This is a genomic window from Aliiroseovarius lamellibrachiae, from assembly GCF_018599245.1.
GTDB lineage: Bacteria > Pseudomonadota > Alphaproteobacteria > Rhodobacterales > Rhodobacteraceae > Aliiroseovarius > Aliiroseovarius lamellibrachiae.
The window spans coordinates 1-55,672 of record NZ_JAHEVJ010000007.1; the positions used below are offsets into that span (position 1 = coordinate 1).

The following is a 55,672-nucleotide window of genomic DNA, read 5'->3' on the forward strand; positions in this document are numbered from 1 at the left end:
ATGTCCTCCATATGGTGCTCTATATGTCCTACCAACGCCGCCTCCATTCCAAATCTACACGTGGAAACGGACTCGCAGATCAGCTTGTCGTCTGGAAGGTGGGGGCAGCGCACCGCTTACGATAGATCCGCATCTGTCTGACGTCAGCGCCTATGGGTCCAAATAGGGCGATTTGCTAAGAGAGGGTTTGTTGCTCATCGTAGCCACTGAGGAGTGGACGATGAGAAAGACAACGAAGAGCCCTGGCGAGAAGATCGTCAAAGACATCAAGCGCGCCACGCGCAAACATTATTCATCTGAAGAGAAGATTAGGATCGTGCTGGATGGGCTGCGCGGCGAAGACAGCATTGCGGTCATTAGCTGCAACTGCAAAATCTGATGCTTGGCGAATTTACAGAGTGCGGACGAAGCGGGCATCTGCGAGCGTAAAAGAAATGCCGTTCGACCGAAGTGTCAGGTAAACATTTCCATGAATTCAATAGCGGCTTCAATGTTGTCGGCCATCATGATTGGGTCTGGACCCGGTTTTTTCATTTCCTCTATGAAGTCATCCACCAAGTAAGTTGTGCGATGCATCTGGAGAAATGTGCAAGTTATACTTCCCAAAAACAGTCGATTAGGTCCTGAAATCTTCTGATAAGCGTCAAGTAAAGTATCGCCAGCAAACTGGGTATCGCAATGATAAATCGCCGACAAAACTACATTTATTATTTCCTGGACGTCCAGTTCCCGCCCAAAATCCCTGAAATCGAAAAAGGCTTGGGTCCTTTCTAGCCTTCCCCTACACGCGGGTAATTCGCACCCCGTGCCTTCGACGTGTTTCGAATTTTCATTGGGGTGAGGTTAGGGTTGATATTGTTGTTCTATTTGCCGTCACCTTCAACATTGGCAGTTGGCTGCCATCCATATTCCACTTTTTTTATCTCCGTATCCTTGTTCCTCATCTTATTAGTTGCCTCGATGTCAATTTTTTAACTTTTCAATCTGCCGGATAGCCATAATCACGTGGGATTTTGAAATCCACCCAAAGCTGAGATCAGTTATTCTACGGGGGCGGAAAATAAATCCATTTATACGGGTATCCATACTTTTGAGACCCTTGAAAATTGATATAAATATGTAAAGAGTGCGTTAATAATTAATCGATGGAGCTATTGTGACCAATTCGCATTCCGCCCAACCCGACCCCGAAACTTCCCCCGAAATTGATCCTGAGGTTCTGAAAAAGATTGCCACCTTGCGTGCGCAGGTGCGCGAAAGCTTTGGCAAAGTGGTCATGGCGATGATGGCCCTGCCGCGTTATCGTCATCAAACACTGGCGGATTTGCAGCATATTGTATTGGACCCGCTGATCCGTGACCGCTTGGCGATTGCCTATCCGGCGGCGAAAGAACGTACCGAGTTGACCGACATTACCGGGCTCGCGATTTGGGCGAGTGTGTCGGAAGAGGTCGATGCCAAGATTCGCGAACAGATTCGCAATGGGGTCTGGCCGCTGCGCTTGAAATCCGAGGATTGGACCAGCGGCGAGATCAACTGGTTGATTGACGTGATTGCCCCAGACCAGAAAACCACCGCCAGCGTGATCGGTAATTTCAAACAGGTGGTCAAGACCGGCGACCTGCGCCTGCACCCAATCATTGGTCGTCTGGTGGACAAAGAGACGCTGGAGAAGATGGGGGCTGCTCAAGTCAATGCCACCACCGAGGCTCAAGAGCCTGAGGACGCCTGAACTTCCCCACCGGTCCCATTAGGGCCGGTGGCATTACTGTAAGATATTTAACCAATGAGTTTGCCATGTGCATTGTCCCGTCTGTGATGCCCGCCCCCCCCCCACCAAGCACCAATAGCCGCGTGTCCCGGCGCGCCCTTGCGTAACTCTCACCCCAACAAAAGAGTGCCCGCATGAAACGCTTTTCCCAACTACTCCTCATCTGCCTGACCGGACTTGTTGCCTATTTCATCTGGGATCAGTTTTTCCCCGCGAAAGGAGCGTGGCACCAGAAACTGACCGTGGAGATTGAAACCCCAACCGGTCCGATCGCCGCCACGAACGTGGTGGGGGTTAAATTTCGCGGCAACATCAAGTTCTGGGGATCTATGGACCATTCGCGCTCCAGACTGGAGGGGGAAGCGATCTATGTGAATTTGGATGGTAAGCCCCTGTTTGTTCTGCTGGGCGGGGCCGGGGATCTATTGTTTTGGACGCTGAAGCGCACCCAGAATGACATAGGCGCGTATTCTCAAAGCATCCGCCGGATCAAACGCCAGACCAGCCCAATTGTGGTCCCGCGCAAACTGTGGCCTGCGATGGTGACGTTTGGGGATGTGAACGACCCGAGCAGCGTGCAGGCGGTGAACCCCAACGACCTGTCCGCAACCTTTGGCCCGGGGTATGCAATTACCGGAGTGACGGTGCAATCCACCGATGAACCGGTGACCGAAGGCGTGGTGGAACAGGTGTTGGGGTGGTTGGGGCCGTACCCGGAACTTCCAGTATTGCCAGAAATAGACCCCTATGACTTTTCATTTGCAGCAAAGCTACGGCAAGGCCAATTTATTAGGAGGCCAAACTAATGGTTGATCACACAATTTCAAAAGACTTGTTTCTCTCAATCCTCGCCATGGATGCATATAATCGTGGTTACGGTGCAGGTATCGCCCTATTTGGACCCATAGGCGCTGACGTCAGACAGTCTGTTTGCAAGCTAATCCAAATCTCTGCCCGAGACTCGACAGAACGAAATTCCACCGGAACCCGCCGACGCAAACACCATTGATTTCCGCGTTTCATCACAGACATAACGCACCCCCAAACCGATCCGCTGTGTAGCAGATTGTGTAGCAATTTTGGGGTGTGGAAATGGCCCGAATGGCATACAAACACCCCGTTTGGGGTTTAAATATGCCAAAAGATTGGGTTTTCAAGCATGCTCGATAAGTGTTCATGGCGGAGAGACAGGGATTCGAACCCTGGGTGGGCTTGCACCCACAACGGTTTTCGAGACCGCCCCGTTCGACCACTCCGGCACCTCTCCACTGGAGGGCGGAATAAATTGCTGGGGCGCGAGTTGCAACCCTAAATATTAGCAAAACTGTGGGGATGCGCGGAAATGTGACGTCTTTTCGCCGGGGGGACGCTTGCCCATGGGCAGATGTCGGTCTAGGCTTTGGTAAATGTCTTGTGCCAATTGGAGGCAACATAATGGTTTTGCGTCATATTTTCGGTTTTTTGGTTCTTATTTGGTCGATATCCGGCTTTGCGTCCGCGCAAGGTGCAGAGCCTGAAAAAATCCGAAATTTCCTCACCGTGACTGGTTTTGATGTGGCGATCGCGTCAATCCAGCAGGGGGCAATGGCGGGGCCTGCGTTGGCGGGCGATGCACCAGATCAGTTTAGCCGCGAATGGGTGCGTTTGGCTGAAACTGTGTTTGAGCCGGACCAGATGGTAGATGACGCGATCGAGATGCTTGGCGCTGTGATGCCTGTGGCCTTGCTTGATCATGGCATGGCGTTTTACGGCAGCGATTTGGGCCAGCATATTGTGGCAATCGAAAATGAAACCCATATGGAAGACGGAGATGCAAAACAGGCGGCGGGCGAAAAGCTGATCACGCGGTTGATCGAAGAGAACAGCCCGCGCATGGATGTGTTTCGTGCCATGTCAAAGGCGATTGGCAGTGTGGATGTGGCGATCCGCTCGATCGTTGAAATCCAGGTGCGTTATCTGATGGCGGCCTCGGCGGCGGGGGCGTCGGATCTGGATCTGGACGAGACCGACCTGCGCGCGATGCTGATGTCGCAACAAGATGAGATGCGCCGAAATATCGAAGTAAATGGCATGGTCGCCAATGCCTATGCCTATCGCACGCTGAGCGACCAAGAGCTGATTGATTATCTATCGGCGCTGCAAGATCCTGAAATGAAACAGGTTTATGAGGTTTTGAACGCGGTGCAATACGAAATTATGGCGGATCGCTATGAAAAACTGGCCAGCCGTCTGGCGGGGCTTGCACCGGAGACAGAGCTGTAATGGGATGTGCAAAGGCACCTTTGCAGCGGGGGATGCGCCTTTGGGGTGTTGCGGGGATCTGCGCGATTTTGATCGCCTTTGTGGCGCCCGCCCGCGCGGATGATGCCGCGCAAATGGCCCGACTTTGGGCCGCACTTCGCATGGAAGATAGCCTGTCGATCATGCACCGCGAAGGACGCGAACATGCGCTGAACTCGGCCGAGGCGTTGACCGGGCAGGCGGCAAATGACAGTTGGCGGGGCATTGTTGAGCGGATTTATGACCCCGAGCCTCTGCGCGCGCTGGTTTATGACGCGATGCAAGAGGCTTTGGTCGGGCGCGATATGTCCGAGATGGTCCGCTACTACGAAAGTCCGCAGGGGGCACGGGTGATTGCGCTCGAGATTTCTGCGCGCGAGGCCTATTTGTCGCCCGGTGTCGAAGAGGCGGCGCGCGAGGCGTGGAATTGGGGCGCAAAGGATGGTGAGCGGGCCGATCTGATCCGGAAATTTGTGAACGACGGTGATCTGGTGGAACGCAATGTGGCCGGCGCGCTCAATAGCAATGTCGCCTTTCTGACAGCCTTTGCCGCGGCCTCTCCAAAAGAGTATGAGGTGCTGGATGAACGCGCCATTCTGGCTGAGGTCATGGGCGAAGAGGCGCAGATCCGCGTGGACACGACCGAATGGCTGTTTGGCTATTTGTCGCTTGCCTATGCGCCCTTGTCGGACGCCGAATTACAGCGTTTGGTCACCCTTTCGGCAAGCCCGGCAGGGCGTGCGTTGAACGCCGCTTTGTTCCACGGGTTTCATCCGATGTATCAAGAGGTTGCACGCGGGTTGGGGCAGGCCGCAGGACAGGCGCAATCCCAGCAAGAGCTGTAAGACCGCGCCTGGCAATGTTCACGTTCGGGCGTGGAAAATGAACCCAAGTGTATTGAGCAAAAGCTGTGCCGCCAGCACGGATGTGGACTGGCCCGCGTCGTATTCGGGCGCCACTTCGACCAGATCAAGGCCCACCACCTCATGCCGTTTTGCAATGCCCTGCATCAGTTCCAGCACCTCGTAATACATAAAGCCCCCATGGCTGGGTGTGCCGGTGCCGGGCGCAATTGACGGGCAAAACCCATCAATATCAATGGTGATGTAAATGCGCGCGTCTTTGGGAATGCGGTCCAAAACAGCCTCTGTGCCCAGTTTCCTGATTTGGCGCACTGACAGAATGTCTGACCCCATCGCGCGCGCCGCGTCATAGCCGTCTTTGGCGGTGGAGCTGACGTTGCGAATGCCAAGTTGGGTCTGCCCGGTCACATACTCCTTATCCGCGGCCCGGCGCATGCAATTGCCATGCCCATTGCGCACCCCGTGACGCTCGTCCACAAAATCCAGATGCGCGTCGATTTGCACCACATGAATATCTCCGCGCCCCTCATAGGCATTGATGCAGGGAATGGTGATGGAATGATCGCCGCCGATGGTCACAGGAAGCGCGCCCGCATCCAAAATTGCGCGCACCCCCGCCTCGATATTCTCGTGGCTTTTCTCGGTGTTGGTGTGGATGATATCGGCATCGCCAATGTCCACGATCCGCACCTCTTCGCCCAGATATGTTGCGTCATCTTCGTGATCATAGGCCCCCGCGTGTCCAAAGGAAAACAGGGTGGAGGCTTCGCGAATGGCGCGCGGGCCAAAGCGTGCGCCCGGGCGAAATTGCGTGCCAAAATCAAAAGGCGCACCCAGAATGGCGACATCCGCGTCAATGGATCCCCAATCCTCGACATAGGGCTTTTTGCCAAAGGTTGCGATGCCCACAAAAGGCAGGTTCAATCGTCCGGTTTCATAGCCGCCAGCGCTCATTCATCGCTCCTTTATGCGTTTTATTGACATGCGGCAGCGTTGCCGTGATGCGGCAAAAAGGCAAGCCTTGTGTTTGCCTCTTTTCATCAAATTCTACCGTGGTTAGACCTGTGGGACGAGTGAGAGGGATAGCCCATGCCAAATACGCCAAACGCGCCGCAAGATCCGACCAAAACACCCGGTCCGAAAAAGGCCCCGTATTTTCCGCCCCCCAAACCGATCCCGCCAAAAGCAGGACTGTTTCGGCGCACGCCCCCGGCGATGTTTCCGCCGATCTTTGGTCTGTTTGGATTAGGTCTGGCTTGGCGTCGGGCCGCTGAAAGCTTTGGGGCGCCGGGTACCTTTGGCGAAATGATCCTTGGGGCCACCACGCTGTTGTTTTTGTTTGCGGTGGCAAGCTATCTGGTGAAATTTTTCCGTCGCCCAGGTGTGTTTGTTGAGGATTTGCGCGTGCTTCCGGGGCGTGCTGGCCTGGCAACTATGGGTCTTGCAGGATATTTGATGGCGGCTGTTTTTGTCATCTATTCACCCGGCGTGGCGTTGGTGATCCTGTGCTTGGCAGGCGCATGGCATTTGGCCGTGGCCTTGACCGTGATCCGAATTCTCATTGCCTCAGCCCCGGAAGGGCGCGCCGTCACGCCCGTGTGGCACCTGACCTTTGTGGGCTTTATCGTCGGGCCGATTGCGGCCCTTCCGCTTGGGTTTCACGGCTATTCCATGGTGATCTGTTGGGTCACAATGGCCATTGCGGCGGGGATTTATATTGCCAGCGCGCTTGCGTTTGCCAAAAAGACGGTGCCTGCGCCCTTGCGGCCCTTGTTGGCAATCCATTTGGCCCCCGCAAGCCTGTTGGGCTTTGTGGCTTACTTGATGGGCATGACGCAATTGGGCTTTACCTTGGCGCTGTTCTCAATCGCGATTTTTGCCGCGCTTCTGATATCGGCCCGCTGGTTGACCGTGGATGGGTTCAGCCCGCTTTGGGGCGCCTTCACCTTTCCCTTGATGGCCTTTTCCACCCTGATGCAGGTCACTTATCTTGCCGGTAACGGCGAGGTGTTTCGCATCCTCGGTGGGTTAAGTCTTGTGATGGGCTCGCTGATCATTCCTCCCATCGCCTTTAAGGTTCTGAAGCTTTGGGCAAAAGGCGTGCTTGCGGTCAAAACCAACGCCGCACAGGCCTGACACTGAAAGCTTTCCACACAGGCGCGCCCGCCCCTTTTTCTTGCCAAAAATACCTTCGCCGAAGGCAAAAAGGTAAACCGCAACGCCGACAGCTAGGGTGTCGGCTCAAAAGGGGGCAGGGTGGCCTGTAATTTTTTGGTCAGCCCGGCGCGGATAATGCGGTAAGATGTCTCAATCCGGTGGCGTACCTCGTCGTCACCCGCGGTCGACGGCACGCGCACCCATGAGGCATGGCAATAGGGCGCTTTCACCCCGACACCGGCCTCTTTCAACATATCCGCCGTGGCCACATCCGCACATTTCACCGACACACCATCCGCGTCCACCGACATCATCGCAAACACTTTGCCGCCGATTTTCCAGACATCAATATCGTCGGAATTCTGGCTGAACGGGTGGGTCAATTCCGCCCCCGGCAGTCCGGCACAAACCGCGCGCGCAAACCCATTCATGCTGATATCCCATCTTGTTTCGCAATTCTTTTCCTGCTAGCAGTATGCCCATGAAACACATGAGCACCATCATTATTTGTTGCATTACTCGCTGAGAATTTCAGGCGGGTCGTTTCTTCATTTCCAAACAGTCAGGAAGACGCTAAACCCGCCGCGATAGTGGTGTGTCCGGACGTATACAATGACTGCCCTTTGTTGGGCGGGATCAAGAGGCTGAAATGACTGAGATTAAGATCTACAACACCAAGGCACGGGCGAAAGAAGTCTTTACGCCGATCGATCCTGACAATGTGCGTCTCTATGTCTGTGGCCCGACTGTCTATGACCGCGCCCATCTGGGCAACGCGCGCCCGGTGGTGGTGTTTGATGTGCTGCAACGGCTTTTGCGTCATGTCTACGGGGCAGAACATGTGACATATGTGCGTAATTTCACCGACGTGGATGATAAGATCAACGCGACCGCATTGGCGCGCAAAGAGGCAGGCGCGAAAGGCACGCTGGAAGAGCTGGTGCATGAACGCTCCAACGAAACCATCGCGTGGTATCTTAAGGACATGGGGGCGTTGGGCGCTGAGGAGCCTGACCACATGCCGCGTGCGACCGAGTTCATTGCGCCGATGATTGCCATGATCGAGGATCTGATCGCCAAGGGTCACGCCTATGAGGCCGAGGGGCATGTGCTTTTTGCGGTCGAGAGCTACAAAAACTATGGCGCATTATCTGGCCGGTCTGTCGATGACATGATCGCCGGCGCCCGCGTGGAAGTGGCGCCATATAAGCGTAATCCGATGGATTTTGTACTGTGGAAACCCTCCAGCGATGAGCTGCCCGGTTGGGACAGCCCTTGGGGACGTGGCCGACCCGGTTGGCACATCGAATGCTCCGCCATGTCGCATGATCTGCTGGGGTCGAGCTTTGACATTCACGGCGGCGGCAATGATCTGCAATTCCCGCACCATGAAAACGAGATCGCCCAGTCAAAATGCGCCCACCCCAACGCCGATTTCGCGCGCTATTGGATGCACAACGAGATGTTGCAGGTCGAGGGCAAGAAGATGTCCAAAAGCTTGGGCAACTTCTTCACCGTGCGTGATTTGCTGGACCAAGGTGTGCCCGGCGAGGTGATCCGCTTTGTGTTTTTAGGCACGCATTATCGCAAGCCGATGGATTGGACTGAGAAGAAGCGGGTGGAGGCAGAGGCGACGTTAAGGAAGTGGTACGCGCAAGCAGATCGTGCATTAGATAACGCTGAACCTTATTCCAGTGTTATCGACGCTGTGGCGGATGACCTAAATACATCAAAGGCTCTCGCTGAAATTCATCAGCTTTCACATGCCGATGATGTTCCGACCTTGCGTGCAAGTTTGAAATTTCTGGGTTTGATGGGAGATACAACGCCGGATTGGGCTGCTGCTCCATCCGTGGACCTGTCCGACCTCGCCACCAAACTCCATGAAACCCGCCTCACAGCCATGCAAACCAAAGACTTCTCAGCCGTGGACGCGCTGAAATCTGCGCTCATTGCAGCCGGGGTTCAGGTGCGCATGTCAAAAGTAGGGGTGGATCTGGAACCGGGTCCTGATTTCGACGCAGAGAAGCTCAACGAGATCTAAGAAATATGGACAGCGCCCGACACTGGTGGGCGCTGTTTTGACATTGTCGTGGGGCGGGGATTTCCGACCGCATTGGAATGTGAAACCTAAGATGATGCGCCCTCCTGGGGGAGGGTCGGGCGCAGTCCGGTGTGCCACCGGACGAAACAGAAACGAGAGGGGAGCGCCAGATGAGTGCTGATCAAGCCACCAATCCATCAAAAGACCGCCTGTATATCTACGACACCACCCTGCGTGATGGCCAACAGACGCAGGGCGTGCAGTTTTCGTTCACCGAAAAGACGCAGATTGCTGAGGCATTGGATGGGCTTGGGATTGATTACATCGAAGGCGGTTGGCCCGGTGCAAACCCCACGGATTCCGAGTTCTTTGAACGCGCCCCCAAAACCCGCGCGACCTTTACCGCCTTTGGCATGACCAAACGGGCGGGGCGCTCGGCGGAAAATGATGATGTGCTTTCGGGCGTGATGAACGCGGGTACGCAGGCGGTGTGTCTGGTCGGCAAATCCCATGATTTCCACGTCACCACCGCGCTTGGCATTGAGCTATCTGAAAACGTCGAAAATATCCGTTCTTCAATGGCTTACATGGTGCGCGAGGGGCGCGAGGCGCTGTATGATGCGGAACATTTCTTTGATGGCTATAAGGCGAACCCGTCCTATGCGCTGGAGTGTGTAACGGCCGCCTATGAGGCCGGTGCGCGCTGGATCGTGCTCTGTGATACCAATGGCGGTACGCTGCCACACGAGGTGCATCAGATCACCAAAGCGGTGATTGCGGCGGGCATTCCGGGGGATCATTTGGGCATCCATACCCATGACGACACCGGCAATGCCGTGGCCTGTAGCTTGGCCGCCATTGATGCGGGCGCGCGGCAGGTGCAAGGCACGTTAAATGGCTTGGGCGAACGCTGTGGCAACGCCAATCTGACCACGTTGATCCCGCTTTTACTGTTAAAAGAACCCTACGCGAGCGGGTATGAGCTGGGCATCGCAAAGGATAAACTGGCCGGGTTGACGCGCTTGTCTCGTCAGCTTGACGACATTTTGAACCGCGTGCCGGACAAATCGGCGCCTTTCGTGGGCGCGTCGGCTTTTGCCCATAAGGCCGGGTTGCACGCCAGCGCGATCTTAAAAGACCCCACCACATATGAACATATTCCGCCCGAAACCGTTGGCAACACACGCGTTGTGCCGATGTCAAACCAGGCCGGGCAATCCAACCTGCGCGCGCGGCTGGCAGATGCCGGGATTGAGGTGGCCTCGGGCGATCCGCGTCTCGCCGACATCCTGACCCGCGTGAAAGAGCTTGAGGAAAAGGGCTATGCCTACGACAGCGCGCAGGCGTCATTTGAGCTGGTTGCGCGTGACGTTTTGGGGCAATTGCCGCAGTTTTTTGAGGTAAAACGCTATAAGGTCACCGTTGAGAGGCGCAAAAATAAGCGCAACAAAATGGTCAGCCTGTCCGAGGCGATTGTGGTGGTGAAAATCGGCAAAGACAAGAAATTGTCGGTGTCGGAAAGCGTGGATGCGCGCGGCACGGATCGTGGCCCGGTGAATGCGCTCGCCAAGGCGCTTGGCAAGGATTTGGGGCCTTATCAGTCGATCATTGATGATTTGCGACTGGTGGATTTCAAGGTGCGCATCACCCAAGGCGGGACCGAGGCGCAAACCCGCGTGATCATTGATAGCGAAGACAGTGCGGGGCATCGCTGGTCCACGGTTGGCGTCAGCCCAAACATAGTGGATGCCTCGTTTGAGGCGCTTTTGGACGCGATAAACTGGAAACTTCTGCGCGATGGGGCGCAGGTTGTATGAGTGATATCAATGACCTAAGCGCTAATATTAATGCCTGTGCTGAATTGGTGCAGACGGGGGATGCCGACCGGTTTCTGTCGGCAATGACCGGATCCCCAGATGAACGCGCGGTGCTTTTCCCGCTTTACGCCTTTAATCTCGAGATTGCCCGCGCGCCCTTCATGTCAACTGAACCGATGGTCGGCTTGGTGCGGTTGCAGTTCTGGCGCGACGTGGTCGAGGGCAAAACCACAGCCGCCCATGATGTTGCCGGGCCAGTGACTGACCTGATTGCGCGCGAACAGCTGAGTGCGCCGCATTTGGTGATGATGATTGATGCGCGTGAAAGCGACATTGAGGGGATTGGACGGCAAAGCGCCGACGCTGTGACGGCGTATGCGCGCGGAACCTCTGGGGCGATGATGATGGCCTCGGATAATGTGGCACCTGAGCAAGCGGCGCTCAGCGATTTGGGCACCGCGTCAGGCTTGGCCAATTGGCTTTTGTCGCAACCCGACCTTGCCCGTGCCGGGCGGGGGCATATCATGCCAAGTGATGAGATGATTGCGGTTTTGGCTGACGAAGGCCTGGGGCTTTTGGCACAGGCACGGGCTGATTTGCCGCGCAAAGGCACCGCCGCGATGCGGTCGGCTTGGCGGGCAAAATCCGTGCTGACACGCGCCAAAATCCAACCTGACTTGGTGCGGGATGGCGGGCTTGGCGGGTCAGATTTTGCCCGCAAAGGGCGTTTGGTGTGGTTGGGGCTCTCAGGCGGCTGGTAAGGGCCGCCTGATTTCACGACTTATCTTGAAAGCGCTGCGGCCTCGGCGGCAAGCTCGGTGATGGCGGCCCAATCGCCGGCCTCGACCAGCGCATTTGGCGCCACCCATGATCCACCTACACAGAGCGTGTTTGGCAGCGTCAGATAATCCGGCGCATTCAATCGGCTGACGCCCCCGGTGGGGCAAAAGCTGATTTGTGGCAAAGGCGATGACAGCGCCTTTAGGAATTTCGCCCCCCCCGCGGCCTCAGCCGGGAAAAACTTTTGCACGCGGTAGCCACGTTCCAAAAGGCGCATCGCTTCTGTTGCCGAACTGGCGCCGGGCAGCAGCGGCAATTCCACCGCTTCGCAGCTGTCCAACAGCAAATCCGTCGCACCGGGGGCCACGGCAAAAACCGCACCTGCGGTCTTGGCGTCGGCGGCATCTTCTGGGGTCAGGACGGTGCCCGCACCAACTGCGCCGCCTTCGACTTTTGACATCTCTGCGATGACTTCAAGGGCGGCTGGGGTGCGCAATGTGACCTCAAGTGCTGGCAAGCCGCCTTTGATCAGGGCCTCGGCCAGCGGAATGGCGTGGGCCACGTCATGCACCACCAACACGGGGATGACGGGCGCCAAGCGGCAGATCTCTTCGGCGGCGTTTGCGGCATCTCTTGGGATCATGTGTCATCTCCTTTAAAAAGTGGCGAGGCCCCTTGGGTGGCGGGGCCGACATGCCTGCGGAAGGCGGAAAAAAGCTCGCGTCCTAAGCCAAATTCATTGGCGGTTAGGTCTTGGGTCACCGGCGTACGATCGTCAAAGCCATTGGACAGCACCGACAGGCTGCCGGTTGTGGCATCCAGTCGGATCAAATCGCCGTCTTCGATCTTTGCAATTGGGCCACCGGCGGCGGCTTCGGGCGACATATGAATGGCGGCGGGCACTTTGCCGGACGCGCCAGACATGCGCCCATCTGTGATCAGCGCCACATTCAATCCCCGGTCTTGTAGCACAGAAAGCACCGGGGTGAGACCATGTAATTCCGGCATGCCGTTGGCTTGCGGCCCTTGGAAGCGCACAACGACGATGGTGTCCGAGGTGAATTCCCCCGCTTTAAAGGCGGCTTTCACGCTGTCTTGGTCGTGGAAAACGCGGGCAGGGGCCTCGATAATGTGGCGGGCTTTGTCCACGGCGGACACTTTGATCACGCCTTGGCCGATGTTGCCGTCAAGCTTGGCAAGGCCGCCGGTGGGTTGGAACGGATCGGCGGGGGTGCGCAGGATCCTGTCGTTCTGGCTGTCGCGCGGGGCAGGTTCCCATTTCACGCGCTCGCCATCCAGTTTCGCCTCGGCGGCGTAATTGGACATGGAGCCTGCAATGGTGGTCACATCCTCATGCATCAATCCCGCCTCCAGCAAATGACCAATCATATAGCCAAGCCCACCTGCGGCGTGGAAATGGTTCACATCCGCAAGCCCGTTGGGGTAAACCCGCGCCATCAGCGGCACGGCAGCAGAGAGATCCGCAAAATCCTCAAGCGTTAGGATCACGCCCGCCGCGCGCGCCATGGCGGGCAGGTGAAGGACAAGATTGGTGGATCCGCCGGTGGCCATCAGACCCACGATGCCGTTCACAAAGGCTTTGGCATCAAGCACTTGCCCGGCAGGGGTGAAATTTTTTCCCGGCGCCATCGACAAAGCGCGACGTACGCCCTCAGCCGTCAGAGCGTCCCGTAAGGGGGTGTGTGGGTTCACAAATGAGGACCCGGGAAGGTGCAGCCCCATGAACTCCATCAACATCTGGTTTGAATTGGCGGTGCCGTAAAAGGTACAAGTCCCCGGCCCGTGATAGGCGGCCATTTCAGCGGCCATCAGTGCTTTTCGGTCAATGTCCCCGGTGGCGAATTTCTTGCGGATTGCGGCTTTTTCATCGTTGGGCAGGCCAGACACCATGGGCCCGGCGGGCAGAAACACCGCCGGGATATGACCAAAAGTGGCGGCGGCAATCACCAGACCCGGCACGATCTTATCGCAGACGCCCAGATAAAGTGCAGCATCATAAGTGTTGTGCGACAGGGCAATCGCGGCGGCCATGGCAATCACGTCGCGCGAAAACAGCGACAGCTCCATCCCGACCTCGCCTTGGGTCACGCCGTCGCACATGGCGGGCACGCCGCCGGCCACTTGGGCGGTTGCGCCTTCTTGGCGGGCGACCTTTTTGATCAGATCGGGATAGGCGGCATATGGCGCATGGGCGGACAGCATGTCGTTATAAGCGCTGACAATTCCGATGTTTGGCGCGCGGCCTTCGGCGAGCGTGGCCTGATCCTGGCCGGCCCCCGCATAGGCGTGGGCTTGTCCGGAACAGCCAAGATGACCACGGGCCGGGCCTTTCTGGGCGGCAGCGTTGATCTTGGCCTCATAGGCGGTGCGGACGGGCAGGGAGCGTGCGAGGATCCGTTCTGTCACACGGTCGATTTGGGAATGAAGCATCCGGGGTCCTCTTATCACTGGTCCGCCTTGTTTAGGCGATTTGGGCCGGGGATAACAGGAAATGATAGCGCTAACAAGTCAAGAAATGTGGGGAGGATGGCGCAATGTCATAAGCTTTCCCCATCGTTTCCACAGTGATGACACAATTGGTTAACACTTTCTTAGTCAGCAAATAACGAGCAGAACGCTTGTAGGAGGAAGATATGGGACACGTAGTCAATCTGGGTAAAATCATCCTTGGTTGTGTTGCACTGGCGGCATTGTCGGCGTGTGTGAAACCGGGCGATGTGACCCGCGGCGCTACACCGAAACTCGAGCTGCTGACCGCCACTGAAATCGCCAGCCAGGCGGTGACGCAGTTTAACGTGACGGACGTGCGCGTAAATGTCCCTCGTGATTTAAAGGTGTCCGAGGCCAATACCTTTAAACCCAAAGCGGATATTGTGTGGCGCGAAGACCCGTTGGGTGATCGTTACCAACAAGTTGAAGTGATCCTTCAGGCGGCGTTTGAACGTGGTGTCAGCACGCTGAATGAGGGACGGGATGTGGTGCTGGATATTCAGCTGCAAGAGTTCCACGCCCTGACCCAACGGACCCGATACACCTATGGCGGCACCCACGCGATCCGGTTCTCATTGACCGTTCTTGATGCCGAAACCGGGGCCGTTGTGGAACCGGCGCGCGTGATCCAAGCGGATCTGAGAGCCTTTGGTGGCGGCGAGGCATTGGCCGCTGAGGCCCGAGGCGAGACACAAAAGGTTCGGATCACCGATCATCTGGCCAAGGTCGTGCTTTTTGAAATGACCCGTCCGCGTGATTTCTTGCCGGATCAGCCAGATGCGACCCCAGACGCGACCCCAGGCGCGAGCATTGTCGCCGCGGCCCCAGCGGTTGAAACGCCGGCTGTGGTGCAATAATCCGTGCGACCTGTCCCGAATAAGACGTAAATGACGAAGGATAAGGGCGGTTTTTCCGCCCTTTTTCATTGGCGACAGGCCAGAAACCGGATAGGAGGCGGGCATGACAGATACGCGCCCAACCCTCCGCCTTAAGCCCAAAGCCAACGCCCGTGCCATTCGACATGGCGCCCCGTGGGTCTATGACAACGAAGCCGTGACCGACCGGCGCACAAAAAATATCGCTGCAGGTGCGATTGCTGTGCTTGAGGACGGCGAGCGCGAACCGCTGGCAACTGTGGCCGTGAACACCAATTCGCGCATCATCGCCCGTGTGCTGGATCGTGATCCCGCTGCTGTGATTGACCGCGCCTGGCTTGTCGCGCGCTTGACGGCGGCCCATACCCACCGCGAACACCTGTATGACGCGCCATATTATCGTCTGGTGCATGCCGAAGCAGACGGTTTGCCCGGTGTGATCATCGACCGCTTTGGCGACATTGCCGTGATCCAACCGAATGCCGCTTGGGCCGACGTGCTGATCGAAGACATCGCCAGCGCTTTGGCTGAGGTCACAGGTGTGACGACCATTTTGAAAAACGCCGCAGGCCGCGCGCGCGTGTTGGAAGGGCTTGATCAAGACAACGCCGTGCTTTTGGGCACAGCGCCCGAGGCCGCTTTGCCGGTGCCGATGAATGGCGCCACTTATATGGCCGACCTGATGGGCGGGCAGAAAACGGGGCTTTTCTACGACCAACGCCCGAACCACGCCTTTGCCGCAGGCCTGTCAAAAGACGCACGGGTTTTGGATGTGTTTTCCCATGTGGGGGGCTTCGCCTTGGCGGCTTTGGCCGGGGGCGCAACATCCGCGCTGTCTGTGGATGGATCGGCACCCGCTTTGGCACTGGCTGAACAAGGCGCCGCCGCAATGGGCGCGGTTGATCGCTTTTCGACCCGCCAGGGTGACGCTTTTGATGTGTTGACCCAATTGGGCGAAGAAGGTGCGCAATTTGATGTGGTGATCTGCGATCCACCCGCCTTTGCCCCCTCTAAACGGTCGTTGGAACAAGGGCTTCGCGCCTATGAACGCATTGCCCGACTGGCCGCGCCATTGGTGGCCCCGGGGGGATATCTTGGTCTGTGTTCGTGTTCTCACGCCGCCTCAATTGAAAAGTTCCGCGCGTCCTCAACACGGGGCATTGGCCGGGCGGGGCGTGCTTCGCAATTGATTCACACCGGATACGCCGGGGCAGATCATCCGCAGCATCCGAATTTGGCGGAAAGCGGTTATCTGAAAGCACTCTTCTACCGCATTTTGCCATAAGGGCCGTTATGAAAGTCCTTATTGATGCCTGTGTTCTTTACCCAACCGTGATGCGGGAAATGGTGATGGGGGCTGCGTCGGCGGGGCTGTTTACCCCTTATTGGTCACCGCGCATTCTTGAGGAGTGGGCGCGGGCGGCAGCCCGTTTGGGGACGGATCAAGACGGGTTCGCGCGCGCAGAAATTGCGCTTTTGAACGCCCGTTGGCCCAAGGCCAGTGTGCCCCCTGGTGACGGGGATTTACGCCGCCTGCATTTGCCGGATGAGAATGACATTCACGTTTTGGCCGCCGCGGTCAGTGCCGGGGCGGACATGATCCTGACATTGAACAATTCCGATTTTCCGCGGCATATTCTGGGCGAAGAGGGGCTGATCCGTGGCAATCCAGACCTGTTCTTGCGCGACTTTGTCGACAGCCACCCGGATGAGATGTCTGCCCTTGGCGCCCGCGTGTTGGCCGAGGCGCGCCGCCTATCGGGACGCCCTGATTGGACCATGCGCAGCCTGATGAAAAAAGCCCGCCTGCCGCGTCTTGGCAAAGCGCTTGAAGCAACCCAAATTAACTGACCCAATCCGCCTCGTTCTTTTCAATGGCGGCGATGCGGTCGTGGGTTTTGGGATGGCTCATCAACCACGCGGGCATCACGCCGCCACGGGATTTGGTCAGGGCGTCAAGCTTGCCAAACAGCGATTTTTGCCCCGCCGCCCCGATCCCTGATTTGATCAACAACGCGGTGGCATAGGCGTCGGCCTCATATTCATCCTTGCGGCTCAGACCTGCGGCCACCAGCCGGGTCAACATACGCGCAATATAGACGCCTGCGCCGGGCAAAAACCGCGAGAGCATCATGCTGAGCACCGTGCGCAGCGCGTTTTGGCCCGAAAAATCAATCATCCGTTTGCGCGCGTGGCCCAAAGCGACATGGCCAAGTTCATGGGCAATCACCGAAGCCATCTCTTCGCCGGTGACGCGCCCGTCATAGTATTCTTTTAAAAACCCTCGCGTGATGAAAATTCGCCCGTCCGGGGCGGCAAGCCCATTCACCGGGTCGATCTCATAGACATTCACATGGATGCGCGGCAAATCCAGCGCGCGGGCCATTTGATCGGTCAGTTTCTTAAGGCCCGGATCCATCAGTTCTGTGGACTGCGCATCCAACTCGCGGTGGGTGCGCCAGACCGAAAACCGGTACATGATGAGGCCATAAAGAACCGGCAAAAGGATGGGCAGAAGTTTGATCATAGGGTCAATATGGGGCCGTTTGTTTGGATTTCCAAATCAGATTTTCTGACGATCTTGTTTGTGGTTGGGGCCGTGGGCGTGTGTGTAGGCGCCGATCAGGCGGCGGGCCAAGATAATCGCGATGGCCAGCGCGGTCAGAAGACCGATGACACTGGAGCTCATGTCCGCAATGGTCTGCACATAGCCCGAAAACGCATAGCCAAGCCCGGTGTAAAGCGTGACCCATGCCAGTTCACCCAAGATATCCCAAAGCAGGAACCACAACCACGGCACGCCCAAACTCCCGGCGAGAAGATTGATGTAAGGACCAAGGGGGCTGAACAACCAGCGGCTTAGAAAGATGCCCCAATGGCCCTTTTTATCCAGAAAATCGGCGGCCTTGGCAAAAAGAGCGGCGCGTTTCGGGGTGGTTTGGGAAAACCGCGTCGCGGGGGCTTTGGCAGCTTTGCCAATGACAAATCCGATCTGATCCCCCAACACCGCCCCGATCAGGGCGGCAAAGGCCGCGCCCGTCAATGACAGCTCGCCACTGGCGGCAAAGGCCCCGGCGGCCAGCATGATCAAAGAGCTTGGGATGGGGAGTGCAAAGCAAGACAGAAACGTGGCAAAAAACACCACCCAGATGCCGTAATCAGGGATGAGGGACAGGGTGTATTCGTTCATTTTTCACCGTGATCCAGCGGTGATAGTGCACGAATTTGATCTTCAAGATCCTGTAAAGTAATGCCTTTTTCGTCGGCGATCTCACCCAGAGTTAAGCCCAGAGGGATCAAGTCCTTGCCAATCAACGCTTGCATATCCTCTTTTGGAATACGCCAAGAATAAGCGGCATAGCGCGGCGTCATCCACGGTTCCAGCGCGATGTTTCGGTGACTTGGATCGGACCAGTAAATGGTGAAAAGCAACAAGCGAATGGTGAAAAATCCAACCATAACCACCGCGAGCAAAAACAATATCCCCTCAATGGGATGCTGTTTTGCAAGGCGCCAGATCCTGTTCATCTTCCCAGTTCTTTCATCCCGCGTTCAATCCCTTCAAGGGTCATCGGCACCATGCGTCCCTCAAAGATTTCATCAATCATCTGAATGGATTGCGTATATTTCCAATGGGCTTCAGGGGTTGGGTTGATCCACATGTGGTCCGGCCATTGTTCGCGCGCACGCTGCAGCCATGTCATCCCGGCCTCTTCGTTCCAATGCTCATTTGCGCCGCCTTTGTAAGCAACCTCATAAGGCGACATCGAGGCATCACCGACAAAGATGCATTTATAGTCGGAGCCATAGGTGCGCAGCACGTCCCATGTGGGGGTTTGTGCGTTCCACCGCCGGGCATTGTCGCGCCAGACCCCTTCGTAAAGGCAGTTGTGGAAATAGTAGTATTCGAGGTGTTTAAACTCCGCCCGGGCGGCGGAAAACAGCTCCTCCACCACCTTGATATGCGGGTCCATGGATCCGCCAACATCAAGGAATAACAAGACTTTGACGGCATTTCTTCGCTCGGGTCGCGTTTTGACATCCAGATAGCCGTGTTCGGCCGTGGCGCGGATGGTGTTGTCGAGATCCAGCTCCTCATGGGCGCCGTCACGCGCCCAGTTGCGCAGGCGTTTCAGGGCGACTTTAATGTTGCGGGTGCCAAGCTCTACATCGCCGTCCAGATTGCGAAATTCGCGTTTGTCCCAAACCTTTACCGCGCGTTGGTGGCGGCTTTTGTCTTGGCCAATGCGCACGCCTTCGGGGTTGTAACCATAGGCGCCGAAAGGCGAGGTGCCGGCGGTGCCGATCCATTTATTGCCGCCCTGATGACGCCCTTCTTGTTCTTTCAGGCGCTCTTTCAAGGTTTCCATCAGCTTGTCAAAGCCACCGGCGGCTTCAATCTCGGCCTTTTCTTCCTCACTCAGGAATTTTTCGGCCATTTTTTCCAGCCATTCCTGTGGGATATCTACGGCCTCAAGCATGTCTTCGGTTGAAATCGCTTCCAACCCCTCAAAGCTCATCGCAAAGGCGCGGTCAAACTTGTCGATGTTGCGTTCATCTTTCACCATCGAGGTGCGCGCGAGGTAATAAAAACCCTCAACATCATAGGTGATCAACCCCGATTTCATCCCTTCGAGAAATGTCAGGTATTCGCGCAGCGAGACCGGAACATGGCAATTGCGTAGGTTTTCAAAAAAGGGCAGGAACATCAGATGCCTAGCGGTTGATGAAGATCGTAAAAAACAGGGTGATCAGCGCAAAAATAAGCGCGTAAACCACCGCATATTGGGCGATGTCAAACTTGGTGCCGCCCCGTTTTTTTGCCCGCAAGGCGCCAAAGCCCCCCCCAAGCAACAGACTGACAAACACGATCATGCAATTTTCCCCTTAGCTGAGATCGACCCCGAAGGGTCGATCCCTGTCATTCAGCGTTAGCCAGGTGAAATCGCAGCAATTTCCCGTAGCCGCGCGCCCACCTGTGCGTTTGAACCGAAGCCATACCGCGCCCAGCCCAAACTGTCGAGCCTGACCAGCTGCGCCTCAGTGGCGCGCCCCGCATAATCCAACGCTTCGGCCTTTAGCATCAGCAAAGTGGACAGAAGGGCGGCGTTTTCCGCGGATTTCACCGAGGTGATATGCGGATCAATGATGCTGATTGCCTCATCCGCGCGCCCCGAAGATAACGCATAGGCCGCAAGTTGCACGCCCATATGGGCCGCCTGAAGCGATGCCCCAGGTGTGGTGCGATAGATCCGGTCCGCTTCGCGGAAGGCTGCAAATGCACCATTGGCATCAATCGCCAGCTGCAAGCGCCCTTGGGCGAACAGGCTGAACGCCAAGCGTGTATCATACCACCCTTGCGCGCGCGCAATTTCGACAGCCGAAGTTGCGGCCGCACGTCGTCGACCCATTGACACCCCTTGGCCAAGCGCCGTTTCAAGGGCCACTTTCCATTCGCGGGGGGCAGGTTGTTGGAACCGTGGCAGTCCGGATCCTCCTGCTGGGTTGAGCCGGGCGAGCAGTGCCGGCAGACGTGCAGCCACTTCGGATCGGGTCATACCAGAGCTGAGATCAGGCGCGTAATACGCCCGCAGCACCAGCATATCGAACCCGGTCAAAACCGTGTGGAAGTTGTCGTCGTTAAAGACCGAATTTGTCAGTCGATAGAGGTCGTTGACGGGCCCCAAGGCTTGGGCCACCTCTTCGTGCAAACAATCGCGCATTTCCTGTGGGGCCACGTCGCCTGGCAGAAAGATTGACATCTTGGTGCGGGTTTTCAGCTTGGTCCAATCCGTCGCTGCCGTCTTGCGGAGCTTTTTATATTCGTCCCAGCTGGATACGTTTGGCGCAACAAAACAAGCGGCTTGCGGGACAAGGGCATGTAATTGTCGTTTGGAAATCACCTCAAGCGTGATGGACGCCTCTTGGGTCGCGGGCACCTGATGAATATTGATCCCGGCCTCAATCCGCAGGCGTTGCATCAACCGGTTAAGGTCTTGGCCCATTTGCGCAGGGGCGCCTCCGACAACGCGCAATGTAACAGGGCCTTCGAAACGACTGAAATATGGCAGCGGGCGACCACTTTCCAATTGGAAAGACAGGTCAAGAAAATCCCCCGCAATATCTGCGTTGGCCTGAACAGGGCGTGAAATACGCGTCCCTGCAAAGGCTTTCATCGGCGGCAAGGCAGAGGGCAATGACGCCACCTGTCGCGCTGTAACTTCGCCCGTGGCATGTGCCGAACGGGTGCCCCCACCCTGATCGGGGGTCATACAACCGGACAATATCAGTCCGGATAAGGCCAAAAGGGCCCCCTTAAAAGTCTTCCGCATCATCAGCTCCTTCTGAGCTGGGTGACAGGCGGGCAAAGCCGGCCAACCCAGAGATAGGTTCCTTGTGCGGTATGGTTGACGGTATGGGGTGGTGATGTGACGACACAGCATCTGATCTGACCCGGTGGGGCCAGAGTTCGACGAATACCCAGCGGTGCCCCCGTCATGGCAAGAAGAGGCGCCGCTTTGGTCATCAGTGTCATCTGTTCGCAAACATCCGCCACCCTTCGCCAGAACTGGCGAAGATCGGTATCCAAGGTCCTACAATGACCAAAGATCGCCCGCATCCACGGGTGGCTATCGTTCGGGTGTACTGACAGGTGCCGGGCAGGGAGGGTTTCAATGCCCCCTGATCCTTTCCCAATCCGACATGACTGCTGGTTGCCTTCCCCAAGGTGACCAGAACAATCAGCGTCGAACCGCGTCAGTGTCCGAACGGAAATGAAGGCATTGTTTCCCATAACAATACAAACACACCGTTGTTTTATGCCCCCCCAGGCATGCATCAACGTAGTTAATATTCTTGTGCAAAGAAAGAAAAAGCAGGGCCGAAATGTGGCCTAAACTGTTTGTTCTCGTATTAGAACCAATGCAAAATCAACATGTTGTTGTGGATAACTCATCTTCCACAAGGGAATTTGTCATTCTTGGGGCAAATGAGGCGAAATTGTGTCGAATCGGTAAACAGTTCCAGACCGGGGGGATTCGCATGGGATTTTGGGTGTGTCCTTCGAAGGGGAAAAAGCCAAAACATATGACAGGATGCAAAAACGGCCCACTCGTCAGAGCGGGCCGTCAGCGCATTGGTCCGTCTTTGATCTGGTGCTGTGATCAGCGCCCACCGCGCGCCATAAAGGCGAGGCGTTCAAACAGATGCACGTCTTGTTCGTTCTTCAACAAAGCCCCGTGCAGCGTGGGCAGGGCAGAGGCCCCATCGCGTTTCAGATCCTCGGGCGAGATATCTTCGGCCAACAGCAGCTTCAGCCAATCCAGCACTTCGGACGTCGAAGGCTTCTTTTTCAAACCGGATTGGTCGCGGATCTCATAAAACTGGGTCAGCGCGGTGGTCAGCAGTTGGGATTTGATGCCGGGGTGGTGCACTTCGACGATCTTTGACATGGTTTCCATGTCCGGAAAGCGGATGTAATGGAAAAAGCAGCGGCGCAAGAAGGCGTCGGGCAGTTCTTTTTCATTGTTCGAGGTGATGATGATGATCGGGCGATGGCGCGCACGGATGGTTTCATTGGTCTCATAGACGTGAAATTCCATCTTATCGAGCTCTTGCAGCAGGTCGTTTGGAAATTCGATGTCGGCTTTGTCGATCTCATCAATCAACAGCACCACGCGTTCATCGGCCTCAAACGCCTCCCAAAGCTTGCCCTTTTTGATGTAGTTCGAGATGTCATGCACCCGCTCATCGCCCAACTGGCTGTCGCGCAGGCGGGACACGGCGTCATATTCATACAGGCCTTGTTGCGCCTTGGTGGTGGATTTGATGTTCCATTCGATCATCCGCGCGCCCAAAGCGGTGGCCACCTGACGGGCCAATTCGGTTTTTCCGGTGCCGGGTTCGCCTTTGACCAAAAGCGGGCGCTGCAATGTGACAGCGGCGTTTACCGCCACCTTAAGGTCTTCTGTGGCCACATAATCAGATGTGCCTTCAAATCGAGCGGTCATTGCGCGTCCTTTGATCTTGTCCTTTGAATTGCACCTTGAGGTAAAGAAGCGTTGCAAATTTGGCAAGGTAAAGCGGCCAATCTGGGCTTTAACCCTGCGTCTGTTGGTAAACGCCCCCGACATATCAACTTCGGGGGCAGGGATGGCACGGGGATTATGGGTCTGGTGTTGTTGGTGACGTGGGGGCTGTTGTGGTTTCCGTTACGTAAGCGTTAGCGACGATTGAACTTTCAAACCCGAAACCGCCCGGTCTGTTGCCATCTAACATCCTCATATTTGGTATTTTTCATCATGGCGCGTGAATTTGATGAAGGGTGAAGTTTTGCAGCTCATTCCCCTAGTGACATTGCCCCCAAGCAGGTGTAAACGAACGCCAGGAGGAAACTGGGAGAGGCTGCAGATGGGAAGACATCTGCCCGGTCGCCTGGTAACAAAAGGATATAGATATGAAAGCGGAAGTTTTCCTGCCTGACGATTATCGGCCCGCGGAAGATGAACCCTTCATGAATGAGCGTCAGCTTGAATATTTCCGTCGCAAATTAGAAGCGTGGAAAGCTGAACTCCTTGATGAAAGCCGTCATACAATCGAAGGCCTGCAAGACAACACACGTAATATTCCCGATGTCGCTGACCGTGCATCAGAAGAAACGGACCGTGCGTTGGAACTCAGGACCCGCGATCGGTCGCGCAAATTGGTGAGCAAGATTGATCAGGCCATCCGTCGGATCGGCGAAGGGGAATACGGGTATTGCGAAGATACGGGTGAACCAATTTCGCTAAAACGTCTGGATGCCCGTCCAATCGCCACGCTCAGCCTTGAGGCACAAGAACGCCACGAACGCCGTGAAAAAGTGCATCGCGACGATTAAGACGACCAAAATACGACAGATAAATTGAGTTTGAAGCAGCCCGGAGGTTTCCGGGCTGTCTTCTTTTGGGGGTGTGACCTTTCTGCGGCTTGTGCGTTGGGGGGGATGCGATGACAATGACAGGCGAAACGACCCAAAAGACACGCCACTGCGGCAACTTGCAAATTCAGAACGGATAGGATCGCCGCTGCGGTCTGGTGAAGTAACATGTTGAAAAATCAAAATATTACGATTATTGGCGGCGGCATTGGCGGGCTGACCGCGTCCATTGCGCTCGCTCAACGTGGCGCGCAGGTGACGGTGCTGGAACAGGCCGACGCGATCACCGAAGTGGGCGCTGGGTTGCAGATCAGCCCCAATGGCTTCCGCGTTCTGAACGCCCTGGGCTTGGGTGCGCGGGCGCAGGAAATGGGGCTGCGCTCTTCCGGGGTGTGGCTGCGTGATGGGCTGACCGGGCGCGAAGTGATGGATCTGGATTTTCAGAAAACCGCGCCAGAGGATGTGTTTTTGCTGTTTCACCGGGCGGATCTGATTGACCTATTGGCCGAAGGCGCGCGCAAAGCAGGGGTCGATATTCAGCTGGGAAAACAGGTAAATGCCGTCGTGCAAAACGCAGAGGGCACCACGGTCAGCCTGCAAGATGGCACCCGCCACCGCGCCGATTACCTTGTTGGGGCAGATGGGTTGCATTCCGTGGTGCGCGGCGTGCTGAACAAAGCCCACGCTCCGTTTTTCACCGGCCAAGTGGCATGGCGCGCAATTGTGCCTGCATCTGGACGAGAGCAAACCGAAGCCACCGTTTTCATGGGGCCGGGGCGCCACATGGTGACCTATCCGCTGCGCGGCGGGTCGGTGGTTAATATTGTGGCAGTGGAAGAGCGCAGCGAATGGGCCGACGAGGGATGGTTTCATAAAGATGATCCCGCCAATCTGCGCCGTGTTTTCTCTGGCTTTTGCGACGATGCTATGGCGCTTTTGGAACGGGTTGAGGACGTGCATGTCTGGGGCTTGTTCCGTCATCCCGTTGCCGGGCGCTGGCACAAAGACCGCATGGCAATTCTGGGCGATGCGGCGCATCCGACCCTGCCATTTATGGCGCAGGGTGCTGTGATGGCGATGGAGGATGCTTGGGTCCTGGCCTCCAGCTTGGACAAGGCCGGGTTGGACAAGGGCGGTGCGTTTTACCAATCTCAACGCGAAGATCGTGCGACGCAAGTTGTTGAAGCCGCTAACAAAAATGCCAGAAACTATCATTACGCCAATCCGATTGCACGTTTTGCGGGCCACAATCTGTTGCGCGCCGCAGGGCGCATGGCCCCACGCGCAGTTTACGGCCGGTTTCGTTGGATCTATGACGAGGATGTCACGCGCCGCTAAGCCGGATCAGCCCAGCAACGCGTCGATTTTCGCGCCGCTGATGGACTGCCCTAGAACCGAAAAATCACCCTCGTCAAACATCGCTTGCGCCGCATCATGCAATACGCGGTGCGTGGCCCGCGCCAAAGCGGATCCCAATGAAATCCGCGCAACCCCTGCCTTGGCAAACTGATCACGGGTGATGTTGGTAAACGGTCCGGCCGCCAAAGCATTCACCGGAAGGCATGTTGCGGCGCAAATCCGCGCCTGATCCTCCAGCGTCCCCGGAAGGGGAACATAAAGCGCGTCGGCGCGGGCGTCCTCATACCCTTTGATCCGTGCCATCGCTTCATCCAGATTATAGTGCCCGTTCATCACCCCATCCGCGCGCGCAAGCAGTACAAAATCATTGGGCAGGGCGCGGGCGGCGCTCGCTGCGGCCTTAATGCGCTCAATCGCCAAGGCGCGATTGTAAGGTGTGGCAGAAGGCAGGGCGGTGTCCTCTATTGAGATCCCGGCGAGCCCAACCTCCGCGGCCAAGCGCACGGTTTCGGCGCAACAATCCGGATCATCACCAAATCCGTTCTCAAAATCGCCTGACACCGGCACATTGACCGCGGTCACAAGGTCTTGCGCGTGGGCAAGCGCCTCATCCCGGCTGACATGCCCCATGTCCGGGCGGCCCAATGTGAACGCATGCGCTGCGGATGAGGTGGCGATGGCCTCTGCGCCCATAGAAGCCAAAACTTTGGCGCTGCCTGCATCCCAGGCATTGGCCAGAATAAATGGATTTCCCCTTTGGTGTAAGGCGCGGAATTTACGTCCAATATCGTGGGTCATGTCCCCTCCTAAGCTGGGTCTTTTGTAACGGAAAGCTGCATTTCAGGCCGCCCCATCCGTAGCCCCAAATGGCATCTTCCGCGCGCAGCGGTATAACAATTCGCCATCGTGCGCCCCCATGTTCACACTGCCCAACATCCAACCAACAATCCACATTTTCCTCTTCCTCTTTCCATAAATATCCCCGCCGGAGGCAAGAAAACCAAAATCCCCCTTTCCAAGACCGCAATTGCATGAGATAGGGACGTGCCAAACGAAAGCTTCCAAGGAGACCACTCATGGAGATTCGCGAGGCCCTCACCTTTGACGATGTTTTGCTGGTTCCAGCCGCCAGTAACGTTCTGCCCTCAACGGCAGATACCTCCACGCGTGTGACGCGTTCCATTACCCTGAATATCCCGCTGCTCAGCTCGGCGATGGATACGGTGACCGAAGCCCGCATGGCGATTGCCATGGCGCAGGCCGGCGGCATGGGCGTGATCCACAAGAACCTTGATGCAGAAGAGCAAGCCCGTCAGGTGCGTCGCGTCAAACGGTTCGAAAGTGGGATTGTTTATAACCCGATCACACTGACCCCGGATCAGACCCTGGCAGACGCCAAAGCGCTTCAGGAACGCTACCGCGTGACGGGGTTCCCCGTTGTCGACGTCGAAGGGCGTGTGGTGGGCATTGTCACCAACCGCGATATGCGGTTTGCCAATCATGACGATACCCCGGTGAAGGCGATGATGACCTCGGAAAACCTGGCGATGCTGCAAGAACCGGCAGAGCTGGAAGAGGCCAAATCGCTGATGCGGGTGCGCCGGATTGAAAAGCTGTTGATTGTCGATGCTGACGGCAAACTGACCGGTCTTTTGACCCTGAAAGACACCGAACAGGCCGTGTTGAACCCAACAGCGTGCAAAGATGACCTTGGTCGTTTGCGGGTGGCTGCGGCCAGTTCCGTTGGTGAAAGTGGCTTTGCGCGCAGCCAAGCGTTGATTGATGCGGGCGTGGATATTGTGGTGATTGACACTGCGCATGGCCATTCCGAAGGCGTGATCGAAGCGGTGAAGCGCGTGAAAGGGCTCGACAGTGGCGTTCAGGTAATTGCGGGCAATGTGGCCACCGCCGCGGCGACCCGTGCGTTGATTGACGCCGGTGCAGACGCGGTAAAAGTGGGCATTGGCCCTGGGTCGATCTGTACCACGCGTATGGTGGCCGGTGTCGGCGTGCCGCAACTGACCGCGATCATGGATTGCGCGCGTGAAGCGGGTGACATTCCGGTGATTGCGGATGGTGGCATCAAGTTCTCGGGCGATTTTGCCAAAGCGATTGCCGCGGGCGCAAGCTGCGCCATGGTTGGGTCAATGATTGCGGGCACCGATGAAAGCCCGGGCGAAGTGATCCTGTACCAAGGACGGTCGTTCAAATCCTATCGTGGCATGGGGTCGCTTGGCGCCATGGCGCGCGGCTCTGCGGATCGTTATTTTCAAAAAGATGCGGCCAGCGACAAGCTGGTGCCCGAAGGGATCGAGGGGCAGGTGCCCTATAAAGGTCCCGCCGGAACCGTTGTGCATCAATTGGTGGGCGGTTTGCGCGCGGCAATGGGGTACACCGGAAATGGTACCGTGGCGGATATGCGCAGCAAATGCCAGTTTGTGAAGATCACAGGCGCTGGCCTGAAAGAAAGCCATGTGCATGATGTTCAGATCACGCGCGAAAGCCCAAATTATCGGATTGGATAAAGAAATCATGCCGTTATGCGATGCACTTAATTCAACCGGGTGTCTTCAATGACCCCCGGAGCGCGCGTGGCTGCGGCCATTGAAATCCTTGACGAGATCTTGGCCGGCACGCCAGCAGAGAAGGTTCTGACCAGCTGGGCCCGGTCGCATCGGTTCGCCGGGTCAAAGGACCGCGCGGCCATTCGCGATCATACTTTTGACGCGCTGCGCCGGTTGCATTCGTCCCAAGCGCTTGGCGGCGGAGCGGATGGCCGGGCGGTTATGATTGGCGTGCTCCGGGGGCAAAAAATTGACCCGGACACGCTGTTTCACGGCGAAGGTCATGCGCCAGCCCCGTTGACCGATGCGGAACGGGCCATTGATGCCGCTGGTCTGTCGCGCGCGCAATCTCTGGATTGCCCAGAATGGCTGTTGCCGAAATTTGAGGCGAGCCTCGGGGCCGATTGCGACGCAATTCTGCGCCAGTTGCAGGATCGCGCGCCGGTGTTTTTGCGGGTTAACCTTGGTCAAACCACCCGGCAGGACGCGATTGCGTTACTGGCACAGGCCGGCGTTGTTGCCGTGCCGCATGACTTGTCGCCTTCCGCGTTGGAAGTTCTTGAGAACCCGCGAAAAATCTCAATGTCAGAGGCGTATCAATCGGGCATGGTTGAGCTTCAGGACGTCGCGTCGCAGGCGTTGGTGGATCAGCTGGGCATTCAGCCCGGCATGAGAGTTCTGGATTTTTGTGCAGGCGGCGGTGGTAAAGCGTTGGCGATGGCGGCTTTGGGGGCGAAAGTGGTCGCCCATGACGTCGCGCCGCAGCGTATGAATGACCTGCCGGACCGTGCTGAGCGCGCGGGTGTCTTTATTAAAACCGCCAGCACGCGCGAATTGCCTGCCCTTGGTCCGTTTGATTTGGTGCTCGCTGATGCGCCGTGTTCGGGAAGCGGGGCGTGGCGCCGATCGCCCTATGGGAAATGGTCGCTGACACAAGAGGCTTTGAATGAGGTTCTTTCTGTACAGTCCGGTATTTTAAGTGAAATTTCAAAATATTCTGGGGATGAAGGTCGGCTGGCTTATGCCACATGCTCGCTGTTTCAGGATGAAAATCAAACCCAGATTGCAGGCTTTTTGCAGGGCGCTCCGGCGTGGAAACTGGCCTCTGAACGACAGTTCACACCTTTGGATGGCGGAGACGGATTTTACGTAGCTCTATTGACGCGGGAAACTTCACGGGATTAAATCAACCCGAGGGGGAAGTGATTGGGTATTTTTTGCGCTGACGGCGAGTGTTAAGGCTGCATTAACGATAGTCGCGCAAAAGTATACCCATCGAATCCGCATGAAAGGGAGCCTCGTGGCGCGATCAGCCTTGTCTCCACATCCAATGGTGAAAACCGCTCAGGACTTATCGTCTCACGCGGTCTATATTCTCGTTTTGGCACTCGCTGCCTTGGGGGCCGCTTTTGCGCTTCCGGGCCTCAGCCTTTTGGTGAACTTGACGTTGCTCATAACCGGGGCGACATTGTTTTGCTTGGTGGTTTTGGTCAAAGCCTTGTCATCGTGGCAAACGGCGCAGGTGACCAAGCTGTTTCACACGCTTTCGGCGTATTCCGAGCATGATGCTTCGGCGATTTTCGCAACCGATCAGGACGGCGCGATTGTTTATATAAATCAATCGGCTGGTGCGCAATACGATGCCCAACCTGGGGATACTTTGGCCAAGGCGTTTCGAGATTTATTTGCCTCGCCCTCTGGCATATTAAGCCGCCTTCAAAGCCGTGCCGAAGCCACAAATACCGCCAGTGAAGACATCGTTTTACGCCGCGGTCACATTCGGCTTTCTGTCCATAAGATGGAGAATGACGGGTTTTTGTGGCGTGTGGATGCGTTGGGGGACAGGTCGGTCAGTGGTCGGTCAGGTGAAAACATTGCCTTACCCATGATGACCGTGTCAAAAAACGGCACCATTTTGTTCATGAATGAAGCGGCGCGCTTTTTACTGGGCGGGCGTGAAACCACATTGGATAGGGTGTTTCTTGAAACACCCGTGCGTTCTGGTGTGGCGATGCAGGTTTCGGGCAAAACGGGCCCAATATCTGTGGTGGTCTGGGAGGTGAATTGCTCCGCGGAACGCAAAGAACTTTACCTGTTGCCCGCAGATATGACGCCCACGGTTACCAAAGGCGAATGGGCCGTTGTCGAGGGGCTTCCTGTTCCCCTGCTTAAACTCGATTCCCATGGGGCGATCACCATGGCCAATAAACGCGCGCGCAGGTTGTTGGGGGACGAAAGCGCCATGGGCTCCTTGTTGGCGGATCAGGTTGAAGGTCTTGGGCGTCCAGTCTCGGATTGGTTGGCGGAAGCCCATGCAGGCCGACATCTGGGACGGATCGAAGTGGTGCGTGCCAGCAAGCCTGATGACGAAGTGTTTGTGCAGATTTCACTGAGCCAGATGGTGGATGAGGCCGGGCCAGCATTGATTGCCGTGTTGCAAGATGCGACCGAGCTGAAAACGCTCGAGGCGCAGTTCGTACAAAGCCAGAAAATGCAAGCAATCGGCCAGCTTGCGGGCGGTGTCGCTCATGATTTCAACAATCTTTTGACCGCGATATCAGGACATTGCGACCTGTTGCTCACGGGACGGGATGAGGCGGATCCTGAATATTCAGATCTTGCCCAAATCCATCAAAACGCCAATCGAGCGGCTTCTTTAGTGGGGCAATTGCTAGCCTTTTCTCGCAAGCAAACCCTGCGGCCTGAGGTCATCGACCTATCCGACACGATGTCTGACCTGACCCATTTGCTGAACCGCCTTGTTGGTGAAAAGGTCAGCCTTGAATTGGATCATGATGAAAAGCTGCTGGATATACGGGCGGATCGGCGCCAATTGGATCAGGTTATTATGAACCTTGTCGTGAATGCGCGCGATGCGATGCCAGAGGGTGGTGTGGTCCGAATCGAGACGCGAAATGTCATTCTTGACACCCAGCTAGAACGCGATCGCGCCACGGTTCCAGCCGGTGAATATGTTACCGTACGGGTGATCGATCACGGAACCGGTATTGGTGCAGATAAAATAAATAAGATCTTTGAACCTTTCTTTACCACTAAGAAGGCCGGGCAGGGCACCGGGCTTGGCCTGTCCATGGCGTATGGCATTATTAAACAAACCGGGGGGTTTATCTTCGTGGATTCGGTGCCGGGTTCCGGGACCACATTCACCTTGTATTTCCCAGTTTGGAAACAACGCGTTGAAGTGGCCGGTCTCTCAGATCAGGTCCACGATGCAGTACCGGAAACCGGTCAGGCAACGGATGCCGCCATAGAACAGGCTCCTGCGTCCAAGCAATGCGACCCAGAGGTGGAAAATGAGGCTGTAAAATCGATTATCTCAAAAGTGACGGCTTCAGCGGGGCCGAGCGCGATTGACGCGCATTCCGAAGTGTCTTCCAGCTTGCCGAAACCGACCCATGAGCTGACCAGCACCACAGCTGGTGGGGTTGTCCTTTTGGTTGAGGATGAAGCACCGGTGCGTGCCTTTGCGTCGCGGGCGTTACGAATGCGCGGCTATACTGTTCTCGAAGCTGAAAGTGCGGAAGAGGCGCTTCATATCTTGGAGGACACCAGTTTGGATGTGGATGTTTTTGTCACTGATGTGGTTATGCCTGGTATGGATGGGCCCACTTGGGTGATGAAAGCATTGGAACGTCGCCCCGGTGTGAAAGTCGTCTTTGTCTCTGGTTATGCCGAGGATTCTGTTTCCGAACACCAAGCGCGCGTGCCCAATTCGGTATTCTTACCCAAGCCATTTTCGCTAAATGAGCTGACATCCACGGTCCAGCAACAGATACATTAAGTAAACAAATCAATAGGTAACCAATTCTTTTCTGCCATTAAGGGTTTGGTTACCAATCTTTGCCAAAGTTAATTTTAGTAAATTATTAGTTGATATGTTCTCTTTTTGTCTCGTATACATACTTAGAACATCCCGTGAACATAATGGTCGAGTTGCCGATGGAAGCCGGGTGTGAAATAAGGGAAGAAACAATGGCGACTGCGGATATTTTTGACATGAAACGCGATAGTGATAAACAAAAGGCGTTGGACAGTGCTCTTGCGCAGATCGAACGCCAATTTGGCAAAGGCTCAATTATGAAACTGGGGGGGGATAACCCGGTTGCAGAAATTGAATCCACCTCAACCGGTTCTCTTGGTTTGGATATTGCCCTTGGAATTGGCGGCCTGCCCAAAGGGCGCATTATTGAGATCTACGGACCAGAAAGCTCGGGCAAAACCACCTTGACGCTGCACTGTGTTGCGGAAGAGCAGAAAAAAGGCGGCGTTTGTGCCTTTGTTGATGCTGAACATGCGCTGGATCCGCTTTATGCGAAAAAACTTGGCGTTGATCTGGACGAGCTTTTGATCAGCCAGCCGGACACCGGTGAGCAAGCGCTTGAAATTGTGGACACGTTGGTTCGTTCTGGTGCTGTGAGCATGGTCGTCGTCGACTCGGTTGCTGCTTTGACGCCAAAATCGGAGCTTGAAGGCGATATGGGGGATGCCAGCGTTGGCGTCCAAGCCCGTTTGATGAGCCAAGCCATGCGTAAGCTGACCTCTTCCATCGCGCGTTCCAACTGTATGGTGATTTTCATCAACCAGATCCGGATGAAAATCGGCGTGATGTTCGGCAGCCCTGAGACGACAACCGGCGGCAATGCGCTGAAGTTTTACAGCTCTGTGCGTCTGGATATTCGCCGCATCGGCCAAATTAAGGACCGCGACGAAGTGGTGGGCAACGCCACCCGTGTGAAAGTGGTTAAAAACAAAGTCGCTCCGCCGTTTAAACAAGTTGAGTTTGATATCATGTACGGCGAAGGCATCTCGAAAATGGGTGAATTGCTGGATCTCGGCGTGAAAGCAGGTGTGGTTGAAAAGTCCGGCTCTTGGTTTAGCTATGGCGATGAACGTATCGGTCAAGGTCGTGAAAACGCCAAAAATTATCTGCGGGAACACACGAAAACCGCCCTTGATATCGAAGATAAAATTCGTGCGGCGCATGGTTTGGAATTTGATATGCCGCCGGGGGCGCGCGATGAAGATGATGGTTTGGTTGAGGCGTAATCGCCTGATCTTGCCAACACATGTTAACTGACGGAAGGCCGGGATTATTTCCCGGCCTTTGTTTTTGACCAAGCGCGTGGTGGACAGGCGCGGCGTGGGGCGGTAAACCACTGCGAACGCTGATAAGAGGCAAGAAAATATGGCCAGCCTGAACGATATTCGCTCGACCTTTCTCGACTATTTTGCAACGCAAGGCCATGAGGTGGTGGACAGTTCCCCCCTTGTGCCGCGCAATGACCCAACCCTGATGTTTGTGAACTCGGGCATGGTGCAGTTTAAGAACCTGTTTACCGGGTTGGAAACGCGCGATTATGTGCGCGCCACCACGTCACAGAAATGTGTGCGCGCCGGCGGCAAGCATAATGATTTGGACAACGTCGGCTATACAGCGCGCCACCACACATTCTTCGAAATGCTCGGAAACTTTAGCTTTGGGGATTATTTCAAACCCGAGGCGATCCCTTTTGCCTGGAACCTGATCACCAAGGAATTCGGGATCAACCCCGAGCGTTTGTTGACCACGGTCTATCACACCGACGACGAAGCCTTTGAAATCTGGAAGAAAGTTGGGGTGCCGGAAAGCCGGATTATCCGCATCGACACCGCAGATAACTTTTGGCAGATGGGGCCAACGGGGCCATGTGGGCCGTGTACCGAGATTTTTTATGACCACGGCGATCACATCTGGGGCGGCCCTCCCGGCAGCGCGGATGAGGATGGCGATCGGTTTATTGAGATTTGGAATGTGGTGTTCATGCAAAATGAACAATTCGCGGATGGATCCATGGTGCCGCTCGACATGCAGTCGATTGACACGGGCATGGGGCTTGAGCGGATTGGCGCGCTGTTACAAGGCAGCCATGACAACTATGACACCGACCTGTTTAAGGCGCTGATCGAGGCGTCTGCCCATGCCACGCATGTGGATCCTTATGGTGACAAAAACGTGCACCACCGGGTGATCGCGGATCACTTGCGCTCGACCTCGTTTCTGATGGCCGATGGCGTGATGCCGTCCAACGAAGGGCGCGGATATGTGCTACGCCGGATCATGCGCCGTGCGATGCGTCATGCGCATTTGCTTGGGGCAAAAGACCCGGTTATGCATCGTTTGGTGCCTGAATTGGTGGCGCAAATGGGACAAGCCTATCCAGAGCTTGGCCGCGCGCAGGTGATGATCGAAGAGACGTTGCTGAATGAAGAAACCCGGTTTAAGGCGACTTTGGATCGCGGTTTGAAGCTGTTGGATGACGAGGTTTCGGGCTTGGAAGAGGGCGCGAACCTGCCCGGAGAAACCGCGTTCAAGCTGTATGACACCTACGGTTTTCCGCTGGATCTGACGCAGGATGCGTTGCGTGAAAAGGGCCGGTCGGTGGACACCGATGGGTTTGACGCGGCGATGGAAGAGCAAAAAGCCCGTGCCCGTGCGGCCTGGTCTGGATCGGGTGAAGCGGCGGATGCAACCATTTGGTTTGACCTCGCGGAAGAGCATGGTGTGACCGAATTCCTGGGCTATGACACCGAACATGCCGAAGGGCAGATCCTTGCGTTGGTGCAATCCGGCGCGCAAATTCAAGCTGCAAAAGCGGGGGATGAGGTTCAGATCGTCGTGAACCAAACGCCATTTTACGCCGAAAGCGGTGGTCAGGTGGGGGACGCGGGGTTGATCCGCACCGACACTGGGTCCGCTCGGGTGACGGACACCAAAAAAGTGGCGGATGTGTTTATTCACTTCGCAACTGTGGAAGATGGTGAACTGTTGACCACCCAAGGGGCAGAGTTGGCGGTGGATCATTTGCGCCGCGGCTCGATCCGCGCCAATCACTCCGCCACGCACCTGTTGCACGAGGCGTTGCGTGGTGAGCTGGGCGAACATGTGGCGCAGCGCGGGTCGCTGAATGCGGATGATCGTTTGCGGTTTGATTTCAGCCACAATAAGGCGATGACCCCGCAGCAATTGTCCAATGTGGCGCGCGAAGTGAACACCTATATCCGCCAAAACACCAAGGTGGAAACACGGATTATGACGCCGGATGATGCGCGCGATATTGGTGCGCAGGCGTTGTTTGGCGAGAAGTACGGCGACGAAGTGCGGGTTGTCTCGATGGGCCATGCGGCCACGGGCAAAGGCACCAATGGGGCGACCTATTCGATCGAACTTTGCGGCGGTACCCATGTGGATCGGACCGGCGAAATCGGTGTGTGTGTGATCCTCTCAGAAGGGGCAAGTGCCTCTGGCGTGCGCCGGATTGAGGCGCTGACCGGCAAAGCTGCCTTTGCCTTTATCGAAGAGGAAACCGGCCGTGCGTCTGAATTACAGGGCATGTTGAAGGCCAAACCAGACGAGGTTGTGGGCCGGATCAAAGGTCTGATGGACGAGCGCAAAGCCTTGAACAATGAGATTTCGGCGTTGAAACGTGAGCTTGCGAAAGCCTCGGGTGTGGGCGCTGAGGTTAAAGAACTGAATGGTATCAAGTTCTTGGCGGTGGTTGTTCAAGGTGTTGGTGGCAAAGATTTGCAATCTTTGGTCAATGAGCACAAAGACACGCTTGGATCTGGCGCTGTTTTGGTGATCGCGGACAATGACGGCAAGGTTGCTGTGTCTGCGGGCGTGACCTCTGATCTCACGGACAGGCTTTCGGCTGTTGATTTGGTGAAAGCAGCAGTGCCGGAATTGGGCGGCAAGGGGGGCGGTGGTCGTCCAGAGCTTGCCCAAGGCGGCGGGGCTTCTGCGGAAAACGCCGCCGGTGCCATTGCGGCAGCCGAGGCTGTGATCGCGGGCTGATCTGTCCTCATCTGGTATCTGACCAATTGGTCAATTCCCTCTCGCAAATTGAAATTGGGCGCGTATAGTCAAAGGCTAACGCGCCCTTTTTATGTGCAGAACCCAACAAGGAGAGACAGCCGATGCCAGCGCTTTGGATTGCCCATGTGACCGTGACCGACGAAGAGGCTTATGGCCGCTATGCCAAATTGGCGGGGCCGGCGATTGCCAAGCATGGGGGCAAGTTTATCGCCCGCGCCGGGCGGTATGTGCAGCTTGAGGGCAAAGATCGCCCGCGCAATGTGGTGGCGAAATTTGCCAGCGTAGAAGACGCAGAGGCCTGTTACCACAGTCCTGAATATCAAGAGGCGTTAAGCCACGCACGCGATGCATCAGAGCGTGAATTGCTGATTGTTGAGACCGACGAATAGGTAGCTCACGCAGAAAAATATCAGACAACGCAACAAAAAAGGGCCCCCGAGAGGAGGCCCTTTTCGTTTTATATCAACCGCTTATTGCTGAAGACCGCGCGCGTTGCGCTTGCGTTCATGCGGATCCAGATAGCGTTTGCGCAGACGGATCGAGTTGGGGGTCACTTCCACCAGCTCGTCATTGTCGATGTAAGCAATCGCTTCTTCCAAGCTCATCGTGATGGGCGTTGTCAGGCGCACCGCTTCGTCCGTGCCAGAGGCGCGCACGTTGGTCAGCTTTTTGCCTTTCAGCGGGTTCACTTCCAGATCGTTTTCACGGCTGTGTTCCCCAATGATCATGCCTTGGTACACGTCAACCTGTGCGCCAATGAACATGCGGCCACGATCTTCGAGGTTCCACAGGGCAAAGGCCACGGATTGACCGTTTTCTATGGAAATCAGAACACCGGCGCGACGGCCCGGAATGGTGCCTTTATGCGGGGTCCAGCCGTGGAACACACGGTTCAGAACGCCGGTCCCGCGGGTGTCGGTGAGAAACTCACCGTGATACCCGATCAGACCACGCGAGGGCACATGAGCGATGATCCGGGTTTTGCCTGCACCAGCGGGCTTCATCTCGGTCATTTCACCTTTGCGCACACCGGTGATTTTCTCGATCACGGCGCCGGAGTATTCGTCATCCACGTCAATGGTGACTTCTTCAACGGGCTCAAGGGTTTGGCCGTCTTCTTCGCGCATCAGAACCTGTGGGCGAGAGATCGACAATTCAAAGCCTTCGCGACGCATGTTTTCAATCAAAACACCCATCTGAAGTTCGCCACGACCGGCCACCTCAAACGCGTCCCCACCAGGGGTGTCTGAGATTTTGATCGCCACGTTGCTTTCCGCTTCTTTCATCAGGCGGTCACGGATCACGCGCGACTGAACCTTTTTGCCGTCACGACCAGCCAATGGGCTGTCGTTGATGCCGAAGGTCACGGTGATGGTGGGCGGATCGATCGGCTGTGCTTTCAGCGGTGTTTCCACGGCCAGCGCACAAATCGTGTCGGCCACGGTCGCTTTGGTCATGCCGGCAAGGGACACAATGTCGCCCGCCACGGCTTCTTCGATGTCTTGCTGGGCAAGGCCACGGAAGGCTTGGATGCGGGTGACGCGGAAGTTTTCGATTTTTTGACCGATGCGCGAGATGGCTTGAACCGAGGCACCCACTTTGATGCGGCCCGTTTCAACGCGACCTGTCAACAGGCGACCCACAAAAGGGTCAGAGCCCAATGTGGTGGCCAGCATCGAGAAGTCTTCGTCTTGGTGGTTGATCTGCTTTGGCTTTGGAACGTGGTTCACGATCAGGTTGAACAGCGCGTGCAAATCTTTGCGTGGGCCGTCCAGCTCTGCGTCTGCCCAACCGTTGCGGCCAGAGGCATACATATGTGGGAAATCCAGCTGATCTTCGTCGGCACCAAGGGATGCAAACAAATCAAAACACTCGTCCAGTGCGCGATCTGGTTCGGCGTCGGGCTTGTCCACTTTGTTCAGAACAACAATCGGGCGCAGGCCAAGGGCCAGGGCTTTTGATGTCACGAATTTCGTTTGTGGCATGGGGCCTTCAGCCGCGTCCACCAGCAAAACAACACCATCCACCATCGACAGGATCCGTTCCACTTCGCCGCCAAAGTCAGCGTGGCCGGGGGTGTCAACGATGTTGATCCGCGTGTCTTTCCATTCAACCGAGGTCGGCTTGGCGAAGATGGTGATCCCGCGTTCGCGTTCCAGGTCGTTGCTGTCCATGGCGCGTTCTGCCACGGCCTGGTTTTCCCGGAAAGCACCGGATTGTTTCAGAAGCTCGTCGACCAGTGTGGTTTTTCCGTGGTCAACGTGAGCGATAATCGCGATATTGCGAAGGTCCATATTGCGCGCCTTTTAAAAGAAGTTGCCGCGCGCATACCGTGCCTTGGGCGCAAATGCCAGCTTTAATCGTGCCTAATGGGTGGATGAGGCGGAAAAGAGGTTGATCACGGCGATCCCAGCCACAATCAGCGCCAATCCAAGCACGGCGGCAAGGTCAAGTTTTTGCCCAAAAAACGCGTATCCAATCGCGGCAATCATCACAATACCAAGGCCCGACCACAGCGCATAAGCGATCCCAACGGGCATGAATTTCAACACCCAAGCCAAAAGCGCAAAGCTGATGCCGTAGGCGATGACCACCGTGACGGATGGCCAGAAGCGGGTGAACTGTTGGCTGGCCTGAAGGGCAGAGGTGCCGATGGTTTCGGCAATCACGGCGAAGATCAGGACGAGATAGGGCATGGATCGCTCCGGCTTGGGGAATAATTGGGGGATATTGGGGGGGAAGGGCGTTACAAAGGAACCTCTGTGGTTTCCTTTAACTCTTCCATCACAAAACTGGCGGACACATCGCTGAGATCGACAAAGGAAATGAGCCGCTGATAAAGCCGATCATAATCAGCCATATCTTCAACCCTTGCATGGATCAGGTAATCCAGATCGCCGGTCATCCGATAGGCCCCAAGGATTTCGGGGATCTGCCGCGTGGCGCTGGCAAACCGGTCCAACCAATCTGGCGCGTGATGGGCGGTGCGCACCTGAATAAACACCGACAGGCGCAATCCCAGTTTTACCGGATCAAGCAGGGCAACCTTTTTCCGGATCACACCGCTGTCTTGCAGGTTGCGAATGCGCCGCCAACAGGCGTTGCGCGACAGGTTCACGCGGCTGCCAAGTTCTTCCAAACTCAGATCCGCGTCACGCTGCAATTCGCCAAGGATCTTACGATCTATTGTATCAATTTCCACCATACCTTTAGTCTAGCGTGAAATTGTCACAAGATCCATGCCGTTTCTGTTGAGAATGGGAGGATTTCTTCGTCGTTTTCGTATCTCATGAACAAAGTGATGCGACAAAAGATGAACAGGATAAGCAAATGATCAACAAACTTCTCTTTGACCACCCGAACTCTGTCGATGAAACCTATTTTGAACATGCAAAATTTGCGGCCGGTTTTTCATTTTGGCTCTTTGTGGCGGCCGGTGCTGCGCTTATTCATGCAATCATTCCCGGCGCGTGTGAGACAACAGGAAGCCGGATCATCGCGCGGTTGTACGCAAAAACCCACAATCGTGGGGCTTAGGGGATTTATGTGTCGTTGGGTGGCCTATGTCGGTGCGCCGATTTTTCTTGAAGATGTTGTAACCTTGCCGGGCCATTCGTTGATTGCGCAAAGCCAGCATGCGACCGAGTGTAAAACCGCAACCAATGGCGATGGGTTTGGCCTGGCGTGGTATCAAGACCGCCCTAATCCGGGGCAATACCGCGATGTCTATCCCGCGTGGTCCGATCCAAACCTGCGGTCGATTTGTGAACAGGTGCGCGCCGGGGTTTTTCTGGCCCATGTGCGCGCCTCAACCGGGTCCGCGATCAGTCGCAACAATTGCCACCCTTTTGTGCATGACAATTGGAGCTTTATGCACAATGGGCAATTTGGTGGGTTTGAAACCTTTCGCAAACAAGCTGACATGGCGATCCCGGATGCGCTGTATTCCCACCGAAAAGGGGCGACAGACAGCGAGGTTTTGTTCCTTTTGGCGCTGGCCGAAGGGTTGGCTGACGACCCTATCGGTGGCTTGGCGCGCGCGGTGCATCGCCTGACAAAAATGTCCAAAGACACTGGCGAGGGGCCGCATTTGCGCATGTCCGTCGCCTTTTCTGACGGGCAAAAACTCTGGGCGGCGCGGGCCTCATCTGATCACATCACGCCCTCTGTGTATTATCGCTGGTCAAACAGTCGACAGGGCTGGGCGGTGGTCAGCGAACCGTTAGAGACAAATGAGGGCGACTGGACCGAATTGCCCGCCGGTTACATTGCGTGTTTCGACGGGGATCGCATCACCCTTACGGCCCTGAATATCGCACACGAGAGTGACTTGGTGGCATAGCGTCTATGGGGCCAGACATTGCGCTGGCCCCGGTTTCGCAAAGGGCTTTAAGATTGGTCCCAGTCGGGGCTGCGCTTTTCAATAAACGCCGAAATGCCCTCGGCGGTGTCGCGGTACATCATATTTTCCACCATCACCTCACCGGTAAAAGCATAGGCGTCTTCAAGGCCCATTGTGGCCTGATCGTAAAAGGCGGATTTGCCGATTTTCACAGCGGCCCCCAGTTTTGAGGCAACTTTCGTGGCAAGCGCCATGCTGGTTGCGTCAAGATCATCATGTGGGACGACGTGGTTGACCAACCCCAGTTCTGCGGCGCGCGTGGCTGAAATAAATTCCCCTGTGGTGAGCATTTCAAACGCCAGTTTGCGCGGGATATTGCGGGTCAGCGCCACCATCGGGGTAGAGCAGAAAAGACCGATGTTCACGCCGTTCACGCCAAACCGCGTGCCCTCGGCCGCGACGGCCATATCGCAAGAGGCCACCAGCTGACAGCCCGCCGCGGTGGCGATGCCGTGGGCTTGGGCGATCACCGGTTGCGGCATCCGCGTGATGGCCGTCATCAGGTTGCCGCAGCGTGTGAACAAATCTTTGAAATAGGCCTTGCCGCCATCCTCTGATTGGCGCGCGGCGGTCATTTCTTTCAGGTCGTGCCCTGCGCAAAACACCTTGCCGGCGCCCGACAGGATCACCGCCCGAATGGTTGGATCAGCGGCGATTTTGTTTAGCTCCGCATGAAGTGTATCCAACATCTCATCCGACAGCGCATTCAACGCCTTGGGGTTGTTCAGGGTCAGTTTCGCAATTGACGCAGCGTCTTCGCGGATCAGAATCGGGTCTGCCATCTTGTCCTCCGGGTGGTTTGCCGGTCACGATAGGGCCATTGGCGCATTTGCCAAACAGGAATGAAAAAGAACGCAGCGTGACAAGCTGTGAGACAGGGGGAGCGAGGGATATGCAGTTGAAAATGTCGCGTGAGGCGTTGCAGAGCTTCATGGAAGGTGAGTTTCCGCAGGTCGCGCCGGATTTCGAAGTGGCGGATGTCGCCCCGATGGAAATCACCGTTCGCACGCGGATTGGCGACAAGCATTTGCGCCCCGGCGGCACGGTGTCGGGGCCGACGATGTTTGCCCTCGCCGATGTCTCGATCTACCTTGCGATTTTGGCGATGATTGGCCCCAAGGCGCTGGCTGTGACAACCAATTGCTCGATTGATTTCATGCGAAAGCCCCGCGCCAATGCCGATCTGATTGCACATGCTAAATTGCACAAATTGGGCCGCGTTTTGGCGGTGGGTGACGTGTTGATCCATTCCGAAGGGGATGACGCGCCTGTGGCCCGCGCCAGTTTGACCTATTCCATTCCGCCGGAACGAGGCTGAACGCCCTTGACCCGCCAAGCGCAGCCGGGCAGGTCTGAAGGGAAAGGGATTATGACCAAAAGGGGGGCATTATGTCCGAGCAGGCCACAGAGCAGGAATTTTCCAAACTCGCGCATTTTCCGGTGACATTCTTTGCCATTGTCATGGGGCTGATGGGCATGACGCTTGCGCTTCATGCGGGCGCGCCGGCGTTTGCCTGGATGGCGGCGGCCTCGTCGTTGCTTTGGCTGATTTCGGCCAGTGTCATGGCGATTGTATCGCTGTTTTATCTGGCAAAATGCCTGCGCTATCCGGGTATGGTTGCGCAGGAATGGCATCACCCGGTGAAATTGGCGTTTTTCCCGACCATCACCGTGTCGCTATTGCTTTTGGCCACCGCGACCTATGCCCATGCGCCGGAATTGGCTGAGTGGATCTGGCTGGTCGGCGTGGTCGGGCAGGGGGTGTTGACCATCGCTGTGGTCACCGGGTGGATCTCGCACCGCTCGTTTGAAGTGGGGCATTTGACCCCCGCTTGGTTCATTCCGGCGGTGGGCAATGTGATTGTACCGGTTTTAGGTGCGCGCATTGGGTACATTGAGATTTCATGGCTGTTTTTCTCAGGCGGGATCCTCTTTTGGATCATCCTGCTGACCTTGGTTATGAACCGTTTGATCTTTCACGACCCCATTGTGGCGCGTTTGTTTCCCACGATGATGATCCTGATTGCCCCGCCTACGGTGGCGTTTATCGCTTATGTGGGCATGACCGGCGAGGTGGATGGCTTTGCGCGTGTTCTAATGAATGCGGGCTATATTTTTGCGGCCCTTGTGTTGGCACAGGTGCCTCGGCTGGTGAAATTGCCCTTTGCACTGAGTTGGTGGGCGCTGAGTTTCCCCTTGGCGGCTCTGGCGATTGCCTCATTCCGCTTTTCGCAATTGGACGGTTCACGCGAGCATCAAACCATTGCGGTGATTGTGCTTGGGGTTTTGACCTTGGTGATTGCGGGGCTGATTGTGCGGACATTTCAGGCCATTTTGCGTGGTGAGGTTTGTCAGCCCGAGTGATTATGGGTTTATTCTAAACGTTTAAGCAAAAAAATGGCCGGGGTTTCCCCCGGCCCAGGAAGGGGTGACGTGTTGGTGTCAGTGCCGCCAGAACGGTTTTTCCGCTTCTGTTTCAGCCTTCGCTTTGATGACGCCAATATCCTTCAAAATATGGTCCGGTAGATGTCGCAGTGCCGCGCGCATTTTGCGTCGTTCCGACCATTGGGTGAGGGTCACAGCCACAAATACCGCAAATTCTGCCACAGCCGGAATCGAGGCGTGCGCATTGAGAAAGGCGATCCGGTCTTGCCGGTAAGTCGTGTTGTGATCCATCGTGATCTCCAGTATTGTATTGATACAAAGTGACGGGTGTGCCAATAGTGAATTGATACAAACGAGTCGCGCTTTACACAATTGGAACATTGTTATGGATACAATATTTTCAGACCCAAACCTGGCAGACCGTTTTTTGGGCGGACAGGGGCCGAAGTATAAACAACTTGTGGAGGGGCTGACCCAGGCCATCTCTCACGGGGATGTTCCAGAGCGGGCCAAGCTGCCGCCCGTGCGCGATCTGGCGTGGGCGTTGAAAATTACGCCGGGCACCGTGGCGCGCGCCTATACAATCCTGTCGAGCGAGGGGTGGGTGGCCACAGAAGTGGGCCGTGGTACCTTTGTGCGCCCAGCTGCGGAACGAGCAGCACGGGTGCAATCTGTGACCCCCATGAAACATCTTCCCATGGGGCAAACCGCTGCATTGTTGCAAAAAGTTGAGAAGGAACGCGGCGGTGCGTTCCTCTATGCCCCGCGTTTGCCGGATGTCGGGCAAGTGAGCATCATTCGCGAGGCGATGATGGCGGCCAGCACCTTGCCGGATCTGAGCTTGCTGAACTATCCGCATTTCAGTGTTCAGGCCCCGTTGCGGCAAATCATTCACAGCGAAATGCGCGCCGAAGAGCGGGCGGCGATTGATCCGACTTGCATTGTCATGACCAATGGTGGCCAAAACGGTATTATGCTGGCGATGCAGACGTTGCTGTCTTTGGGGGCGGGCACGGTTCTGGTTGAGCAGCATTCTTATCCCGGTCTGCGCCGGGCGGTGGAATTGCTCGGCGGGCGCGTTGTGGCGGTTCCGATGGACCAAGATGGCATCGACCCCGACGCGCTTGAACGTATTGCGCGGGCTGAAAATGCGCGTCTGTTGTTCACCATGCCCGAGGCGCATAACCCGACCTGTACCGTCACCAGCAATGCGCGGCGCGAGCAGATCGCAGCGGTGGCCCGGCGCATCGGTTTACATCTGGTGCAGGATGATTGTTACCGCGTTGGGGTGCCGCATGGGCCGACCTATCGGCGGCTGTTGCCAGAGCAATCCTGGTACATCTCATCCCTGTCAAAAACCGTGTCCCCTGCGTTGCGGGCCGGCTATGTGATCACGCCCAAAGGCTGGTCAAAAAAACTGCGCCGCGTGGTGGATGTCAATTATTACGGTGTGTCGATGCCGATGGCCGAGATCGTCTATCAGGTGTTGGCCCATCCAGACATGCCACAGGTGATCGCCAATATGCGCCAAATGGTGCGCGATTATGTTGAGGTCGCCGTGAATGTTCTTGGGCGGTTTGACCTTGGTTGGAGCCATGATGTCCCGTTTCTATGGCTGCATCTGCCGTCCGGTTGGCGCGCCTCTGCTTTTGTGCAGGCGGCCGAGGCACGCGGTATTCGGGTGCGCCCCGGCGAAGATTTCAGCCCGCGCGAGGGCCCATCGGTGCATGCGGTGCGCTTATCTGTGAATGGGCAGATGTCGCTTGACCGCTTTCGGGCTGTTTTGGTGGAGATTGGCGAAATGCTGGACAATCCCCCCGAAAGCATCAGCGCCTAGCTGTGTGATTGGGTGTGGATTCTTATCCGGGGCCTTTAAACATCCGTGTGAATTGGGGGAAAACCGCGGTGAGGAGTGGGGTAAAATAATACCATATTTGCAAGTCATTGAAAACATAGGTTTAAATGTGAATAACTGTGCTTGACCAGACGCCAAATATCACTAGAAACAGCCCATCCGAAACCCAATCAGGGCTGAACAAATGAAAACCTTCTCTGCAACGCCTGCAGATATCGAAAAAAAATGGATCATCATCGACGCCGAAGGCGTTGTTCTTGGCCGTCTTGCATCGATCATCGCAATGCGTCTTCGTGGCAAACATAAAGCCACATTCACACCGCACATGGACATGGGTGACAATGTCATCGTGATCAACGCGGACAAAGTACAAATGACCGGCAAGAAGCGCACCGACAAAGTGCACTACTGGCACACCGGTTACCCGGGCGGCATCAAGTCGCGTACAGCCGGTCAGATCCTTGAGGGCAAATACCCTGAGCGTCTGTTGACCAAAGCTGTACAGCGCATGCTGCCAGGCGGCAAACTGAGCCGTCAGCAGATGACCAACCTGCGCGTATACGCTGGCACCGAGCACGGACACGAGGCGCAAAGCCCCGAAGTGCTGGATGTCAAATCCATGAACCCGAAAAACACGCGTGAGGGCTGAGCATGTCTGAAGAAGTCAAATCGCTCGAAGAGCTGAACGCCGTTGTTGAAGGTACCGATGTTGTTGTTGAGGTTGCCGCTCCTCGTGAGCCGGTCCGTGACGAACTGGGTCGTGCCTATGCCACCGGTAAACGTAAAGACGCTGTTGCACGCGTTTGGATCAAGCCTGGTTCCGGCAAAGTTGTCGTAAACGGCCGTGATGTGAACGTCTATTTTGCACGCCCCGTTTTGCAAATGATCCTGCGTCAGCCGTTTGAGGTTGCCGGTGTTGTTGGCGAATTCGACGTCTATGCCACCGTTAAAGGCGGCGGTCTGTCGGGCCAAGCTGGTGCTGTGCGTCACGGTGTGTCGAAAGCTCTGCAGCTTTATGAACCCTCACTGCGCGCTGCGTTGAAAGCCGCTGGCTTCCTGACACGCGACAGCCGTGTTGTAGAACGTAAGAAATACGGTAAGCGCAAAGCGCGTCGTTCGTTCCAGTTCTCGAAGCGCTAATTTACGCTTTCAAAGAATTTGTAAAAGGGCTGCCATTTGGTGGCCCTTTTCATATTGCGGGGGGGGCTGGGATGCCATATATCAGCCCACAAGCACCCGTAGCTCAGCTGGATAGAGCGCTGCCCTCCGAAGGCAGAGGCCACACGTTCGAATCGTGTCGGGTGCACCATTCCCCTCTCAGGTCTAAGTGACCGTTTTCGTCAGTGAGATTTTCGTTGGCGCGATTTTCGTCAGTGCTATTTTCGTCGGTGCGATTTGCGTCAGTGAAATTTGCGTCATTGCGGCAAAACAATGTGACACCGCGTGGGCCGCGCCCCAAAAACGCACAAAGGGCAAAGAGGCCGGAACCGCGATGTTCCTTTCCCAATGCCCTTTCCGTAAGCGCGTCCCGGATGAGGGTTACCCCAGCACCTCTTTTACGGCGTCAACCGCAACTGAAACCACTTGATCCACGTCGCCCTTAGTAATGCACAGCGGCGGGGCAAAGCCAATAATGTCGCCTTGGGGCATGGCGCGCGCGATCACATCGCGTTTGGCCATGGCCGCGGAAATCGCTGGGCCGACTTTGCGGGCGGGGTCAAAAAACGCTATTGGCGACGTGGTGTGCGCGAATTCAACAGCACACATCAACCCTTCGCCGCGAACCTCAGCAACATGGGGGTGATCCTCCAGTGCGGTGGCCAGTTCAGACCGTAGATAGGCCCCCATGTTTCCGGCATTTTCCACAAGGCCCAGCGCGTCGATCAACTGCAAATTGGCGACCCCCGCGGCTGCACCGATGGGGTGGGCGGAATAGGTCCACCCATGCCCAATAGGGCCGTTCTCGTCAGTGCCCCGTTCCAAAACATCCCACATTTTCTTGGATACGATAGATCCGGAGAGAGGCGCGTAGGCAGAGGTTAAGCCCTTGGCAATCGTGATCAAATCTGCCTCTAAGCCGTAGTGTGTTGATCCCATCATGCTGCCCAGGCGACCGAATCCCGTGACCACCTCGTCGACGATTAACAGGATGTCATATTTCTTCAGCACCGCCTGAATGGCGGGCCAATACCCTGCGGGTGGGGGCACAATACCGCCAGTTCCAAGGACAGGTTCACCGATAAAGGCTGCGATGGTGTCGGGGCCTTCGGCAAGGATCATGGCCTCAAGCTTTGCGGCGCAATCGGCGGAGAACGCTTCTTCGGTCAGGTCTGGATCACGACGGCGCAAATAATACGGCGCTTCGGTATGTATGACCTGGCTCAGCGGAAGATCGAATTTGTTGTGAAACAGCTCAAGCCCCGTCAATGACCCCGTCATTAACCCCGACCCGTGATAGCCGCGCCAGCGCGAGATAATCTTTTTCTTCTCAGGACGTCCGAGGATGTTGTTGTAATACCAGACCAATTTTATGTTGGTCTCGTTGGCATCCGACCCGCTTTGGCCAAAATAGACCTTGGACATATTGGCCGGTGCGCGATCAAGGATCATTCTGGCAAGCGTGATTGATGCCTCGGTGCCATGGCCGACATAGGAATGGTAATAGGCCAGCTCATGCGCCTGTTTTGCGATGGCATCCGCTATTTCCGACCGCCCATAGCCCACATTCACACAGTAAAGCCCGGCAAAGGCATCGAGCATCCTGCGCCCATCCCTGTCGGTGATATGTACACCCTCGCCGGAGGTTATGACCCGCGTCGGCGTCTCGCCGCGGGCATGTTGCGCCAAATGGGTTGAAGGATGAAAAAACGTATCGCGGTCCCATTGTGCCAAAGTGTCATTGGTCAGCGTGTCATTGGTGAGCATAAGTGTTTCCTATAGGTCGATTTGGGCCAAAACCGCTAGGCAATCACCATGTTGGATCAAGCCCTTGGCATGGCGAGTGACCAAAACTCCGTGGGTTTTGGCGTGAATGTCGATGGCGGGGTGGCCGGTGTGTTGGGTGTTCCAGATCCGCGCAATCAGATCGCCTTTGGCCACATCGGCCCCCAAGCCATGCCGATATTCGATCATGCCGTCCGCGGGAGAAAAGTGAAAACACCCCGGATCATTTTGCGTCAACATGCGGCTGGGGGCGTGGTCGGGCACCCCAGATAATACCCCCGCGTGGATCAGGACATTGCGCAAGCCTTTGCGGGCAATTGCAACTGTTTCAGGCGTGGTTGTCGCCCCACCGCCGAGTTCGGTCGTCACAAAGGTTTTGCCCATCCGTTCGGCCGCATCATCATACATGCCCATGCTGTCAATCTCGACCATATCGAGCGAAAACGGGGCGTTGAACGCATCGCGCGCGGCCCGGCACCGCGCCTCTTGATCTTTGTCTTCAAGGATATGCGAGGCGGCAAACGGCAGGAAATCGAGCGTGCCACCACCCGAGTGAAAATCAAGAACCAGATCCGCCAAGGGAAGCAGATGTCGTTGAAAATAATCAGCAATCTTCTCTGTCACCGTGCCGTCAGGTCGCCCTGGAAAGGCGCGGTTCATATTGCCCTTGTCGATCGGTGATGTGCGGGTGCCAGACGCGAAGGCGGGCATGTTCATAAACGGTACGATGATCACCCGGCCGGACAGGTCCTTGGCGCACACCTGATTGGCAAATTCAACCAAGGCCAAGGGGCCTTCGTATTCGTCGCCATGATTGGCCCCGGTCACCAGAACCGTTGGTCCGTCACCATTTTTTGCCACAGTGATTGGGATCATAATGGCCCCCCATGCACTGTCATCGCGCGAGTGGGGGAGCTGTAGATGACCGTGCTGTACGCCATCCGCCTCTAGATCCACCGAACATGAAATGGGCGAGGGCCGCATCACAGTTTCACCGCCAATTCTGCGGGCGTGTTGCACAGGTTCTCGGCGCCGGTTTTGGTGATTAACACAGGTTCGGTGATTTCGATCCCGCCATCATCCAACCACAGCGCGGGCATGAAATGAAAGACCATGCCGGGTTCCAGAACCGTCCGGTCCCCTTTGCGCAACGAGAAGGTGCGCTCGCCCCAATCGGGCGGATACGAGAGCCCGATAGAATAGCCCGCGCGGCTGTCTTTCTCAAACCCCAAGCGGTTCAAGGTGGCGTTAAATGCGTTGGCGATATCTTCGCAGAAGTTGCCGGGTTTGGCCTGTGCCATGCCGGCGCTGACGGCCTCCAGAACAGCGTTTTCAGCTTTGCGGTATTTCGCGGGCGGTTCGCCCAGAAACAAAGTGCGCGACTGGGGGGCGTGATAGCGTCGATGCACCCCTGCAATCTCAAAAAACGTTGCCTCGCCCTTTTCCAACGGGCTGTCATCCCAGGTTAAATGTGGCGCAGTGGCGTCGGCACCAGAGGGGGCCAGCGGCACAATTGACGGGTAATCGCCCCAATGCCCATCGGCCCCAGTGATGCCAGCGTGATAGATATCCGCCACCAAATCGTTTTTTCGCACCCCCGGCTCTGCGCGTTCGCGGATCGTTTTATGCATCTTTTCAACGATTTTCGCGGCACGGCGCAGATAGGTGATTTCGGTTTCGGATTTCACGGATCGTTGCCAATTCACCAGCCCATTTGCGTTGATAACCCGCGCCAAGGGGAGCGTTTCAACCAAGGACAAATAGGCGGCGGCGGTAAAATAGTAATTGTCGAGTTCTAATCCGATGTTTTTGCTGTGCCAGCCATGCTGGGCAAGCAGCATGGACAGATCCTCCATCGGGTGTTTCTCGGGGTTTTGAACATAGCTGTCGTCATAGCCGTGAATATGGTCATGCCCCATAAACACCGTGCGCTTTGCCCCTAATGCATCCATGGCACGCCCCCACCAGATGGGGGGGCCGTCTGGTCCCAAGATCACCGCTTGATGCACGTAAAACGACCAGCCCTCATACCCCGTCAACCACGCCATATTTGCGGGATCTGTGACAATCAAAACGTCAATTTCTTTGGCCTGCATTGCGGCACGGGTCTTTGCGATCCTGGCTTCATATTCAGCGGTGGAAAATGACAGATTTGGGGACTGGTTTGGTGTCATATGCGTATTTCTTTCGAGGGTCAGGGTGGAAAACGCGCGCGTACGCCTAGGAATATCCTACCAAGCGCGGCTGGTTATTTGATGTGAATACTGTCAGTGTATGCAGGAATAATGCAAATATGAGGCAAAGATGGGCAATCCGCGCGCGTTGGATAAAATAGACCGAAAAATCCTTCATGAGATTCAGTTGAACAATCAACTTACCTCTGTTCAACTGTCTGAAAAAGCAGGGCTGTCACCAACATCGGCGCAACGGCGCCTAAACAGGCTGCGCGCAGATAAAATCATCGAAAGCGATATTGCGGTCGTTTCAAATGCCGCGGTGGGGCGCCCGCTGACCTTGATTATTTCGGTTCAATTGGAACGGGAACGGTCCGATATCATTGATCACTTCAAGAAATCAGTGCGAAATGAAGCCATCGTCATGAGCGCATTTTATGTGACCGGAGACACGGATTTCATCCTGATCATCGCGGCCAAAGATATGGCTGAATACGAAGAGTTCACGCGACATTTTCTATACGATAACCCAGACATCAAAGGGTTCAAAACCACCGTGGTCATGGACCGGATCAAGGCCTCGTTTTATGTCCCACCATGGGATTGAGGGTATGTCAGAGCAGGGGCGATGAACGGTTCACCGCCCCAAATGACCGCATAAGATTAATACGCGTTCATGGTCAAAAGTTCATATTCCGCAACCAATTCAGCATCTTGGTTGGTTAAGGTCACATGCCAACGGACCTCGCCATATTCCTCTGTGCGACGGGTTTTGGCTTTCACCGTCAGGCGCACATTGATCGCATCGCCCGCCTCAACCGGTTTCATAAAGCGCAGATGATCAAGCCCGGTATTGGCCAGAACCGGCCCTTCGTTGGGTTCCACAAACAGTCCGGCCGCAAAGCTGAGGAGCAGATAACCATGCGCCACACGCCCCGGAAAAAACGGGTTTCGCTTGGCCGCGGCATCATCCATATGGGCGTAAAACGTATCGCCCGTGAAATTGGCAAAGGTTTCAATATCATCCAGCGTCACGGTGCGCGGCGCGGTGTGTAATGTCTCACCAATCGACAGCTCGCCAAACGTGCGGGTGAACGGATGCGCAGGGGCTTTGATCTCGGTGGATCCCGGCACCCAGCGGTTGCCAATGGCGGTCAGAATGTCCGGGCTGCCTTGGATCGCGGTGCGCTGCATGTAATGCAAAACACCACGCACGCCACCCATTTCCTCGCCGCCGCCTGCGCGACCGGGGCCGCCATGCACCATATGGGGCAGGGGGCTGCCGTGGCCGGTGCTTTCTTTCATTGACGTCGCATTGTTGAAATAAAGCCGTCCGTGAAAGGCCCCCGCACCCAAGGCCATCTCGCGCGCCACATCCCCTGACGCGGTGATGACCGAGGCCACAAGCGACCCGTTGCCCTTATTGGCAAGCGCGATGGCGTGTGGAATGTCGCGGTAGCCCATGATGGTGGAGACAGGGCCAAAGGCTTCGGTCTCATGCACAATCGTCGCGCTGTCCGGCGCATCGCAACAAAACAACATCGGGGCCACAAAGGCCCCTTCAGACAGATCCCCAGACAGGCCCGTCTGATCAGGGTCACCGTAAACGCGGCGACACTCGCTTCCGATCATTGCAGCTTTTTCCAACACGTCCTGTTTTTGCGCAACGGACACCAAGGCGCCCATTCGTGTGGCTTTGTCACGCGGGTCGCCTATCACCGTTTGATCCAGCTTCGCCGACAGGGCGGAAATCACATTCTCAACCTGCGCGTCTGGCGCAATGATCCGGCGAATGGCGGTACATTTTTGCCCCGCTTTGGTGGTCATTTCGCGGTGGATTTCCTTGATGAACAGATCAAATTCCGCGCTGTCTTTTGTGATGTCCGGCCCCAAAATCGACGCGTTTAAACTGTCTTGTTCCGCCACAAAACGGACCGAGTTTTTCAGGATGTTCGGATTGGAGCGCAGCAGGCTGGCGGTGGCGGCGGAGCCTGTAAAGCTGACCACATCCTGTGATCCCAACCGGTCCAGAAGATCGCCGGTGCCGCCCGAAATAAGCTGCAGCGCCCCTTCGGGCAAGATCCCACTGTCGAGCATGACCCGAACGGCGGCCTCTGTCACATAACAGCTTGCCGTTGCGGGTTTCACGATGGCGGGGACACCCGCCAAAAGGGTTGGTGCGAGCTTTTCCAACATGCCCCAAACAGGAAAGTTGAAGGCGTTGATATGAACTGCAACCCCTTGTAATGGCGTGGCAATATGCATGCCTAAGAATGTTCCATTGCGCGAGAGCTGTTCAATGTCGCCGTCGATATAAATGTCACCATCCGGCATTTCACGACGGCCTTTTGAGGCAAAGACAAACATCGTACCCACGCCGCCATCAATGTCGATCATATGGTCCGATTGGGTGGCCCCTGTGTCAAAGCTCAGATCATAAAGGGCTTGCTTGTTGGCGCCCAAATGCGTGGCAAGTGCCTTGAGCATCTTGGCACGATCATGGAACCCCATTTTGCGCAGGTTCGGCCCGCCCACATTGCGGCCATGGTCCAACATCGCCTGCATATCAATCTCGGCGCCGCCAGCTTCGGCGATTTTCAGGCCGGTGATGGCTGATGCGATGGGGCGGGCGTTTGCGCCGGGCGCGACCCAACTGCCAGCGGCAAAGCTGGAGATTTTCATAACACTCATCGGACACTCCTTATGGGCGTAGGTCAGGGGCAGGCATTAATGGGCAGTCAGCCCGAGGGTTTCAAGCTGAGCTGAGGCGGTATTTGTCCAATCTTCGCGCAGCTCTGCATTGGTGGAATGGCGCAGGCCAAAAGCCGCAAGTTGACTGGCGCGGGTGGAGTGATCCAACCCAAAACTGGCCGCCACACGCGGCCACCAATAGGCGACAGAGGCGTTGAGGGCCGCGCGGTCTGCGCCTTGTTTGATCAGGTGTTGGATGCCTTCGGCGGCCAGCTCTGTATGGCGGGCCTCAACGGGGGCAATGGCGCGAAAGGCTTCGGCCAGCGGGGTGTAAGAGACGCGCGAAAATTCTTTCAGCTGCACGCCAACGGCAAGCCCCATCAAAAGGTTCATCACCACGGCGTCTTGCCAGCTTTCCAGCGGGTAATTGAACACTGAAAGGCGCATGTCAGATTGGGTGCGTGTGGCGCCAATGTCCGCATCCCGCGCCAAGCGATCCGTCCACGGGTGGTGATTGGCATAGCGCTTGGTATCAGCGCCAAACGCGCCCATGATCTGCAACACCTTGTCGGCGCTGTCGGTCTTTTCAAGCACAATTTTTGCCGCCGCAATACGTTCTTTGATGCCGGGGCCTTGGTTGATGATGTCGGCAAACCCGGCGGCACCAGCCAGTTCGCTGTCAACAAATGTGGCCATCAGGCGCATCAGTTCGGCGCGGTAACGTGCCGGGACATTGCTTGGATTTGTCAGCTGGCCACCTTGGGCCAAATAGTCGGTGATGCTCATCTCGCTCATGACATTTCTCCCTAACGTGTTGTTTATTGGTCGTAATCCACGACAACCTTGTCAGATTTTGCAAAGGCCTGACAGGACAGCACATAGCCTTTGTCGACCTCGTAATCCTCAAGTGCGTGGTTTGTGGCCATATCGACCTCGCCTTCGATCACCTTGCAGCGGCAGGTTGAACAGACCCCGGCCTTACAGGCGTATGGCGCGTCCAATTGATTGGCGAGGGCCGCGTCAAGGATCGAGGTGTCCGCGTCCATTTTGATGGTTCGGCTCGAGCCGTCGATGGTGATCACCGCCTCGGTGCCAGCACCAGAGGCTTTGGTTTTTGAGGTGGCTTTCTTGGCGGCCCGCCCCGGTTGGGCCGAGGCAAACAGCTCAAACTTGATCTGCGCGTCGTCAAGCCCGTGATCGCGCAGCGCCTTGGCAATGCCCAGCATCATCGGCTCTGGTCCGCAGATAAACGCGGTGTCTATCGAGGCGATATCGATCCATTGCTGAAACAGCAGCGCGCATTTTTCTTCTGTCACCAAACCGGTGAAAAGGTCAATTTCCTGCGCGTCGCTTTCCAGAATATGGATCACCGTAAAGCGGCCCATATAGGTGTTTTTCAGGTCTTCAAGCTCTTCTCGGAACATGATCGTGTTCACGGATTTATTGGCGTAGACCAGCGTGAAGTCTGAATTGGGCTCGCGCGCCAAGGTGGTTTTGATGATCGACAAGACGGGTGTGATGCCCGATCCGCCCGCAAAGCCGAGATAGGATTTGGCGGCGGTCTGGTCGATGGGGGTGAAGAAATTGCCCATCGGTGGCATCGCTTCGATCACATCGCCCGTGGTCAGGTTTTCATTGGCCCAGGTGGAGAACGCCCCACCATCCACGCGTTTGATACCGACCTGTAAAACGCCGTCATCTTTGCCCGCGCAGATCGAATAAGACCGGCGCAATTCCTGCCCGTCAAAGTCGCGCCGAAAGGTCAGATATTGCCCTTGGACAAAATCAAACGCCGCGGGATCATCGGGTTTTAACGTCACAACCACCGCATCGCGGATGGTTTTTTGAATATCGGTCACAGTCAGAGCGTGAAAGCGCGCCATCGGTCTCTCCTAGATGCACTTGAAATAATCAAAGGGTTCAAGACAGCTTTTGCATCGCCAAAGCGCCTTGCAGGGGGTGGAGCCAAACTGGCTGGTCTTTTCCAGATCATGCCCGCCGCAATTGGGGCAGCGGTCTGGCTGACCTTTGGGCGAGGGGGGGGCAATGCCAAACTTCTCAAGCTTTGCGGCCCCTTTTTCGCTGAGCCAATCGGTGGTCCAGGCCGGTGAAAGCTGTTGGTGCAACGACAGCCTTTTGATCCCACGCTCGCGCAACGCGGTTTCGATGTCTTGGTTGATAATGCGCGTCGCAGGACAGCCGGAATAGGTTGGGGTGACGGTGATCTTAAGCGCGTCACCAGCATCAGTTTTCACCCATTCCACATCCCGAATAATGCCCAAATCGACCAATGAAATCACGGGGATTTCCGGGTCGGGGACTTGATCAAGCCAGCCCCAAATGGTGTCCGTTGACGGGGTCGTCATTACCAGGTTGCTCCGGGATAGGCCCGTTGCAGCCACTGCATTTGGGTCAGCATATGGCCCAGATGTTCGGTGTGCATATAGCCGGTGCGCCCCCCTTTATGGGTGAATTTCGACGCGGGAACGGTCAGCGTGGCCTCCGTAAGCACCCGTTCGATCAGCGCATCATAGGCGTCGCGCAAGCTGGCGGGATCGGGCGCAATACCGGCGGAAACCATTGCCGCGTCCACATCGTCGCTTTCAAAAAGCTCCCCCACATAGGGGTAAAGCAGGTCCAGTGCGGCTTGCATTTTGGCGTGACTTTCTGGCGTGCCGTCGCCCAGCCCAACAACTGTGCCTGCTGAACGCTCAACGTGATAGGCCACTTCTTTTGACGCTTTTTCGGCGATATCTGCCACACGCTTGTCGGTGGAGGTCATCAAATGCCCCAACATGATCGAGGCCCAGGCATCAAACAGAAACTGGCGCATCAGGGTTTGGCCAAAGTCACCGTTTGGCAGTTCCACCAGCAGCACATTGCGAAAATCCCAAACGTCGCGCAGAAATGCGAGGTCATCAGCCGTGCGTCCTTTGCCTTCCACCTCGCCAGCCAGACCCAGCCAAAACTGGGTTTGTCCAATCATATCAAGGGCCGTATTGGCCAGCGCGATGTCCTCTTCGAGCACCGGCGAGACCCCACACCATTCGCTGACCCGATGGCCCAACACCAAGGTGTTGTCGCCCATCCGCAGCAAAAACTGAAACAGAGCGTCCTGATCCTGCATCACATGTGCCCCACGTCTTCTGGAATGTCGAAAAAGGTCGGGTGGCGGTACACCTTGGAATTGGATGGCTCGTAAAGCGGGCCTTTTTCCTCGGGGGAAGAGGCGGAAATGTGTTTGGCTTCGACCACCCAGATCGACACGCCTTCGTTGCGGCGGGTATAGACGTCGCGGGCGTTTTTGATCGCCATTTCTTCGTCAGGGGCGTGCAGTGAGCCGACGTGGCGGTGGCTCATGCCGTGCTGACCACGGATGAAAATTTCCCATAGGGGCCATTCTTTAGACAT

At 56.2% G+C, this 55,672-nt stretch carries 56 protein-coding genes and 2 tRNA genes; 29 read left to right on the plus strand and 29 right to left on the minus strand.

The annotated features are described in order from the left end of the window. Positions 1-220: 220 nt before the first annotated feature. A complete protein-coding gene (locus tag KKW20_RS12570; RefSeq protein WP_214568505.1) occupies positions 221-379 on the plus strand; it encodes a hypothetical protein in 159 nt (52 codons plus the stop codon). Positions 380-453: 74 nt separating this feature from the next. On the opposite strand, the gene KKW20_RS16630 is transcribed toward KKW20_RS12570, so the two are convergent. Then, a complete protein-coding gene (locus KKW20_RS16630; RefSeq protein ID WP_281422169.1) occupies positions 454-576 on the minus strand; it encodes a hypothetical protein in 123 nt (40 codons plus the stop codon). A 580-nt stretch (positions 577-1,156) separates the two neighbouring features. Between KKW20_RS16630 and KKW20_RS12575 the strand changes: the two genes are divergently transcribed. Continuing rightward, on the plus strand, positions 1,157-1,732 hold the full coding sequence (locus KKW20_RS12575; RefSeq protein WP_214568254.1) for a toxin-activating lysine-acyltransferase: 576 nt from the start codon (positions 1,157-1,159) through the stop codon (positions 1,730-1,732). A 173-nt stretch (positions 1,733-1,905) separates the two neighbouring features. Next, positions 1,906-2,577: a hypothetical protein gene (locus KKW20_RS12580; RefSeq protein WP_214568255.1), complete on the plus strand. Its 672-nt coding sequence runs from the start codon at positions 1,906-1,908 to the stop codon at positions 2,575-2,577. 67 nt (positions 2,578-2,644) lie between these two features. Here the strand turns inward: KKW20_RS12580 and KKW20_RS16660 are convergent, their stop codons facing one another. After that, positions 2,645-2,803 (minus strand): DUF6538 domain-containing protein, encoded by a 159-nt coding sequence (locus KKW20_RS16660; protein WP_343207593.1) that lies wholly within the window; start codon positions 2,801-2,803, stop codon positions 2,645-2,647. A gap of 145 nt (positions 2,804-2,948) precedes the next feature. Then, a tRNA-Ser gene (locus KKW20_RS12585) sits at positions 2,949-3,038 on the minus strand. 272 nt (positions 3,039-3,310) lie between these two features. Here KKW20_RS12585 and KKW20_RS12590 point away from each other — a divergent pair. Both KKW20_RS12590 and KKW20_RS12595 read left to right on the plus strand, forming a co-directional pair. Beyond that, the gene (locus tag KKW20_RS12590) at positions 3,311-4,033 is read left to right on the plus strand and encodes a DUF2059 domain-containing protein (RefSeq protein ID WP_214568256.1); all 723 of its coding nucleotides are present in this window, start codon (positions 3,311-3,313) and stop codon (positions 4,031-4,033) included. Then, positions 4,033-4,896 carry a DUF2059 domain-containing protein gene (locus KKW20_RS12595; protein WP_214568257.1) on the plus strand — a complete coding sequence of 288 codons (864 nt, stop codon included), beginning with the start codon at positions 4,033-4,035 and terminating at the stop codon, positions 4,894-4,896. Before KKW20_RS12590 ends, KKW20_RS12595 begins: the two co-directional genes overlap by 1 nt. A gap of 18 nt (positions 4,897-4,914) precedes the next feature. On the opposite strand, the gene speB is transcribed toward KKW20_RS12595, so the two are convergent. After that, the gene (gene speB / locus KKW20_RS12600; RefSeq protein WP_214568258.1) at positions 4,915-5,868 is read right to left on the minus strand and encodes an agmatinase; all 954 of its coding nucleotides are present in this window, start codon (positions 5,866-5,868) and stop codon (positions 4,915-4,917) included. Positions 5,869-6,003: 135 nt separating this feature from the next. Between speB and KKW20_RS12605 the strand changes: the two genes are divergently transcribed. Then, positions 6,004-7,050 (plus strand): TDT family transporter, encoded by a 1,047-nt coding sequence (locus tag KKW20_RS12605; protein WP_214568259.1) that lies wholly within the window; start codon positions 6,004-6,006, stop codon positions 7,048-7,050. Positions 7,051-7,142: 92 nt separating this feature from the next. Here KKW20_RS12605 and KKW20_RS12610 read toward each other — a convergent pair whose 3' ends face one another. Continuing rightward, positions 7,143-7,502, minus strand: a complete 360-nt coding sequence (locus KKW20_RS12610; RefSeq protein WP_214568260.1) for an MmcQ/YjbR family DNA-binding protein — start codon at positions 7,500-7,502, stop codon at positions 7,143-7,145. 218 nt (positions 7,503-7,720) lie between these two features. Here KKW20_RS12610 and cysS point away from each other — a divergent pair, with 218 nt between their 5' ends. From cysS to KKW20_RS12625, 3 genes are all read left to right on the plus strand, one after another. Next, positions 7,721-9,115 (plus strand): cysteine--tRNA ligase, encoded by a 1,395-nt coding sequence (cysS, locus tag KKW20_RS12615; protein ID WP_214568261.1) that lies wholly within the window; start codon positions 7,721-7,723, stop codon positions 9,113-9,115. A gap of 170 nt (positions 9,116-9,285) precedes the next feature. After that, positions 9,286-10,932, plus strand: a complete 1,647-nt coding sequence (gene cimA / locus KKW20_RS12620; RefSeq protein WP_214568262.1) for a citramalate synthase — start codon at positions 9,286-9,288, stop codon at positions 10,930-10,932. Then, complete coding sequence (locus tag KKW20_RS12625; RefSeq protein WP_214568263.1) at positions 10,929-11,693, plus strand: squalene/phytoene synthase family protein; 765 nt, start codon at positions 10,929-10,931, stop codon at positions 11,691-11,693. Before cimA ends, KKW20_RS12625 begins: the two co-directional genes overlap by 4 nt. Positions 11,694-11,713: 20 nt before the next feature. Here KKW20_RS12625 and eda read toward each other — a convergent pair whose 3' ends face one another. Both eda and edd read right to left on the minus strand, forming a co-directional pair. Beyond that, positions 11,714-12,355: a bifunctional 4-hydroxy-2-oxoglutarate aldolase/2-dehydro-3-deoxy-phosphogluconate aldolase gene (gene eda, locus KKW20_RS12630; RefSeq protein WP_214568264.1), complete on the minus strand. Its 642-nt coding sequence runs from the start codon at positions 12,353-12,355 to the stop codon at positions 11,714-11,716. Beyond that, positions 12,352-14,163, minus strand: coding sequence for a phosphogluconate dehydratase (gene edd, locus KKW20_RS12635; protein ID WP_214568265.1), 1,812 nt, complete (start codon positions 14,161-14,163; stop codon positions 12,352-12,354). Before edd ends, eda begins: the two co-directional genes overlap by 4 nt. A 203-nt stretch (positions 14,164-14,366) precedes the next feature. Between edd and KKW20_RS12640 the strand changes: the two genes are divergently transcribed. The 3 genes from KKW20_RS12640 to KKW20_RS12650 all read left to right on the plus strand — a co-directional run bounded on the left by KKW20_RS12640 (position 14,367) and on the right by KKW20_RS12650 (position 16,949). Further along, complete coding sequence (locus tag KKW20_RS12640) at positions 14,367-15,080, plus strand: DUF6778 family protein (protein ID WP_214568266.1); 714 nt, start codon at positions 14,367-14,369, stop codon at positions 15,078-15,080. A 103-nt stretch (positions 15,081-15,183) separates the two neighbouring features. Next, positions 15,184-16,383, plus strand: a complete 1,200-nt coding sequence (locus tag KKW20_RS12645) for an RSP_2647 family RNA methyltransferase (RefSeq protein WP_214568267.1) — start codon at positions 15,184-15,186, stop codon at positions 16,381-16,383. An 8-nt stretch (positions 16,384-16,391) separates the two neighbouring features. Next, positions 16,392-16,949 carry an RSP_2648 family PIN domain-containing protein gene (locus tag KKW20_RS12650; RefSeq protein ID WP_214568268.1) on the plus strand — a complete coding sequence of 186 codons (558 nt, stop codon included), beginning with the start codon at positions 16,392-16,394 and terminating at the stop codon, positions 16,947-16,949. Here KKW20_RS12650 and KKW20_RS12655 read toward each other — a convergent pair. From KKW20_RS12655 to KKW20_RS12685, 7 genes are all read right to left on the minus strand, one after another. Further along, positions 16,942-17,625 carry a M48 family metallopeptidase gene (locus tag KKW20_RS12655; protein WP_214568269.1) on the minus strand — a complete coding sequence of 228 codons (684 nt, stop codon included), beginning with the start codon at positions 17,623-17,625 and terminating at the stop codon, positions 16,942-16,944. The genes KKW20_RS12650 and KKW20_RS12655 overlap by 8 nt on opposite strands. 36 nt (positions 17,626-17,661) lie before the next feature. Next, on the minus strand, positions 17,662-18,288 hold the full coding sequence (locus tag KKW20_RS12660) for a DedA family protein (RefSeq protein ID WP_214568270.1): 627 nt from the start codon (positions 18,286-18,288) through the stop codon (positions 17,662-17,664). Beyond that, entirely contained in the window at positions 18,285-18,626 is a 342-nt protein-coding gene (locus KKW20_RS12665) for a hypothetical protein (RefSeq protein ID WP_214568271.1), read from the minus strand. Before KKW20_RS12665 ends, KKW20_RS12660 begins: the two co-directional genes overlap by 4 nt. Next, the gene (locus KKW20_RS12670) at positions 18,623-19,807 is read right to left on the minus strand and encodes a vWA domain-containing protein (protein WP_214568272.1); all 1,185 of its coding nucleotides are present in this window, start codon (positions 19,805-19,807) and stop codon (positions 18,623-18,625) included. The genes KKW20_RS12665 and KKW20_RS12670 overlap by 4 nt, the downstream gene beginning before the upstream one ends. 7 nt (positions 19,808-19,814) lie before the next feature. Next, positions 19,815-19,973 carry a hypothetical protein gene (locus tag KKW20_RS12675; protein ID WP_214568273.1) on the minus strand — a complete coding sequence of 53 codons (159 nt, stop codon included), beginning with the start codon at positions 19,971-19,973 and terminating at the stop codon, positions 19,815-19,817. Between the two features lie 56 nt (positions 19,974-20,029). Continuing rightward, positions 20,030-21,430: a DUF2927 domain-containing protein gene (locus tag KKW20_RS12680; protein ID WP_214568274.1), complete on the minus strand. Its 1,401-nt coding sequence runs from the start codon at positions 21,428-21,430 to the stop codon at positions 20,030-20,032. Between the two features lie 831 nt (positions 21,431-22,261). Beyond that, positions 22,262-23,107 carry an AAA family ATPase gene (locus tag KKW20_RS12685; protein WP_214568275.1) on the minus strand — a complete coding sequence of 282 codons (846 nt, stop codon included), beginning with the start codon at positions 23,105-23,107 and terminating at the stop codon, positions 22,262-22,264. A 446-nt stretch (positions 23,108-23,553) separates the two neighbouring features. Here KKW20_RS12685 and dksA point away from each other — a divergent pair, with 446 nt between their 5' ends. Further along, positions 23,554-23,976, plus strand: a complete 423-nt coding sequence (gene dksA / locus KKW20_RS12690; RefSeq protein WP_214568276.1) for an RNA polymerase-binding protein DksA — start codon at positions 23,554-23,556, stop codon at positions 23,974-23,976. Positions 23,977-24,183: 207 nt separating this feature from the next. After that, a complete protein-coding gene (locus tag KKW20_RS12695) occupies positions 24,184-25,353 on the plus strand; it encodes an FAD-dependent monooxygenase (protein ID WP_214568277.1) in 1,170 nt (389 codons plus the stop codon). Positions 25,354-25,359: 6 nt separating this feature from the next. On the opposite strand, the gene KKW20_RS12700 is transcribed toward KKW20_RS12695, so the two are convergent. Next, positions 25,360-26,172 (minus strand): isocitrate lyase/PEP mutase family protein, encoded by an 813-nt coding sequence (locus KKW20_RS12700; protein ID WP_214568278.1) that lies wholly within the window; start codon positions 26,170-26,172, stop codon positions 25,360-25,362. Between the two features lie 278 nt (positions 26,173-26,450). Between KKW20_RS12700 and guaB the strand changes: the two genes are divergently transcribed. The 6 genes from guaB (at position 26,451) to KKW20_RS12730 (ending at position 36,200) form a co-directional block, all read left to right on the plus strand. Further along, positions 26,451-27,899 carry an IMP dehydrogenase gene (gene guaB / locus KKW20_RS12705; RefSeq protein WP_214568279.1) on the plus strand — a complete coding sequence of 483 codons (1,449 nt, stop codon included), beginning with the start codon at positions 26,451-26,453 and terminating at the stop codon, positions 27,897-27,899. 48 nt (positions 27,900-27,947) lie between these two features. After that, on the plus strand, positions 27,948-29,123 hold the full coding sequence (locus KKW20_RS12710; protein ID WP_214568280.1) for an RsmB/NOP family class I SAM-dependent RNA methyltransferase: 1,176 nt from the start codon (positions 27,948-27,950) through the stop codon (positions 29,121-29,123). Between the two features lie 145 nt (positions 29,124-29,268). After that, the gene (locus KKW20_RS12715) at positions 29,269-31,740 is read left to right on the plus strand and encodes a hybrid sensor histidine kinase/response regulator (protein ID WP_214568281.1); all 2,472 of its coding nucleotides are present in this window, start codon (positions 29,269-29,271) and stop codon (positions 31,738-31,740) included. Positions 31,741-31,931: 191 nt separating this feature from the next. After that, entirely contained in the window at positions 31,932-33,005 is a 1,074-nt protein-coding gene (gene recA, locus KKW20_RS12720; RefSeq protein WP_214568282.1) for a recombinase RecA, read from the plus strand. Between the two features lie 139 nt (positions 33,006-33,144). Continuing rightward, positions 33,145-35,790 carry an alanine--tRNA ligase gene (gene alaS / locus KKW20_RS12725; RefSeq protein WP_214568283.1) on the plus strand — a complete coding sequence of 882 codons (2,646 nt, stop codon included), beginning with the start codon at positions 33,145-33,147 and terminating at the stop codon, positions 35,788-35,790. 122 nt (positions 35,791-35,912) lie between these two features. Further along, complete coding sequence (locus KKW20_RS12730) at positions 35,913-36,200, plus strand: DUF1330 domain-containing protein (protein WP_214568284.1); 288 nt, start codon at positions 35,913-35,915, stop codon at positions 36,198-36,200. A gap of 81 nt (positions 36,201-36,281) precedes the next feature. Here the strand turns inward: KKW20_RS12730 and typA are convergent, their stop codons facing one another. The 3 genes from typA to KKW20_RS12745 form a co-directional block, all read right to left on the minus strand. Further along, complete coding sequence (gene typA, locus KKW20_RS12735) at positions 36,282-38,105, minus strand: translational GTPase TypA (RefSeq protein WP_214568285.1); 1,824 nt, start codon at positions 38,103-38,105, stop codon at positions 36,282-36,284. Between the two features lie 72 nt (positions 38,106-38,177). Next, the gene (locus KKW20_RS12740; protein WP_214568286.1) at positions 38,178-38,507 is read right to left on the minus strand and encodes an SMR family transporter; all 330 of its coding nucleotides are present in this window, start codon (positions 38,505-38,507) and stop codon (positions 38,178-38,180) included. A gap of 50 nt (positions 38,508-38,557) precedes the next feature. After that, the gene (locus KKW20_RS12745) at positions 38,558-39,016 is read right to left on the minus strand and encodes an Lrp/AsnC family transcriptional regulator (RefSeq protein ID WP_214568287.1); all 459 of its coding nucleotides are present in this window, start codon (positions 39,014-39,016) and stop codon (positions 38,558-38,560) included. Between the two features lie 125 nt (positions 39,017-39,141). Here KKW20_RS12745 and KKW20_RS12750 point away from each other — a divergent pair, with 125 nt between their 5' ends. Both KKW20_RS12750 and KKW20_RS12755 read left to right on the plus strand, forming a co-directional pair. Next, complete coding sequence (locus KKW20_RS12750; protein WP_214568288.1) at positions 39,142-39,348, plus strand: DUF6356 family protein; 207 nt, start codon at positions 39,142-39,144, stop codon at positions 39,346-39,348. A gap of 7 nt (positions 39,349-39,355) precedes the next feature. Further along, complete coding sequence (locus KKW20_RS12755) at positions 39,356-40,153, plus strand: class II glutamine amidotransferase (RefSeq protein WP_214568289.1); 798 nt, start codon at positions 39,356-39,358, stop codon at positions 40,151-40,153. Positions 40,154-40,200: 47 nt separating this feature from the next. Here KKW20_RS12755 and KKW20_RS12760 read toward each other — a convergent pair whose 3' ends face one another. After that, positions 40,201-40,995 carry an enoyl-CoA hydratase gene (locus KKW20_RS12760; protein WP_214568290.1) on the minus strand — a complete coding sequence of 265 codons (795 nt, stop codon included), beginning with the start codon at positions 40,993-40,995 and terminating at the stop codon, positions 40,201-40,203. Positions 40,996-41,105: 110 nt separating this feature from the next. On the opposite strand from KKW20_RS12760, the gene KKW20_RS12765 reads away from it, so the two are divergent. Both KKW20_RS12765 and KKW20_RS12770 read left to right on the plus strand, forming a co-directional pair. Next, positions 41,106-41,531 carry a PaaI family thioesterase gene (locus KKW20_RS12765; RefSeq protein ID WP_214568291.1) on the plus strand — a complete coding sequence of 142 codons (426 nt, stop codon included), beginning with the start codon at positions 41,106-41,108 and terminating at the stop codon, positions 41,529-41,531. Between the two features lie 71 nt (positions 41,532-41,602). After that, positions 41,603-42,577, plus strand: coding sequence for an SLAC1 anion channel family protein (locus tag KKW20_RS12770; protein ID WP_214568292.1), 975 nt, complete (start codon positions 41,603-41,605; stop codon positions 42,575-42,577). A gap of 78 nt (positions 42,578-42,655) precedes the next feature. Here KKW20_RS12770 and KKW20_RS12775 read toward each other — a convergent pair whose 3' ends face one another. Then, a complete protein-coding gene (locus tag KKW20_RS12775) occupies positions 42,656-42,889 on the minus strand; it encodes a DUF1127 domain-containing protein (RefSeq protein ID WP_214568293.1) in 234 nt (77 codons plus the stop codon). A 94-nt stretch (positions 42,890-42,983) separates the two neighbouring features. On the opposite strand from KKW20_RS12775, the gene KKW20_RS12780 reads away from it, so the two are divergent. From KKW20_RS12780 to KKW20_RS12795, 4 genes are all read left to right on the plus strand, one after another. Further along, positions 42,984-44,435 (plus strand): aminotransferase-like domain-containing protein, encoded by a 1,452-nt coding sequence (locus KKW20_RS12780; protein WP_214568294.1) that lies wholly within the window; start codon positions 42,984-42,986, stop codon positions 44,433-44,435. A 202-nt stretch (positions 44,436-44,637) separates the two neighbouring features. After that, positions 44,638-45,102 carry a 50S ribosomal protein L13 gene (gene rplM / locus KKW20_RS12785; protein WP_214568295.1) on the plus strand — a complete coding sequence of 155 codons (465 nt, stop codon included), beginning with the start codon at positions 44,638-44,640 and terminating at the stop codon, positions 45,100-45,102. 2 nt (positions 45,103-45,104) lie between these two features. Beyond that, positions 45,105-45,593, plus strand: coding sequence for a 30S ribosomal protein S9 (gene rpsI / locus KKW20_RS12790; protein WP_214568296.1), 489 nt, complete (start codon positions 45,105-45,107; stop codon positions 45,591-45,593). Between the two features lie 92 nt (positions 45,594-45,685). Continuing rightward, positions 45,686-45,762: transfer RNA gene (locus KKW20_RS12795), tRNA-Arg, on the plus strand. Positions 45,763-45,992: 230 nt separating this feature from the next. Here the strand turns inward: KKW20_RS12795 and KKW20_RS12800 are convergent. The 3 genes from KKW20_RS12800 to doeA are packed head-to-tail and all read right to left on the minus strand — an operon-like array spanning position 45,993 to position 49,570. Next, positions 45,993-47,378: an aspartate aminotransferase family protein gene (locus tag KKW20_RS12800; RefSeq protein WP_214568297.1), complete on the minus strand. Its 1,386-nt coding sequence runs from the start codon at positions 47,376-47,378 to the stop codon at positions 45,993-45,995. 9 nt (positions 47,379-47,387) lie between these two features. Continuing rightward, positions 47,388-48,380, minus strand: coding sequence for a N(2)-acetyl-L-2,4-diaminobutanoate deacetylase DoeB (gene doeB / locus KKW20_RS12805; RefSeq protein WP_214568298.1), 993 nt, complete (start codon positions 48,378-48,380; stop codon positions 47,388-47,390). Continuing rightward, positions 48,380-49,570, minus strand: a complete 1,191-nt coding sequence (gene doeA / locus KKW20_RS12810; protein ID WP_214568299.1) for an ectoine hydrolase DoeA — start codon at positions 49,568-49,570, stop codon at positions 48,380-48,382. Before doeA ends, doeB begins: the two co-directional genes overlap by 1 nt. Before the next feature lie 130 nt (positions 49,571-49,700). On the opposite strand from doeA, the gene KKW20_RS12815 reads away from it, so the two are divergent. Next, positions 49,701-50,177, plus strand: a complete 477-nt coding sequence (locus KKW20_RS12815; protein WP_214568300.1) for an Lrp/AsnC family transcriptional regulator — start codon at positions 49,701-49,703, stop codon at positions 50,175-50,177. Between the two features lie 56 nt (positions 50,178-50,233). Here KKW20_RS12815 and paaZ read toward each other — a convergent pair whose 3' ends face one another. Genes paaZ through paaB form a run of 6 tightly spaced genes read right to left on the minus strand, consistent with a single transcriptional unit; the run spans position 50,234 to position 55,672 of the window. Next, the gene (paaZ, locus tag KKW20_RS12820; protein ID WP_214568301.1) at positions 50,234-52,261 is read right to left on the minus strand and encodes a phenylacetic acid degradation bifunctional protein PaaZ; all 2,028 of its coding nucleotides are present in this window, start codon (positions 52,259-52,261) and stop codon (positions 50,234-50,236) included. 36 nt (positions 52,262-52,297) lie between these two features. Next, positions 52,298-53,056: a Phenylacetic acid catabolic protein gene (locus KKW20_RS12825; protein WP_214568302.1), complete on the minus strand. Its 759-nt coding sequence runs from the start codon at positions 53,054-53,056 to the stop codon at positions 52,298-52,300. Between the two features lie 23 nt (positions 53,057-53,079). Next, complete coding sequence (locus tag KKW20_RS12830) at positions 53,080-54,144, minus strand: 2Fe-2S iron-sulfur cluster-binding protein (RefSeq protein ID WP_214568303.1); 1,065 nt, start codon at positions 54,142-54,144, stop codon at positions 53,080-53,082. Between the two features lie 9 nt (positions 54,145-54,153). Next, on the minus strand, positions 54,154-54,627 hold the full coding sequence (paaD, locus tag KKW20_RS12835; RefSeq protein ID WP_214568304.1) for a 1,2-phenylacetyl-CoA epoxidase subunit PaaD: 474 nt from the start codon (positions 54,625-54,627) through the stop codon (positions 54,154-54,156). Next, complete coding sequence (gene paaC, locus KKW20_RS12840; RefSeq protein ID WP_214568305.1) at positions 54,627-55,388, minus strand: 1,2-phenylacetyl-CoA epoxidase subunit PaaC; 762 nt, start codon at positions 55,386-55,388, stop codon at positions 54,627-54,629. The genes paaD and paaC overlap by 1 nt, the downstream gene beginning before the upstream one ends. After that, the gene (gene paaB, locus KKW20_RS12845; protein WP_214568306.1) at positions 55,388-55,672 is read right to left on the minus strand and encodes a 1,2-phenylacetyl-CoA epoxidase subunit PaaB; all 285 of its coding nucleotides are present in this window, start codon (positions 55,670-55,672) and stop codon (positions 55,388-55,390) included. Before paaB ends, paaC begins: the two co-directional genes overlap by 1 nt.

Excerpts from the sequence above, each read along its gene's own strand:
- KKW20_RS12570 (WP_214568505.1), top strand. The coding sequence starts at position 221 with ATGAGAAAGACAACGAAGAGCCCTGGCGAGAAGATCGTCAAAGACATC.
- KKW20_RS16630 (WP_281422169.1), bottom strand. The coding sequence starts at position 576 with ATGCATCGCACAACTTACTTGGTGGATGACTTCATAGAGGAAATGAAA.
- KKW20_RS12580 (WP_214568255.1), top strand. The coding sequence starts at position 1,906 with ATGAAACGCTTTTCCCAACTACTCCTCATCTGCCTGACCGGACTTGTT.
- KKW20_RS16660 (WP_343207593.1), bottom strand. The coding sequence starts at position 2,803 with ATGTCTGTGATGAAACGCGGAAATCAATGGTGTTTGCGTCGGCGGGTT.
- KKW20_RS12595 (WP_214568257.1), top strand. The coding sequence starts at position 4,033 with ATGGGATGTGCAAAGGCACCTTTGCAGCGGGGGATGCGCCTTTGGGGT.
- speB (WP_214568258.1), bottom strand. The coding sequence starts at position 5,868 with ATGAGCGCTGGCGGCTATGAAACCGGACGATTGAACCTGCCTTTTGTG.
- KKW20_RS12605 (WP_214568259.1), top strand. The coding sequence starts at position 6,004 with ATGCCAAATACGCCAAACGCGCCGCAAGATCCGACCAAAACACCCGGT.
- KKW20_RS12610 (WP_214568260.1), bottom strand. The coding sequence starts at position 7,502 with ATGAATGGGTTTGCGCGCGCGGTTTGTGCCGGACTGCCGGGGGCGGAA.
- cysS (WP_214568261.1), top strand. The coding sequence starts at position 7,721 with ATGACTGAGATTAAGATCTACAACACCAAGGCACGGGCGAAAGAAGTC.
- cimA (WP_214568262.1), top strand. The coding sequence starts at position 9,286 with ATGAGTGCTGATCAAGCCACCAATCCATCAAAAGACCGCCTGTATATC.
- KKW20_RS12625 (WP_214568263.1), top strand. The coding sequence starts at position 10,929 with ATGAGTGATATCAATGACCTAAGCGCTAATATTAATGCCTGTGCTGAA.
- eda (WP_214568264.1), bottom strand. The coding sequence starts at position 12,355 with ATGATCCCAAGAGATGCCGCAAACGCCGCCGAAGAGATCTGCCGCTTG.
- edd (WP_214568265.1), bottom strand. The coding sequence starts at position 14,163 with ATGCTTCATTCCCAAATCGACCGTGTGACAGAACGGATCCTCGCACGC.
- KKW20_RS12640 (WP_214568266.1), top strand. The coding sequence starts at position 14,367 with ATGGGACACGTAGTCAATCTGGGTAAAATCATCCTTGGTTGTGTTGCA.
- KKW20_RS12645 (WP_214568267.1), top strand. The coding sequence starts at position 15,184 with ATGACAGATACGCGCCCAACCCTCCGCCTTAAGCCCAAAGCCAACGCC.
- KKW20_RS12650 (WP_214568268.1), top strand. The coding sequence starts at position 16,392 with ATGAAAGTCCTTATTGATGCCTGTGTTCTTTACCCAACCGTGATGCGG.
- KKW20_RS12655 (WP_214568269.1), bottom strand. The coding sequence starts at position 17,625 with ATGATCAAACTTCTGCCCATCCTTTTGCCGGTTCTTTATGGCCTCATC.
- KKW20_RS12660 (WP_214568270.1), bottom strand. The coding sequence starts at position 18,288 with ATGAACGAATACACCCTGTCCCTCATCCCTGATTACGGCATCTGGGTG.
- KKW20_RS12665 (WP_214568271.1), bottom strand. The coding sequence starts at position 18,626 with ATGAACAGGATCTGGCGCCTTGCAAAACAGCATCCCATTGAGGGGATA.
- KKW20_RS12670 (WP_214568272.1), bottom strand. The coding sequence starts at position 19,807 with ATGTTCCTGCCCTTTTTTGAAAACCTACGCAATTGCCATGTTCCGGTC.
- KKW20_RS12675 (WP_214568273.1), bottom strand. The coding sequence starts at position 19,973 with ATGATCGTGTTTGTCAGTCTGTTGCTTGGGGGGGGCTTTGGCGCCTTG.
- KKW20_RS12680 (WP_214568274.1), bottom strand. The coding sequence starts at position 21,430 with ATGCGGAAGACTTTTAAGGGGGCCCTTTTGGCCTTATCCGGACTGATA.
- KKW20_RS12685 (WP_214568275.1), bottom strand. The coding sequence starts at position 23,107 with ATGACCGCTCGATTTGAAGGCACATCTGATTATGTGGCCACAGAAGAC.
- dksA (WP_214568276.1), top strand. The coding sequence starts at position 23,554 with ATGAAAGCGGAAGTTTTCCTGCCTGACGATTATCGGCCCGCGGAAGAT.
- KKW20_RS12695 (WP_214568277.1), top strand. The coding sequence starts at position 24,184 with ATGTTGAAAAATCAAAATATTACGATTATTGGCGGCGGCATTGGCGGG.
- KKW20_RS12700 (WP_214568278.1), bottom strand. The coding sequence starts at position 26,172 with ATGACCCACGATATTGGACGTAAATTCCGCGCCTTACACCAAAGGGGA.
- guaB (WP_214568279.1), top strand. The coding sequence starts at position 26,451 with ATGGAGATTCGCGAGGCCCTCACCTTTGACGATGTTTTGCTGGTTCCA.
- KKW20_RS12710 (WP_214568280.1), top strand. The coding sequence starts at position 27,948 with ATGACCCCCGGAGCGCGCGTGGCTGCGGCCATTGAAATCCTTGACGAG.
- KKW20_RS12715 (WP_214568281.1), top strand. The coding sequence starts at position 29,269 with ATGGTGAAAACCGCTCAGGACTTATCGTCTCACGCGGTCTATATTCTC.
- recA (WP_214568282.1), top strand. The coding sequence starts at position 31,932 with ATGGCGACTGCGGATATTTTTGACATGAAACGCGATAGTGATAAACAA.
- alaS (WP_214568283.1), top strand. The coding sequence starts at position 33,145 with ATGGCCAGCCTGAACGATATTCGCTCGACCTTTCTCGACTATTTTGCA.
- KKW20_RS12730 (WP_214568284.1), top strand. The coding sequence starts at position 35,913 with ATGCCAGCGCTTTGGATTGCCCATGTGACCGTGACCGACGAAGAGGCT.
- typA (WP_214568285.1), bottom strand. The coding sequence starts at position 38,105 with ATGGACCTTCGCAATATCGCGATTATCGCTCACGTTGACCACGGAAAA.
- KKW20_RS12740 (WP_214568286.1), bottom strand. The coding sequence starts at position 38,507 with ATGCCCTATCTCGTCCTGATCTTCGCCGTGATTGCCGAAACCATCGGC.
- KKW20_RS12745 (WP_214568287.1), bottom strand. The coding sequence starts at position 39,016 with ATGGTGGAAATTGATACAATAGATCGTAAGATCCTTGGCGAATTGCAG.
- KKW20_RS12750 (WP_214568288.1), top strand. The coding sequence starts at position 39,142 with ATGATCAACAAACTTCTCTTTGACCACCCGAACTCTGTCGATGAAACC.
- KKW20_RS12755 (WP_214568289.1), top strand. The coding sequence starts at position 39,356 with ATGTGTCGTTGGGTGGCCTATGTCGGTGCGCCGATTTTTCTTGAAGAT.
- KKW20_RS12760 (WP_214568290.1), bottom strand. The coding sequence starts at position 40,995 with ATGGCAGACCCGATTCTGATCCGCGAAGACGCTGCGTCAATTGCGAAA.
- KKW20_RS12765 (WP_214568291.1), top strand. The coding sequence starts at position 41,106 with ATGCAGTTGAAAATGTCGCGTGAGGCGTTGCAGAGCTTCATGGAAGGT.
- KKW20_RS12770 (WP_214568292.1), top strand. The coding sequence starts at position 41,603 with ATGTCCGAGCAGGCCACAGAGCAGGAATTTTCCAAACTCGCGCATTTT.
- KKW20_RS12775 (WP_214568293.1), bottom strand. The coding sequence starts at position 42,889 with ATGGATCACAACACGACTTACCGGCAAGACCGGATCGCCTTTCTCAAT.
- KKW20_RS12780 (WP_214568294.1), top strand. The coding sequence starts at position 42,984 with ATGGATACAATATTTTCAGACCCAAACCTGGCAGACCGTTTTTTGGGC.
- rplM (WP_214568295.1), top strand. The coding sequence starts at position 44,638 with ATGAAAACCTTCTCTGCAACGCCTGCAGATATCGAAAAAAAATGGATC.
- rpsI (WP_214568296.1), top strand. The coding sequence starts at position 45,105 with ATGTCTGAAGAAGTCAAATCGCTCGAAGAGCTGAACGCCGTTGTTGAA.
- KKW20_RS12800 (WP_214568297.1), bottom strand. The coding sequence starts at position 47,378 with ATGCTCACCAATGACACGCTGACCAATGACACTTTGGCACAATGGGAC.
- doeB (WP_214568298.1), bottom strand. The coding sequence starts at position 48,380 with ATGCGGCCCTCGCCCATTTCATGTTCGGTGGATCTAGAGGCGGATGGC.
- doeA (WP_214568299.1), bottom strand. The coding sequence starts at position 49,570 with ATGACACCAAACCAGTCCCCAAATCTGTCATTTTCCACCGCTGAATAT.
- KKW20_RS12815 (WP_214568300.1), top strand. The coding sequence starts at position 49,701 with ATGGGCAATCCGCGCGCGTTGGATAAAATAGACCGAAAAATCCTTCAT.
- paaZ (WP_214568301.1), bottom strand. The coding sequence starts at position 52,261 with ATGAGTGTTATGAAAATCTCCAGCTTTGCCGCTGGCAGTTGGGTCGCG.
- KKW20_RS12825 (WP_214568302.1), bottom strand. The coding sequence starts at position 53,056 with ATGAGCGAGATGAGCATCACCGACTATTTGGCCCAAGGTGGCCAGCTG.
- KKW20_RS12830 (WP_214568303.1), bottom strand. The coding sequence starts at position 54,144 with ATGGCGCGCTTTCACGCTCTGACTGTGACCGATATTCAAAAAACCATC.
- paaD (WP_214568304.1), bottom strand. The coding sequence starts at position 54,627 with ATGACGACCCCGTCAACGGACACCATTTGGGGCTGGCTTGATCAAGTC.
- paaC (WP_214568305.1), bottom strand. The coding sequence starts at position 55,388 with ATGCAGGATCAGGACGCTCTGTTTCAGTTTTTGCTGCGGATGGGCGAC.
- paaB (WP_214568306.1), bottom strand. The coding sequence starts at position 55,672 with ATGTCTAAAGAATGGCCCCTATGGGAAATTTTCATCCGTGGTCAGCAC.